This is a genomic window from Dechloromonas sp. HYN0024, assembly GCF_003441615.1.
Classification (GTDB): domain Bacteria; phylum Pseudomonadota; class Gammaproteobacteria; order Burkholderiales; family Rhodocyclaceae; genus Azonexus.
In genome coordinates this window covers 2,974,614-3,030,760 of sequence record NZ_CP031842.1, presented here as the reverse complement: position 1 = coordinate 3,030,760, position 56,147 = coordinate 2,974,614, and the positions used below count along the sequence as shown (strand labels likewise).

The 56,147-nt window shown below is 60.9% G+C and carries 55 protein-coding genes (2 of these 55 cut by a window edge); 36 read left to right on the top strand and 19 right to left on the bottom strand.

Going from position 1 to position 56,147, the window contains the following annotated elements:
• Positions 1–5,412, top strand: the 3' portion of a protein-coding gene (locus HYN24_RS14565; protein ID WP_240327683.1) for an Hpt domain-containing protein. The gene continues 135 nt to the left of window position 1, outside the view; only the last 5,412 of its 5,547 coding nucleotides appear in the window; its start codon lies beyond the left edge, outside the window; the stop codon is at positions 5,410–5,412.
• On the opposite strand, the gene HYN24_RS14560 is transcribed toward HYN24_RS14565, so the two are convergent.
• A complete protein-coding gene (locus tag HYN24_RS14560; protein ID WP_117609930.1) occupies positions 5,409–6,821 on the bottom strand; it encodes a deoxyribodipyrimidine photo-lyase in 1,413 nt (470 codons plus the stop codon). The genes HYN24_RS14565 and HYN24_RS14560 overlap by 4 nt on opposite strands.
• Before the next feature lie 38 nt (positions 6,822–6,859).
• Here HYN24_RS14560 and HYN24_RS14555 point away from each other — a divergent pair, with 38 nt between their 5' ends.
• The 5 genes from HYN24_RS14555 to HYN24_RS14535 are packed head-to-tail and all read left to right on the top strand — an operon-like array spanning position 6,860 to position 10,559.
• Entirely contained in the window at positions 6,860–7,420 is a 561-nt protein-coding gene (locus tag HYN24_RS14555) for a YqgE/AlgH family protein (RefSeq protein WP_117609929.1), read from the top strand.
• Positions 7,421–7,436: 16 nt separating this feature from the next.
• A complete protein-coding gene (gene ruvX, locus HYN24_RS14550) occupies positions 7,437–7,865 on the top strand; it encodes a Holliday junction resolvase RuvX (protein ID WP_117610404.1) in 429 nt (142 codons plus the stop codon).
• Positions 7,849–8,358, top strand: a complete 510-nt coding sequence (pyrR, locus tag HYN24_RS14545; protein WP_117609928.1) for a bifunctional pyr operon transcriptional regulator/uracil phosphoribosyltransferase PyrR — start codon at positions 7,849–7,851, stop codon at positions 8,356–8,358. The genes ruvX and pyrR overlap by 17 nt, the downstream gene beginning before the upstream one ends.
• On the top strand, positions 8,351–9,310 hold the full coding sequence (locus tag HYN24_RS14540) for an aspartate carbamoyltransferase catalytic subunit (protein ID WP_117609927.1): 960 nt from the start codon (positions 8,351–8,353) through the stop codon (positions 9,308–9,310). Before pyrR ends, HYN24_RS14540 begins: the two co-directional genes overlap by 8 nt.
• Position 9,311: 1 nt before the next feature.
• Positions 9,312–10,559, top strand: a complete 1,248-nt coding sequence (locus HYN24_RS14535) for a dihydroorotase (protein ID WP_117609926.1) — start codon at positions 9,312–9,314, stop codon at positions 10,557–10,559.
• 170 nt (positions 10,560–10,729) lie between these two features.
• Here the strand turns inward: HYN24_RS14535 and HYN24_RS14530 are convergent, their stop codons facing one another.
• Complete coding sequence (locus HYN24_RS14530) at positions 10,730–11,038, bottom strand: NIPSNAP family protein (RefSeq protein ID WP_117609925.1); 309 nt, start codon at positions 11,036–11,038, stop codon at positions 10,730–10,732.
• 253 nt (positions 11,039–11,291) lie between these two features.
• Between HYN24_RS14530 and HYN24_RS14525 the strand changes: the two genes are divergently transcribed.
• Complete coding sequence (locus HYN24_RS14525; RefSeq protein ID WP_117609924.1) at positions 11,292–11,975, top strand: SDR family NAD(P)-dependent oxidoreductase; 684 nt, start codon at positions 11,292–11,294, stop codon at positions 11,973–11,975.
• Positions 11,976–12,259: 284 nt separating this feature from the next.
• On the opposite strand, the gene HYN24_RS14515 is transcribed toward HYN24_RS14525, so the two are convergent.
• Genes HYN24_RS14515 through HYN24_RS14500 form a run of 4 tightly spaced genes read right to left on the bottom strand, consistent with a single transcriptional unit; the run spans position 12,260 to position 14,584 of the window.
• On the bottom strand, positions 12,260–12,556 hold the full coding sequence (locus HYN24_RS14515; RefSeq protein WP_117609922.1) for a DUF167 domain-containing protein: 297 nt from the start codon (positions 12,554–12,556) through the stop codon (positions 12,260–12,262).
• Positions 12,553–13,086, bottom strand: coding sequence for a YggT family protein (locus HYN24_RS14510; protein ID WP_117609921.1), 534 nt, complete (start codon positions 13,084–13,086; stop codon positions 12,553–12,555). The genes HYN24_RS14515 and HYN24_RS14510 overlap by 4 nt, the downstream gene beginning before the upstream one ends.
• Entirely contained in the window at positions 13,086–13,898 is an 813-nt protein-coding gene (gene proC / locus HYN24_RS14505; RefSeq protein ID WP_117609920.1) for a pyrroline-5-carboxylate reductase, read from the bottom strand. The genes HYN24_RS14510 and proC overlap by 1 nt, the downstream gene beginning before the upstream one ends.
• The gene (locus HYN24_RS14500) at positions 13,895–14,584 is read right to left on the bottom strand and encodes a YggS family pyridoxal phosphate-dependent enzyme (protein ID WP_117609919.1); all 690 of its coding nucleotides are present in this window, start codon (positions 14,582–14,584) and stop codon (positions 13,895–13,897) included. The genes proC and HYN24_RS14500 overlap by 4 nt, the downstream gene beginning before the upstream one ends.
• Positions 14,585–14,640: 56 nt before the next feature.
• Between HYN24_RS14500 and HYN24_RS14495 the strand changes: the two genes are divergently transcribed.
• The 6 genes from HYN24_RS14495 (at position 14,641) to HYN24_RS14470 (ending at position 20,535) form a co-directional block, all read left to right on the top strand.
• Complete coding sequence (locus tag HYN24_RS14495; protein ID WP_117609918.1) at positions 14,641–15,684, top strand: type IV pilus twitching motility protein PilT; 1,044 nt, start codon at positions 14,641–14,643, stop codon at positions 15,682–15,684.
• Positions 15,685–15,712: 28 nt separating this feature from the next.
• Positions 15,713–16,849, top strand: coding sequence for a PilT/PilU family type 4a pilus ATPase (locus HYN24_RS14490; protein WP_117609917.1), 1,137 nt, complete (start codon positions 15,713–15,715; stop codon positions 16,847–16,849).
• A gap of 16 nt (positions 16,850–16,865) precedes the next feature.
• Entirely contained in the window at positions 16,866–17,552 is a 687-nt protein-coding gene (locus tag HYN24_RS14485; protein WP_205421400.1) for a DUF4197 domain-containing protein, read from the top strand.
• A gap of 50 nt (positions 17,553–17,602) precedes the next feature.
• Positions 17,603–17,920 (top strand): hypothetical protein, encoded by a 318-nt coding sequence (locus HYN24_RS14480; RefSeq protein ID WP_117609916.1) that lies wholly within the window; start codon positions 17,603–17,605, stop codon positions 17,918–17,920.
• Positions 17,921–18,038: 118 nt separating this feature from the next.
• On the top strand, positions 18,039–20,030 hold the full coding sequence (locus HYN24_RS14475) for a UvrD-helicase domain-containing protein (protein WP_117609915.1): 1,992 nt from the start codon (positions 18,039–18,041) through the stop codon (positions 20,028–20,030).
• Positions 20,031–20,169: 139 nt separating this feature from the next.
• The gene (locus HYN24_RS14470) at positions 20,170–20,535 is read left to right on the top strand and encodes a hypothetical protein (RefSeq protein ID WP_117609914.1); all 366 of its coding nucleotides are present in this window, start codon (positions 20,170–20,172) and stop codon (positions 20,533–20,535) included.
• Between the two features lie 124 nt (positions 20,536–20,659).
• Here the strand turns inward: HYN24_RS14470 and HYN24_RS14465 are convergent, their stop codons facing one another.
• The 3 genes from HYN24_RS14465 to mobA form a co-directional block, all read right to left on the bottom strand.
• Complete coding sequence (locus HYN24_RS14465; RefSeq protein ID WP_117609913.1) at positions 20,660–21,106, bottom strand: cytochrome c5 family protein; 447 nt, start codon at positions 21,104–21,106, stop codon at positions 20,660–20,662.
• Between the two features lie 313 nt (positions 21,107–21,419).
• Positions 21,420–21,602, bottom strand: a complete 183-nt coding sequence (locus HYN24_RS14460; protein WP_117609912.1) for a hypothetical protein — start codon at positions 21,600–21,602, stop codon at positions 21,420–21,422.
• Between the two features lie 106 nt (positions 21,603–21,708).
• Positions 21,709–22,305, bottom strand: a complete 597-nt coding sequence (gene mobA, locus HYN24_RS14455) for a molybdenum cofactor guanylyltransferase MobA (protein ID WP_117609911.1) — start codon at positions 22,303–22,305, stop codon at positions 21,709–21,711.
• 32 nt (positions 22,306–22,337) lie between these two features.
• Here mobA and pncC point away from each other — a divergent pair, with 32 nt between their 5' ends.
• A complete protein-coding gene (gene pncC, locus HYN24_RS14450) occupies positions 22,338–22,838 on the top strand; it encodes a nicotinamide-nucleotide amidase (RefSeq protein ID WP_117609910.1) in 501 nt (166 codons plus the stop codon).
• Positions 22,839–22,848: 10 nt separating this feature from the next.
• On the opposite strand, the gene HYN24_RS14445 is transcribed toward pncC, so the two are convergent.
• From HYN24_RS14445 to ubiB, 3 genes are all read right to left on the bottom strand, one after another.
• Positions 22,849–23,289, bottom strand: a complete 441-nt coding sequence (locus HYN24_RS14445) for a DUF302 domain-containing protein (protein WP_117609909.1) — start codon at positions 23,287–23,289, stop codon at positions 22,849–22,851.
• A gap of 73 nt (positions 23,290–23,362) precedes the next feature.
• Entirely contained in the window at positions 23,363–26,641 is a 3,279-nt protein-coding gene (locus HYN24_RS14440; RefSeq protein WP_117609908.1) for a DEAD/DEAH box helicase, read from the bottom strand.
• Positions 26,642–26,647: 6 nt separating this feature from the next.
• Entirely contained in the window at positions 26,648–28,168 is a 1,521-nt protein-coding gene (gene ubiB, locus HYN24_RS14435; protein WP_117609907.1) for a ubiquinone biosynthesis regulatory protein kinase UbiB, read from the bottom strand.
• Positions 28,169–28,375: 207 nt separating this feature from the next.
• Between ubiB and HYN24_RS14430 the strand changes: the two genes are divergently transcribed.
• The 14 genes from HYN24_RS14430 (at position 28,376) to HYN24_RS14365 (ending at position 40,482) form a co-directional block, all read left to right on the top strand.
• Positions 28,376–29,899 carry a GGDEF domain-containing protein gene (locus HYN24_RS14430; RefSeq protein ID WP_117609906.1) on the top strand — a complete coding sequence of 508 codons (1,524 nt, stop codon included), beginning with the start codon at positions 28,376–28,378 and terminating at the stop codon, positions 29,897–29,899.
• Positions 29,900–29,914: 15 nt separating this feature from the next.
• The gene (locus tag HYN24_RS14425) at positions 29,915–30,433 is read left to right on the top strand and encodes a DNA-deoxyinosine glycosylase (protein WP_117609905.1); all 519 of its coding nucleotides are present in this window, start codon (positions 29,915–29,917) and stop codon (positions 30,431–30,433) included.
• Between the two features lie 48 nt (positions 30,434–30,481).
• Positions 30,482–32,245: an arginine--tRNA ligase gene (gene argS / locus HYN24_RS14420; protein WP_117609904.1), complete on the top strand. Its 1,764-nt coding sequence runs from the start codon at positions 30,482–30,484 to the stop codon at positions 32,243–32,245.
• A gap of 9 nt (positions 32,246–32,254) precedes the next feature.
• Entirely contained in the window at positions 32,255–32,869 is a 615-nt protein-coding gene (locus HYN24_RS14415; protein ID WP_117609903.1) for an SPOR domain-containing protein, read from the top strand.
• A 9-nt stretch (positions 32,870–32,878) separates the two neighbouring features.
• The gene (locus tag HYN24_RS14410; RefSeq protein WP_117609902.1) at positions 32,879–33,523 is read left to right on the top strand and encodes a thiol:disulfide interchange protein DsbA/DsbL; all 645 of its coding nucleotides are present in this window, start codon (positions 32,879–32,881) and stop codon (positions 33,521–33,523) included.
• Complete coding sequence (locus HYN24_RS14405; protein WP_117609901.1) at positions 33,524–34,306, top strand: SDR family oxidoreductase; 783 nt, start codon at positions 33,524–33,526, stop codon at positions 34,304–34,306.
• 4 nt (positions 34,307–34,310) lie between these two features.
• Positions 34,311–34,514 (top strand): sulfur carrier protein ThiS, encoded by a 204-nt coding sequence (gene thiS, locus HYN24_RS14400; protein WP_117609900.1) that lies wholly within the window; start codon positions 34,311–34,313, stop codon positions 34,512–34,514.
• A gap of 76 nt (positions 34,515–34,590) precedes the next feature.
• Positions 34,591–35,373 (top strand): thiazole synthase, encoded by a 783-nt coding sequence (locus HYN24_RS14395; RefSeq protein WP_117609899.1) that lies wholly within the window; start codon positions 34,591–34,593, stop codon positions 35,371–35,373.
• Positions 35,370–36,113 (top strand): tRNA (guanosine(46)-N7)-methyltransferase TrmB, encoded by a 744-nt coding sequence (trmB, locus tag HYN24_RS14390; RefSeq protein ID WP_117609898.1) that lies wholly within the window; start codon positions 35,370–35,372, stop codon positions 36,111–36,113. The genes HYN24_RS14395 and trmB overlap by 4 nt, the downstream gene beginning before the upstream one ends.
• Before the next feature lie 63 nt (positions 36,114–36,176).
• Positions 36,177–36,797 carry a cytochrome c5 family protein gene (locus tag HYN24_RS14385; RefSeq protein ID WP_117609897.1) on the top strand — a complete coding sequence of 207 codons (621 nt, stop codon included), beginning with the start codon at positions 36,177–36,179 and terminating at the stop codon, positions 36,795–36,797.
• A gap of 180 nt (positions 36,798–36,977) precedes the next feature.
• Entirely contained in the window at positions 36,978–37,895 is a 918-nt protein-coding gene (locus HYN24_RS14380; RefSeq protein ID WP_117609896.1) for a recombination-associated protein RdgC, read from the top strand.
• Positions 37,892–38,311: a YchJ family protein gene (locus HYN24_RS14375; protein WP_117609895.1), complete on the top strand. Its 420-nt coding sequence runs from the start codon at positions 37,892–37,894 to the stop codon at positions 38,309–38,311. The genes HYN24_RS14380 and HYN24_RS14375 overlap by 4 nt, the downstream gene beginning before the upstream one ends.
• Positions 38,308–39,987 carry an ABC-F family ATP-binding cassette domain-containing protein gene (locus tag HYN24_RS14370; RefSeq protein WP_117609894.1) on the top strand — a complete coding sequence of 560 codons (1,680 nt, stop codon included), beginning with the start codon at positions 38,308–38,310 and terminating at the stop codon, positions 39,985–39,987. The genes HYN24_RS14375 and HYN24_RS14370 overlap by 4 nt, the downstream gene beginning before the upstream one ends.
• Positions 39,988–40,071: 84 nt before the next feature.
• On the top strand, positions 40,072–40,482 hold the full coding sequence (locus HYN24_RS14365) for a YidB family protein (RefSeq protein WP_117609893.1): 411 nt from the start codon (positions 40,072–40,074) through the stop codon (positions 40,480–40,482).
• Here the strand turns inward: HYN24_RS14365 and hemW are convergent.
• Genes hemW through HYN24_RS14340 form a run of 5 tightly spaced genes read right to left on the bottom strand, consistent with a single transcriptional unit; the run spans position 40,479 to position 44,862 of the window.
• Positions 40,479–41,678 (bottom strand): radical SAM family heme chaperone HemW, encoded by a 1,200-nt coding sequence (gene hemW / locus HYN24_RS14360; protein WP_117609892.1) that lies wholly within the window; start codon positions 41,676–41,678, stop codon positions 40,479–40,481. The genes HYN24_RS14365 and hemW overlap by 4 nt on opposite strands.
• A 4-nt stretch (positions 41,679–41,682) precedes the next feature.
• Entirely contained in the window at positions 41,683–42,270 is a 588-nt protein-coding gene (rdgB, locus tag HYN24_RS14355; protein WP_117609891.1) for an RdgB/HAM1 family non-canonical purine NTP pyrophosphatase, read from the bottom strand.
• Between the two features lie 8 nt (positions 42,271–42,278).
• Complete coding sequence (gene rph / locus HYN24_RS14350) at positions 42,279–42,995, bottom strand: ribonuclease PH (RefSeq protein ID WP_117609890.1); 717 nt, start codon at positions 42,993–42,995, stop codon at positions 42,279–42,281.
• An 8-nt stretch (positions 42,996–43,003) separates the two neighbouring features.
• Positions 43,004–43,918, bottom strand: a complete 915-nt coding sequence (locus HYN24_RS14345) for a PP2C family serine/threonine-protein phosphatase (RefSeq protein ID WP_117609889.1) — start codon at positions 43,916–43,918, stop codon at positions 43,004–43,006.
• On the bottom strand, positions 43,918–44,862 hold the full coding sequence (locus HYN24_RS14340; RefSeq protein ID WP_117609888.1) for a serine/threonine-protein kinase: 945 nt from the start codon (positions 44,860–44,862) through the stop codon (positions 43,918–43,920). Before HYN24_RS14340 ends, HYN24_RS14345 begins: the two co-directional genes overlap by 1 nt.
• 76 nt (positions 44,863–44,938) lie before the next feature.
• On the opposite strand from HYN24_RS14340, the gene HYN24_RS14335 reads away from it, so the two are divergent.
• The 8 genes from HYN24_RS14335 (at position 44,939) to napH (ending at position 52,715) form a co-directional block, all read left to right on the top strand.
• The gene (locus HYN24_RS14335; protein ID WP_117609887.1) at positions 44,939–45,805 is read left to right on the top strand and encodes a YicC/YloC family endoribonuclease; all 867 of its coding nucleotides are present in this window, start codon (positions 44,939–44,941) and stop codon (positions 45,803–45,805) included.
• A 5-nt stretch (positions 45,806–45,810) separates the two neighbouring features.
• A complete protein-coding gene (gmk, locus tag HYN24_RS14330; protein WP_117609886.1) occupies positions 45,811–46,419 on the top strand; it encodes a guanylate kinase in 609 nt (202 codons plus the stop codon).
• Between the two features lie 16 nt (positions 46,420–46,435).
• Positions 46,436–46,642 (top strand): DNA-directed RNA polymerase subunit omega, encoded by a 207-nt coding sequence (gene rpoZ, locus HYN24_RS14325; RefSeq protein WP_117609885.1) that lies wholly within the window; start codon positions 46,436–46,438, stop codon positions 46,640–46,642.
• 21 nt (positions 46,643–46,663) lie between these two features.
• Complete coding sequence (locus HYN24_RS14320; RefSeq protein WP_117609884.1) at positions 46,664–48,817, top strand: bifunctional (p)ppGpp synthetase/guanosine-3',5'-bis(diphosphate) 3'-pyrophosphohydrolase; 2,154 nt, start codon at positions 46,664–46,666, stop codon at positions 48,815–48,817.
• Complete coding sequence (locus HYN24_RS14315; RefSeq protein ID WP_117609883.1) at positions 48,814–50,070, top strand: D-amino acid dehydrogenase; 1,257 nt, start codon at positions 48,814–48,816, stop codon at positions 50,068–50,070. The genes HYN24_RS14320 and HYN24_RS14315 overlap by 4 nt, the downstream gene beginning before the upstream one ends.
• Positions 50,064–50,825 carry a TatD family hydrolase gene (locus tag HYN24_RS14310; protein ID WP_117609882.1) on the top strand — a complete coding sequence of 254 codons (762 nt, stop codon included), beginning with the start codon at positions 50,064–50,066 and terminating at the stop codon, positions 50,823–50,825. The genes HYN24_RS14315 and HYN24_RS14310 overlap by 7 nt, the downstream gene beginning before the upstream one ends.
• Positions 50,826–50,970: 145 nt before the next feature.
• The gene (gene napG / locus HYN24_RS14305) at positions 50,971–51,852 is read left to right on the top strand and encodes a ferredoxin-type protein NapG (RefSeq protein WP_256372098.1); all 882 of its coding nucleotides are present in this window, start codon (positions 50,971–50,973) and stop codon (positions 51,850–51,852) included.
• A complete protein-coding gene (gene napH / locus HYN24_RS14300; protein ID WP_117609880.1) occupies positions 51,849–52,715 on the top strand; it encodes a quinol dehydrogenase ferredoxin subunit NapH in 867 nt (288 codons plus the stop codon). Before napG ends, napH begins: the two co-directional genes overlap by 4 nt.
• Before the next feature lie 58 nt (positions 52,716–52,773).
• Here napH and rpoH read toward each other — a convergent pair whose 3' ends face one another.
• Both rpoH and HYN24_RS14290 read right to left on the bottom strand, forming a co-directional pair.
• On the bottom strand, positions 52,774–53,634 hold the full coding sequence (gene rpoH, locus HYN24_RS14295; RefSeq protein WP_117609879.1) for an RNA polymerase sigma factor RpoH: 861 nt from the start codon (positions 53,632–53,634) through the stop codon (positions 52,774–52,776).
• A gap of 163 nt (positions 53,635–53,797) precedes the next feature.
• A protein-coding gene (locus HYN24_RS14290; RefSeq protein WP_117609878.1) for an indolepyruvate ferredoxin oxidoreductase family protein crosses the window boundary here: on the bottom strand, positions 53,798–56,147 show its 3' portion. 1,202 nt of this gene lie beyond the right edge of the window; 2,350 of the gene's 3,552 nt are visible here — the last part of the coding sequence; its start codon lies off the right edge, out of view — the gene reads right to left on this strand; its stop codon occupies positions 53,798–53,800.

The following is a 56,147-nucleotide window of genomic DNA, read 5'->3' as shown; positions in this document are numbered from 1 at the left end:
GGTGCACTGGCCATGGTCGGTCTGGATGGCGTCTCGCTGCTCACTGAGGCAACCGAGGCGCTGCTCGCCGGCATGGAAGAAGAGCGCCTGCCGTCCGGCGATGCGGCGGTTGCCGTTCTGCGTCAGACGATGAGTGCCCTGCACCAGTATCTTGACGACCTGATGGCCGGCGAGCCCAACCGTCCGCTCGTGTTGCTCCCCGTCTATCAGGCGCTGGAGCAGGCGCGTGGCCTGTCCGGTGGGCATCCCTGCGATCTGTTCTTCCCCGATCTATCACGTCGACCGCCAAAACGGTCGGCTGAAGTTCCGGTGCTTGATGCCGACGCTTTGCTGCGCAACCTCCGCGTCAAGCGCATGCAATTCCAGAAAGGCCTGCTCCTCTGGCTGAAAGACCCGGCCAAGGCAGAGGCCGGCCGACGCATGATGCGCGAGGCCATTGCCGAGATTGAAGCGGTTCAGCCGACACCTGCGGCGCGTTCCTTCTGGTGGATTTCCCTGGCTGTGCTCGAGGCGCTGGCCGATCAGGCCTGCGGTGCCGACCCCTCGTCGCGCCAGCTTTGCTCCCGCATCGATGCCCAGATCCGGCGTCTGGTTGGCGGATCGAACAATGTCGCCGAGCGTATCCTGCGCGAAGCGCTGTATTTCATTGCCCAGGCCCCGGCCGGGCTGAACCCCGAAATCGCGGCCGTGCAATCGACCTTCGGCCTGGCTGAATTGCTGCCGAATGTTGCCGCTTCGGTGGCCCCGCTGCCGCATCAGGCCGAGTTGCGCAAGCTGCGCGAGGCGCTGGCGCTGGCCGAGGATTTCTGGAACCGTTTCTGTACCGGTAATAGCGGCAGTCTGAGTGGCTTTTCGGACAATGCCCGGGTTTGTGCGCAGCTGACCGGCGAGGTTGGCCAGACCGACCTCAAGCGCCTTGGCCAGGGTCTTGGCGCAATCGCCAACTGGCTGTCTGAGGAACCGTCGCGGTTCAATGATGCGGTGGCCATGGAAGTCGCCACCACGGTTCTGCTCCTGGAGAATGCCCTGGATAATTTCCAGCGACTGGGCACTGACTTCGCGCAGCAGGTCGATCTTATGGTGGCCCGTCTTTATGGCTGCATCGCCGGTCGCCCGGCCCCTGACGATGCCGGTATACCCTTGCTCGACGAAATGACCCGGCGGGCGCAGGAGAAGCTGCTGATCGGTCAGGTCGCGCGGGAAATCCAGAACAATCTGGCGCAGGTCGAGCAGGCGCTCGACGGGTTCTTCCGTGATCCGGCCAAAGCCCATGACTTGCTGCAGCTGGAAAATCCGATTAAGCAGATCAGCGGTGCGCTGGCCATGCTTGGTCATTTCCCCGCGGTTAACAGCCTCAAGGAATGCGCGGTCACTATCGAGCAATTCGCCCAGCCGGACTATCAGCCAGCCAGCGGCGAATTCGAAGCGGTAGCAGACCATCTGTCGATGCTGGGTTTCTTTGTCGACTCCCTGCAAAACGGAGAGACGGATTTCGACGCCTTCGTCAAGCGCATGAACGGCGAAACGTCCGACGAGCATGAGCCGGAGCCGGAGGCGCCCGCCGCCCCGACGGTTGAAGTGCTCCTCGCGCAGCAGGCCCGGGACACCCATGTGCTTTTCGAGGCACTCAAGGAAGCGCCCGAAGACGAGCGTCTGCAGGACGAACTGAAGCAGAACCTGCAGGATATCCAGAAGGATGCCGACCTGGTCGCCAACCGCGAGTTGGGCGAGTCGGCCAAGGCTGTCCTCGATGCCCTGCAGTCCGGCACCGAACTCGATGCCGCCCTGTCCGGACTCAAGCCCCTCGGCCACGAGGCCCCGGCGGCTCCGTCGGCCGAAACACTGCAACTGGCCGAGTCGACGCATGAGGCGATTGACGCCGAACTGCTGTCGATCTTCCTTGAGGAAGCCAACGAAGTCCTCGCCACCATCGGCGAGCAGAAGGCGGTGCTGGTCGCCGCCCCCGATAATGTTGAGGCGTTGACCACGGTCCGCCGTTCCATGCATACCCTCAAGGGCAGCGGCCGGATGGTTGGTCTCACCGACCTCGGCGAAGTGGCCTGGGAACTCGAGCAGACACTCAATTTGTGGTTGCGCCAGGATACGGCGGTAACGCCCGAACTGCAGTCAATGATCGAGGACGGCCATGCCCTCTTTGCCGACTGGGTTGTCCATCTCGAATCCGCGCAAGGCCGGGCTCCCGATGCCAGCGCTCTGGTCGCGCTGGCCTGCCGCCTGCGTGGCGTCGAAGCGCCTGCCGTTCCGACTGTGGTCGAAGCCCCGGCGGCAGTTGAAGCGTCCCTGCCTGAAGCAGAACAACCTGTTCCCGATTTTGGCGAGGCATTCGAAGTACAGTCCTTGTCTGAGGCAATACCCGAACTGGAAGCCCAGCCGCCGGTAGTCGAGATCGCTTTCGACGCTGTGGCGCTACCGGGCGAGATTGCCGAAGAAATCGAAGTGATGGCGATGCCGGTTGATTCGGTTGAGCAGGTTGATTCGGTTGAGCAGGTTGAGCAGGTTGAGCAGGTTGAGCAGGTTGAGCAAGCCGAGCAAGCCGAGCCAGAGCCAGAGCCAGAGCCAGAGCCAGAGGTCCAAGCGGAAGCGCCGCAGGAAATTGAGGCGCCTCTGGAGCAGTCCTTGCCGGTCAGCGAGCCGCCGACGCTTTACGACATCTTCCGTGAAGAAGCGCGCGGCCACCTCCAGACGCTCGTTGACAGCTACGCGATTATTGATGCCATGCCGTCGGCCCCGACCACCTTCGACATGACGCGTGCGGCGCATACCCTGGGCGGCATTGCCGGCACGGTTGGTCTGATGCCCCTGCACCGGCTGGCCATCGCCCTCGAGCATGCCTTGTTGCGACGTGACAGTTCGGGTCAGGGCGAAAGTATCGAAGGGCTGGAAACGGTCCGCCAGGCCATCATTACGCTTCAAGATATGTTTGCCGGGCTGGCTGCGCAGCAATTGCCGGCGGATCAGGTACAACTGATCGCCGCCCTCGAAGATATTTTCCATCCGGTTGCAGCGGTGGTCGAAGCTGCCCCAGTGGCAGACTCCGAAGCCATCGCGTCGCTTGATACGGATGCTGAAGTACCCGAACCGGTTGTCGAATCGATCCAGATTGCGCCGGCTCCCGTCCTTCCGCAGCTCAACGACGAACTTGACGAACAACTGCTGCCGATCTTCCTTGAGGAAGCGGTCGATCTGACCCGCGATCTGACCGCCCAGGTTCGTGCCTGGCGTGACGATCTGGCAGGTGACACTGCCCCCCGGGCGATTGCCCGCCTGTTGCACACCTTCAAGGGAAGCGCCCGGATGGCCGGGGCGATGAATCTTGGTGAGGCGACCCACCACTTGGAAACACGCGTTGAAGAAGCCCTGCATCAGGGGCGTGCAACGCCGGCCTTTGTCGATGAAATCGAAGCCGGGTGCGACGCACTTGATCAGGCGGTCGAGCGTCTACGCGCCGGGCCGCAAGAGCCGGCTGCTCCGGAAATGCCCGAGGCTACGGCGGAAACAGCAACGCAGGCTCCGGTTGTCCGCCTGACGCCGGCAGTTGAAGCCGATAGCGAGGGTGAGGCAAGTGGCCAGCGTGCCACGCTGCGCGTCCGTGCCGATCTGATTGATCGTCTGGTCGGCGAGGCGGGTGAGCTGTCGATTGCCCGCGCCCGGATTGAAGGCGAAATGCGCAGCCTGAAGGGGTCGATGCTCGAATTGACGGAAAACGTCATTCGTCTGCGTCGCCAGCTGCGCGAAATCGAAATCCAGGCCGAAACGCAGATTCAGGCACGGGTCGCCCACACACCCGAAAACGAAGTCGATTTCGATCCGCTCGAACTCGATCGCTTCACCCGCTTCCAGGAACTGACCCGCTTCATGGCCGAGTCGGTGAATGACGTGGCGACCGTTCAGCAGAGCTTGCTCAAGAACCTCGACGACGCCAACGCGGCGATTCTCGCCCAGTCACGCCTCAACCGCAGCTTGCAACAGGAGCTGATGGGTGTGCGCATGGTGCCGTTCGCCAGCCAGACCGAGCGTCTCTACCGGATCGTCCGGCAGAGTGCCAAGGAAGTCGGCAAGCGGGCCAGCCTCGACATCGTCGGGGGGCAGGTTGATATTGACCGCTCGGTGCTCGACAAGATGCTGGCGCCGATTGAGCACATGCTGCGTAATGCCGTCACCCACGGTATCGAAAGCCGCGATGAGCGTCTTGCTGCCGGCAAGTCCGAGGCGGGTGAAATCGTTGTCAAGCTGGCCCAGGAAGGGAATGAAATCATTCTCTCGATGAGCGATGACGGCAAAGGCCTCGATCTCGAGCGTATCCGCGCCCGTGCCGAGACGATGGGCCTGCTCCAGCCGGGGCAGGTAGCCGATGAAACGACGCTGTTCGAATTCATCTTCATGCCCGGCTTCTCGACAGCAACCGAAGTGACCCAGTTGTCCGGCCGCGGCGTCGGCATGGACGTCGTCAAGTCGGAAGTCGGCGACATCGGCGGCCGTATCGAAATCCTCTCGCAGCCTGGGCAGGGCACCACTTTCCGTCTCTACCTGCCGCTGACCCTGGCGGTTACCCAGACGCTGCTCATCCGGGTCGGCCATCATCTCTACGCGGTTCCGTCGACGATGATCGAGCAGGTCAAGGAAATGAAGGAAAAAGGACTCGCCGCTGTACGTGAGCGTGGCGAGGTTGAATGGCAGGGGAACCACTACCCCTTCCATTTCCTGCCGCATCTGCTGGGCGACATGGATGCCGTGCCGGAAGCCCACCGCCAGTACTGGATATTGCTGCTGCGCTCGGGTACGCAACGGGTGGCCGTGCTCGTCGATGAACTCAAGGGCAACCAGGAAGTCGTCGTCAAAAACATCGGCGCCCAGCTCGCCCGCGTCGTCGGCATTGCCGGCGCCACCGTGCTCGGTGACGGCAAGGTCGTGCTGATTCTCAATCCGGTGGCCCTGGCCAGCCGGGTGACGGGTTCGCATGCGCATGCCGCCGTGCCGTCGATGATGCAGCCCTTGCTGACCGAAGTTGCCAGTCTGCCGACGGTCATGGTGGTCGACGACTCACTGACCGTGCGCAAGATTACCAGTCGTCTGCTGATGCGCGAAGGCTATCAGGTCATTCTCGCCAAGGATGGCGTCGATGCGCTCGAGCAACTGGTCGATGCAGCACCCGATGTCATCCTTTCCGACATCGAAATGCCACGCATGGACGGCTTCGACCTGGTCCGCAACATCCGTGCTGATAGCCGCCTGCGTTCGCTGCCGGTGATCATGATTACCTCGCGGACAGCGGACAAGCATCGCAACTACGCGCTGGAAATCGGGGCCAACCACTATCTCGGCAAGCCCTACGACGAGGTTGAGCTGCTCAACATCATTGCTGGCTACATGAAGGGCAAGGCTGCCAATTAAGCCGTTGGCTTGACGACGGCGTAGCGGTCCAGGGTTTTTTTCCTGGCCGCTGCGTGGTCCACAATCGGTGCCGGGTAGTCCCGCCCGATGATGATGCCGATGGCTTCCTGCTCGACACGTCCCATCAGCCACGGGGCGTGGATGTACTTGTCAGGAACCTTGGCCAGTTCCGGCACATAGCGGCGGATGAATTTTCCCGCAGGATCAAAGCGTTCCGACTGAGTGACCGGGTTGAATATCCGGAAATAGGGCTGTGCATCGCAGCCGGTTGAGGCAGCCCATTGCCAGCCGCCGTTGTTGGCCGAAAGGTCGAAATCGTTGAGCTTTGCGGCGAAATATTGCTCGCCCAGACGCCAGTCGATACCGAGATCCTTGCTCAGGAATGACGCCACAAGCATGCGCAGGCGATTGTGCATCCAGCCGCTATGGTTTAGCTGGCGCATCGCCGCATCGACCAGCGGGTAGCCGGTCCGCCCGGCCTGCCAGGCGGCAAGCCCGGTCGGCCAGTTGTCCCATGCAATGGCGTCGTAGGCCGGCTTGAAAGCGCTGCCGACAACCTGCGGGGAGTGGTCAAGGATCATGAAATAGAAGTCTCGCCAGATCAGTTCGCTCAGCCACGTGGGGTCTTTTGCCTGCAGCGCAGCGCGCACCAGTTCACGAATGCTGATGGTCCCGAAGCGTAGATGCACCGACAGGTAGGAGACACCCTTTACGGCAGGAAAATCGCGTCGTTCACCGTAGTGCTCGAGGCGTTCCTGGCGGAAGTCATCCCACAGGGCACGGGCCCCGCTCATGCCGGGACGGATGCCCAGTTGCATCAGGTCAGTGGCTGCGAAGCCGATCTCGGACAGAGTCGGGACACCGGCCAAGTCTGCCCCGGTGAATTCTCCGCGACAAGGCCATTCGGCACAATCGGCGGCGGTCAGGCGCTTCAACCAGGCATTCTTGTACGGGGTAAAGACCGAGAATGGATGGCCGGCCTGAGTCCGTACTTCATCGCCCGCAAAAAACGCCTGATCCTTGAAGGTGTGGAAATCGATGCTATCGGTGAGCAAGGCTTGGCCAACCGCCGCATCGCGTTGTTTGGCCGAAGGCTCATAATCGCGGTTGGCATAGACGGCCGATACACCCAGCTGCCGTGCCAGGGAAGGAATCTCCTCGGTCGCCCGGCCATGCCGGACGATCAGCCCGCCGCCCCTGGCGCGCAGGGCAGCATCAAGTTCAACCAGCGATTCGCGGATGAAATGAACACGGCGGTCATGGCGGTCGGGCAAAGCGTCAAGAATTTCCCAATCGAAAACGAACGCGCAATAGACCGCCTCTGCGCCGGCCAGTGCAGCACTCAGGGCGGCATGGTCATGGTCGCGCAGGTCACGGCGAAACCAGACGAGGGCTTTTTCTTTTTTCATGGTTGGTTTGTACCTCCCCGGCGATTAAAATTCCAGCTATGGACAACGTCAACCTGACCGACAACTTCCTGATCGCCATGCCGGCGCTGGAAGACCCGTATTTCGCCAATTCCCTGATCTACATTTGCGAGCACAATGAGAACGGGGCGCTAGGCATTATCGTCAATCGGCCGATTGACATGAATCTGGCTGGCCTGTTCGACAAGATCGACATCAAGCTGACAGCTGAAAATCTGGCTGACCTGCCGGTTTATTTCGGTGGCCCGGTCCAGCTGGATCGGGGCTTTGTCCTGCACCGTCCGGTCGGCAAGTGGCAATCAACCCTGGCCGTCAATGGCGAGGTCGGCCTGACCAGTTCCCGCGATGTACTCAACTCGGTGGCCAGCGGCGGGTTGCCGGGAGAGATCATCGTTACCCTTGGTTATGCCGGCTGGGACGCCGGGCAGCTTGAAGATGAACTGGCCCAGAACTCCTGGCTGACGGTCCCGGCCAAGGCTGACATCCTCTTCGATCTGCCACCTGAAGAGCGCCTGCCGGCCGCCATGCAGAAGCTCGGTATCAGCTTTACGCAACTCTCGGATGTGGCCGGTCACGCATGAACGAATCGGCTTGCTAATGGGCACGGTCCTCGCGTTTGACTTCGGCGAAAAGCGCATTGGTGTCGCCACCGGCGAGACGATGCTCGGTACCGCACATCCATTGACCACCATTCACGCCGAGTCAAATGACGACCGCTTTGCCGCTATCGGCAAGCTGGTCGCCGAATGGCAGCCGGTGCAGCTGGTCGTTGGACTGCCCACCCACGTTGATGGGACCCCACACGAAATGACCCGGCTGGCGACCAAGTTCGCCGAACGACTCAAGCGTCGTTATAACCTGCCAGTCGGCTTTGCCGACGAGCGCCTGACCTCGGTTGATGCCGAAGCACGCCTGCGCGAAACCGGGCGTAACAGTAAAACTGCCAAGCCGCTGCTCGATGCGGTCGCGGCCCAACTCATCCTTCAAACCTGGTTCGAAAGCCCGCACCATGTCACCCCTGCCTGATTCCCTGCCCGATGCCGAGGCGCAATGTCGCCAGCTGGCCGACCTGATTCGCCCGCAACTTGCCAACCAGCCCGCTCTGGTCGGCATCTACAGCGGTGGCGCATGGATCGCCGAGCGCTTGCGCGAACTGCTCAATCTGCCGGAAGAGATCGGCCTGATCGACGTTTCCTTCTATCGCGACGACTTCGCCGAAAAAGGCCTGCACCCACAGTGCAAGCCGACCGTGATCCCCTTCGACGTCGAAGGTCGTCACCTGATTCTGGTCGATGATGTCCTCTACACCGGGCGGACGACGCGGGCGGCAATCAACGAACTGTTCGACTATGGTCGTCCGGCCTCCGTCGAGCTGGCCGTGCTGGCCGACCGGGGTGGCCGCGAGCTGCCGGTGGCGGCAACCTATGGTGTGTGGGATGTTGAACTGAGCGATGGTCAGAACCTTGTGCTCGGCAAACAGGACAATGGCCAACTCGCCTGGAGACTTGAACATGCATAACCCGCAGTTGAACAAGGACGGCGAACTGACCCACCTGCTGTCGATTGAAGGCCTGCCGCAGCGCATCCTGACGCAGATACTCGATACCGCCGCGTCCTTCATGGAGGTCTCGGCCCGCGATGTGAAGAAAGTGCCCCTGCTGCGTGGCAAGAGCGTCTTCAACCTGTTTTTCGAGAACTCGACGCGTACCCGCACCACCTTTGAAATCGCCGCCAAGCGTTTGAGCGCCGACGTCATCAACCTCGACATCAACAAGTCATCGACGGCCAAGGGTGAAACCCTGCTCGACACCATCGACAACCTGGTCGCCATGCACGCCAACCTCTTTGTCGTGCGCCACGCCTCAAGCGGTGCCCCCTACCTGATCGCCGAGCACCTCCAGCGCATCGGCCGCGACGATGTCCATGTCGTCAATGCCGGCGACGGACGGCACGCCCACCCGACCCAGGGCCTGCTCGATATGTACACCATCCGGCACTACAAGAAGGACTTCACGCAGCTGCGCGTCGCCATCGTCGGCGACATCCTGCATTCGCGCGTTGCCCGTTCCGATATCCATGCCCTGACCACGCTGGGTGTCCCGGAAGTCCGCGCCATTGGGCCGGAAACCCTGTTGCCCAAGCATCTCGACAAGCTCGGTGTGCATGTCTTCCACGACATGAACGAAGGCCTCAAGGATGTCGATGTGGTCATCATGCTGCGCCTTCAGAACGAGCGCATGACCGGGGCGCTGCTGCCTTCGGCCGGCGAGTACTTTCGCCATTACGGCCTGACGCCGCAAAAACTGGCGCTGGCCAAGCCGGACGCCATCGTGATGCATCCGGGGCCGATGAATCGCGGCGTTGAAATCCATTCGGCCGTCGCCGACGGACCACAGGCCGTGATCCTGCCCCAGGTTACCTTCGGCATCGCGGTGCGCATGGCCGTCATGAGCATTGTTGCGGGGAATTGAAATGAACATTGAAATCAAGAACGGCCGCCTGATTGACCCGAAAAATGGCGTAGACCGTAACGCCTCGCTCTACATCGCCCATGGCAAGGTAGCCGGTTTGGGCGAAGCGCCGGCCGGCTTCGTCGCCGAACAGACGATAGACGCCACTGACTGTGTCGTCTGTCCCGGCCTGATTGACCTCGGTGCCCGTCTCAACTCCATCGAGGCCGAACTCGCTGCCGCCGTTGCTGGCGGGGTCACCTCGGTGGTCGTTCCGCCCGACGCCGATCCTCCGCTCGACGAGCCGGAACTGGCCGACCGTTTGGTCCATCGCGGCGCTGAAATCGGCAAGGCCCGTGTTCTGCCACTCGGTGCGTTGACCCTTGGTTTGCAGGGCGAACGACTGGCTGAACTGGCTGGCTTGAAGAAAGCCGGCTGCGTGGCTTTCTCGCAGGCCAACCGGACCGTTGTCGATACTGAAGCCCTGCTCCGCGCCATGGAGTACGCCACTACCTTCGGCTTCGCCATCTGGCTGCAGCCGCAGGATTACTGGCTGTCGCGCAATGGCATCGCGCATGAAGGTGAAGTCTCCAGCCGCCTCGGCCTCGCCGGCATCCCGGTCGCCGCCGAAACCATCGCCATCGGCACTGTCGTTCAACTGGTGCGCGATACCGGCTGTCGCGTCCATCTCACCCGACTCTCCTCGGCGGCCGGCGTGGCGCTCGTCCAGCGGGCGCAGGCGGAAGGCCTGCCGGTCACTTTCGACATCGGCGTTCATCACCTGCTGCTGACCGAAAACGACATCGGCTACTTCAATCCACATGCCCGTTTCAGCCCACCGCTCCGCGCCCAAAGTGACCGTCAGGCGCTCTCCAACGCCGCCGCAGCGGGGCTCGCCGCCATTTGCTCTGACCACACCCCGGTCGGTGCCGACGACAAGCTCTTGCCTTTCGGCGAAGCCAAGCCGGGATCAACCGGCCTTGAAGTCCTCCTGCCGCTCACCCTGAAATGGGCCGAGGCCGCCGGCGTCAGCCTGCCCGACGCCCTGGCCCGCATCACCTCGGCACCGGCCGAAGTGCTTGGTCTGCCCAGTGGCCAGTTGGCAATCGGTGCCGTCGCTGACCTTTGCATCTTCGATCCGGCAGCCATCTGGCAATTGACACCGGAAGCCTTGAAAAGCCGTGGCAAGAATTCGCCGTGGCTTGGCTACCTGCTGACTGGCCAGGTGAAGACCACGCTGGTCGGTGGACGGGTCGTCTATCAGGCTTAAGCCCTTTTTCCTGGTCGCAGGTTTCTACTAAAAGCGGTGGGTTATCCCACCGCTTTCTTTTGGGGATTACGGCGGCGAATCATCACTGACGGGCAGGAGTCGCAATTCGTCCTTGCCGAATTTTGGCTACTCCGCGCGCGCCGCGAAGCCGTCATGGCTTGAATGAGTCGTTAGCGCTCGAATATTGGGCGGAAGAAGCTGCGTTCATAGCTGATGATGCAGCGAGTGTCCTCCGCATACTTGAAGGCAGCTTGACACTCTGGGTCTTGGAGTGACTTGGTACGGTACTCCTCATAGAGCGCCATGCTGGGAAACGTAAACATTGCCAGCGCGACATTATTTGCGCCCTCGGATGGCAAAAAGTACCCGTGATGTTTGCCGCCAAATTTTTCGACGAGGGGAATCCAGAGCCTGCCGTAATGCTCAAATTCTTTGAGCTTGAACGGGTCGATGATGTATCGCAGGTGGCAGGTAAACATTCTGTCTCTATTCAGTGGGGTCGAGAGGGTGGCAATATCGTACTGACCTGTGCAGTTTGGACCGACGGGATCTTGCTTATCGATTGTGGGACCGGTAGTACCCCAAGGGCGTTCGCTGACAGATTGATGACGGTATGTTGCAGATGCATTGTTGGAGATGTCTTGTAGTATTGATCAGTATCCAGCCAACGACTGAACGCTCAAGATCCAATTCAAATTTAGACCATAAAATCAATTACATTCGGAGATTAGCATGAAAGATATTTCACTCAGCGGCAAACGGGTTCTCATTACACAAGCAGACGATTTCATGGGGCCGGCCTTGTGTAAAACCTTCAAGGCTTTTGGTGCAGAGGTGTTGGCGGACCGAACGCCATTAATTTTCCCCGGGAATCCCTCCCGTGTCGTGGCCGATAACGGACATATTGATGCAATGGTCCTCAATCTTGCCATTCCCGCCCCCAACACGTTGGCACATCAGGTTGAATCGGATGAATGGGCGGCTGTTTTTGCTGCGCTGGTGCACCCCATGCAAGCGATGATCAAGGCGGTACTGCCCCAAATGATTGAACGAAATTCTGGAAAGATTTTGTTGATGGGTAGCGCTGCCGCATTGCGGGGAATGTCAAATCGCTCCAGCTATGCTGCGGCGCGTGGCGCACAACTCGCCTACATTCAAGCGGTGGGTGTGGAGGTGGCCGCCCACAAGATTCAGGTCAACGCGATCGCTCAGAATTTTGTTGAAAACTCTACCTACTTTCCTCCCGAGGTACAGGCCCAGCCTGCCTTTAAGGAGCGCATAAAATATCAGGTCCCCTTAGGACGTCTCGTTAGTGCCGATGAGGACAGTGCATTTGCTGCCTATCTGTGCAGTCCCGCTGCCGATTGTTTTGTCGGCCAAGTGTTCCCTGTTTGCGGAGGCTGGGTAACTCGCTAATTAACGCGCCCCGTGAATTTCCAAAAATCGCGCTGGTGGACTTTCTTGTTGACCGGGTAAATTGCCGCTTAAGGAATCGTCAGGTTGATCGGCAGGTAATCGATGTTCAGCTGCCGGGCTCGGGCCAACTGCTCAAAGCGGGGATTGGCCCAGGGCTTGTCGAACAGAAATTGGCTTGTCCGTCTGCTCTGCTCAGCTAGCAGTCCATGGGAGCCTGAATTGAAAAAAAGTCTGAATTGGGCGCGAACCTGCCACAAGCCCAAGCCGGAACGATGTGCCGGGAATTAATTCGTAGTGCCAAATGCTTGAATCGCCGACAGGGGCGCTCCCTGTATCTCCAGTACCTTGCGCCGCGAGGTCTGGCCGCTCTTCAGGCTGACCGCTGATTTGGCAAGTTTCAGCGTATCGGCAACGAATCTGATCAGTGCCTCGTTGGCTTTGCCATCGACCGGCGGCGCGGCAAGGCGGATTTTCAGTGCGTCGCCGTGCAGCCCGGCAAATTCGGTCTTTTTGGCACCGGGCTGGATGTGCAGGGTCAGCGTGATGCGGCCATCAGCGGCCTGCCGGAACCATTCGCTCACAGGAACATGAGCGCCGTTTGCAGGAGCAGGATGGCGACCAGAGGGGACAGGTCGATGCCGGAAATGGTCGGAATGATGCGGCGAATGGGATCGAGCATCGGGCGAGTCAACTGGTAGGCGGGGGCCGACAGCGGCGAGTAGGGATTGACCCAGGACAGCACGGCCTGCAGGATCAGTGCGCCGATCAGGATGTAGACGGCAAGGCGCAACAGGGCGCGGCCGGCCATGAGCAGAACCATCGGCGCGGCACCGCCCAGATCAATCTCACCGAAGCGCGTCGCTGCGCCGATGATGATGCCGGCGAAGAGGAGTTCTACGGCGAGTGCGGCGATCAGGCTGGCCCAGTCGTAGCCGCCAAGGCCGGGGATGACGCGGCGTAGCGGCTTGACGGCCCAGTTGGTCAGTTTGACGACGAAATCACCGATCTGCCCGGCAAACGAAACGCGCGTCGCCTGCATCATGAAACGCAGCAGGAAAAGCGTGGCGAAGAAGCTGGCGACGGCGTCGAGCAGGAAGACGATGGCTTGCATCAGTCGGCTCCGAGGATCTTGCCAAGTTCCTTGCCGCGGGCGGCGGCGGCGTGGCAACCGGCGACAATGCCGTCCTTGACACCGCGTTCGGCCATGATGCGCAGGGCGGCTTCGGTGGTGCCGCCTTTGGAAGTGACCCGTTCGCGGAGGATGGCGGCAGGTTCCGTCGACTGGGCAGCCAGACCGGCGGCACCCTGAACCGTTTCGATGGCCAGCTGGCGACCATGCTCCGGTGTGAAACCGAGTTCGGCCGCGGCTTGTTGCAGCGCTTCGATAAAGAGGAAGACGTAGGCCGGGCCGCTGCCTGAAATGGCAGTAACGCCATCGATTCTGGCTTCGTCTTCGATCCATACCGTGGTGCCGACGGCACGCAGAACACGGTCGGCGGCGGCGCGTTGGTCAGCGCTTACTTCTGGCAGGGCGCAGAGCCCGGTGATGCCGGCGCCAATCAGCGCGGGCGTGTTGGGCATGCACCGGACAATCTGGCGATGGCCGCCCAGCCAGCGCGACAGCGCGGCCATGTCGAGCCCGGCGGCGATGCTGATGACAACCGCCGAGCCCAGCTTGCCAACGAGCGGCGCGACAGCTTCCTTCATTTGCTGCGGCTTGACGGCGAGGACCAGGATGTCCGGCGAGGACGGCGCGCTGGTGGCGTTTTCGTGGCAAACCACCGCATATGAAGCCACCAGCTTGGCGCGGGCGTCGGCGTAAGGCTCGATGACTTCAATGTCGCTGGCGGCGAATCCTTGCTTGAGCATGCCGCCGATCAGGGCGTTGGCCATGTTGCCGCCGCCGAGGAAAACGATTTTCATGAGTAATTTCTTTCACCAAAAATGGCCGTACCGATGCGGACGATAGTCGCGCCTTCGGCGATGGCGGCTTCAAGATCGTGGGACATGCCCATGGACAAGGTATCGAGCGGCAAACCTGCCGCCCTGATGTTTTCAAATAGTTCACGCACCTGACGAAACGGGGCGCGCTGGGCAGCCGGGTCATCGGTTGGTTCGGGGATGGCCATCAGTCCGCGTAGCTGGAGGCCGGGCAGAGCGGCGACGGCCTGGCACAGGGCCCGGGCATCGGCCGGAGCACAACCGCTCTTGCTGGCCTCGCCGGAGACATTGACCTGAACGCACACCTGCATCGGCGGCAGATGGGTGGGACGTTGCGCCGACAAGCGTTCGGCAATTTTCAGGCGGTCAATGGAATGGACCCAGTCGAAGTGTTCGGCGACGAGGCGCGACTTGTTGCTTTGCAGCGGGCCGATGAAATGCCAGTCCAGATGGCGACCGGCCAATGCTGTTTGCTTGTCGACGCCTTCCTGCACGTAGTTTTCGCCAAAGGCGGACTGGCCGGCATCGGCCGCGTCAATGACACTGGGTAGCGGCCAGGTTTTGCTGACGGCCAACAGGCGGATACTTTCCGGCGAACGACCGGCGAGAACCGCAGCGTCGCGAATACGGGCCTGGACAGCTTGCAGGTTGTCGGCGATTGCGCTCATAATCCATTGGGAATTTACAACAAACCAAGTATACACGCGCTCCGAGGACGATCCGAATGGACATCACCGAACTGCTGGCTTTCAGCGTCAAGAACAAGGCCTCCGATCTCCACCTGTCATCCGGCCTGCCGCCGATGATCCGTGTGCATGGCGACGTCCGGCGCATCAACCTGCCGGCCATGGAACACAAGGATGTTCATGGCATGGTCTATGACATCATGAACGATGGCCAGCGCAAGATTTATGAAGAGACGCTGGAATGCGACTTCTCGTTTGAAATCCCCAACCTGGCCCGTTTCCGGGTTAATGCCTTCAATCAGCACCGTGGTGCTGGCGCCGTGTTCCGGACCATTCCGTCCAAAGTGCTGACGCTCGAGGAATTGAACGCGCCGAAGATTTTCCAGGAAATTTCCGAGTATCCGCGCGGCATCGTGCTGGTCACCGGGCCGACCGGTTCGGGCAAGTCGACGACGCTGGCCGGCATGGTCAATCACGTAAACGAAAACGATTACGGCCATATCCTGACCGTCGAAGACCCGATCGAATTCGTCCATGAATCGAAAAAGTGCCTGATCAACCAGCGCGAAGTCGGGCCGCATACCCTGTCCTTCTCGAACGCTCTGCGTTCGGCCCTGCGTGAGGATCCGGACGTCATCCTGGTCGGTGAAATGCGTGACCTGGAAACCATCCGTCTGGCACTGACCGCAGCCGAAACCGGCCACCTCGTGTTCGGCACGCTGCACACCTCTTCAGCCGCCAAGACGGTGGACCGTATCGTTGACGTTTTCCCGGCGGCGGAAAAGGAGATGGTTCGTTCGATGCTCTCTGAGTCGCTGCGCGCCGTTATCTCGCAGACGCTGCTCAAGACCAAGGACGGCAGCGGCCGCGTCGCCGCGCACGAAATCATGATCGGCACCCCGGCCATCCGCAACCTCATTCGCGAGAACAAGGTGGCCCAGATGTATTCGGCAATCCAGACCGGTCAGAACTTCGGCATGCAGACGCTGGACCAGAACCTCATCGATCTGGTGCGACGCAATGTGGTGTCGAGTGCCGAAGCGAAATTCAAGGCAGCCAACAAGGACGCCTTCCCGGCTTGATCGGGGATAGACAGGACAGAGAGAAATTATGGAACGCGATCAGGCAATGAAATTCATGCACGATCTTCTGCGCCTGATGTCGCAGAAGAAAGGCTCGGACCTCTTTATCACCGCCGGATTTCCCCCGGCCATCAAAATCGATGGCAAGGTGACACCGGTTTCCAATCAGGTGCTGACGCCGCAACACACTGCCGAATTGGCGCGGGCGCTGATGAACGACCGGCAGGCCGCCGAGTTCGAGGCGACCAAGGAATGCAACTTCGCCATTTCGCCGGCCGGTATTGGCCGTTTCCGCGTCAATACGCTGGTCCAGCAGGGGCGCGTCGGGGTTGTCTGCCGCACCATCAACATGACCATCCCGACCCTCGATGAACTGCTACTGCCTCCGGTGCTCAAGGATCTGGCGATGACCAAGCGTGGCCTGATCATCTTCGTCGGTGGCACCGGTACTGGCAAGACGACCTCGCTGGCTGCCCTGGTCGATTACCGCAACGAAAATTCCTACGGGCACATCATCACCATCGAAGACCCGATCGAATACGTGCACGAGCACAAGAACTGTATCGTCACGCAGCGCGAAGTCGGCGTTGATACCGATGACTGGGGCCCGGCCCTCAAGAACACCCTGCGTCAGGCACCGGATGTCATCCTGATGGGCGAAATCCGCGACCGCAACACCATGGATTACGCCATCGCCTTTGCCGAAACCGGCCATCTCTGTCTGGCGACGTTGCATGCCAACAGTGCCAACCAGGCCATTGACCGGATCGTCAACTTCTTCCCGGAAGAGCGTCGCCAGCAATTGCTCATGGACCTCTCCCTCAATCTGCGTGCCATGGTGTCGCAGCGCCTGATTCCGAAGAAGGATGGCAAGGGCCGCATGGCCGCCATCGAAGTGCTGCTCAATTCGCCGCTGATTTCGGACCTCATCTTCAAGGGCGAGGTGCACGAGATCAAGGAGATCATGAAGAAATCGCGCGAACTCGGTATGCAGACCTTCGACCAGGCGCTCTTCGACCTCTACGAGGCAGGCAAGATCACCTACGAAGATGCCTTGCGCAATGCCGACTCGCTGAATGACCTGCGCCTGCAGATCAAGCTCTATGGCAAGGAATCGAAGGACCGGGATCTGTCGACCGGCATCGGTCACCTCGATATCGTCTGATTACCCGGAGAAACCCATGCGCCGACTGCTCAAGCCAGCTTTTGCCCTGTTTTTTGCCCTGACTGCCGGAATGGCCCAGGCGGGTGGGCTCGACGCCATCTCCAGTGGTGATGCCAGTGCCGGGGTCAAGGAGGCGCTGGCCAAGGGGGCCGATTACGCCGTGTCCTCGCTCGGCAAGAGCGGCGGTTTTCTCGGCAACGACAAGGTAAAGATCAAGCTGCCCGGATATCTGGATAAGGCCGAGTCGGCCCTGCGTATGTTCGGCATGGGCAAGCAGGCTGACCAATTGGTTGAAACCATGAACCATGCCGCCGAAAACGCCGTGGCCCAAGCCAAGCCTATCCTCACCGAGTCGATCAAAAAGATGAGCGTCAAGGATGCCAAGGATATTCTGACCGGCGGAGAGGACAGCGTCACTCAGTATTTCAAGCGGAGCTCGACCGAGCAGCTGACCGCCAAATTCATGCCCATCGTCAAGAAGGAAACCGGCAAGCTGCAACTGGCTGATCAGTACAACAAGTTTGCCGGCAAGGCCGCCAGCGCCGGTCTGGTTGATCAGAAGAATGCTGATGTCGATAGCTATGTCACGCAGAAGGCGATGGACGGGCTGTTCCTGATGATTGCCGAAGAAGAAAAGAAACTGCGGGCCAACCCCCTCGGGGCGGGCAGCGAGTTGCTCAAGAACGTCTTCGGGGCCCTCTGACCTAAAGTCGGGCACTTGCCATGTCGTAGTAGAGGGCAAGGAGCCCTCGCATGAAAGTTGACCGCCTCGCCAGCACGACCCCGCGCCAGCCCTCGGAATCGACCGAGCGTAAGGCGGCTGTCGCCAGCGAACGGATCAACCCGGTCGTGGCGCTCGATGGTGTCGAAAGTGACCGTGGGCGCAGCCTGCAGCAGGAACTGGCCGAAATCGATCCAGGTGCCATCGGCGATTTTCATGGGGCTGAACAGGTCATGCAGGGGGCGCGCGATGTCGCGTCTCAACTGGTTGCCATGGGTTCGGCGGTCGATGGTCTGATCAAGCCAGCCGGCCTCAAAATGGGCCACCGGGGTATCGACGACAGTGCCTGAAATGGGATTTGAATCCGGTTGCTAAAAGGCTGATTTCCACCACCGAAGGGCTGGGTTAAAATCGACCCACCAAACCAATGCGCCCCGCTTTGCCGGGGCGCTGCTTTTTCCAGAGTACATGTCCGGCCTTAATCAACCCCAGCGCGAAGCGATCCACTACCTCGACGGCCCCCTCCTCGTGCTGGCCGGTGCCGGCTCGGGCAAGACGCGGGTGATCACCCAGAAAATCGCCTATCTGGTCCAGGATTGCGGCTTCCAGCCGCGAAATATCGCCGCTATTACCTTTACCAACAAGGCGGCAAAGGAAATGCAGGAGCGCATCGGCAAGCTGCTGTCCAAGCAGCAGGCAGAAGAGTTGCAGATTTCCACCTTCCACTCCCTCGGTGTGCGCATCCTGCGCGAGGAGGCCAGGGCCCTTGGTTACAAGCCGCGATTTTCGATTTTCGATTCGGCCGATTGCGCCGGTATCATCGGCGACATCGCCAAGACGGTGGACAAGGGGACGCTACGCCGCCTGCAATCGATTATCTCGAACTGGAAGAATGCCCTGGTCACGCCCGAGGCGGCGCGCCAGCTGACCACCAACGAGCATGAGGCGCTGGCGGCCCAGGCTTACCTGTCCTACGAAGCGACGCTGAAAGCGTATCAGGCGATGGATTTCGACGACCTGATCGGCCTTCCGGTCGTCCTCTTCCAGCAGCATCCCGAGATCCGCGAGAAGTGGCAGAACCGCCTGCGCTACCTGCTGGTCGACGAATATCAGGATACCAACGCCTGCCAGTACCAGCTGCTAAAGCTGTTGACCGGTGTCCGTGCCCAATTCACGGCAGTGGGCGACGACGATCAGGCGATCTATGGCTGGCGCGGTGCCGATATCGACAATCTGAAAAAGCTGCCGGCCGAATTTCCGTCGCTCAAGGTCATCAAGCTCGAACAGAACTACCGGTCGACGGTACGCATCCTCAAGGCCGCCAACAACGTCATCTCGCACAACGAAAAGCTGTTCGACAAGAAACTGTGGTCCGATCTCGGCGAGGGCGAGCAGATTTCTGTCTCTGCCTGCCGCGACAACGAAGCCGAGGCCGAAGGCGTGGTCATGAAACTGCAGGCGCACCGCTTCGAGCGGCGCGGCAAGTTCAAGGACTACGCCATTCTCTATCGCTCGAACCATCTGGCCCGCCTGCTCGAAACGCAACTGCGCAACCACAAGATTCCCTACCTGCTGTCGGGCGGCCAGTCCTTTTTCGATAAGGCAGAAATCAAGGACATCATTTCCTACCTGCGTTTGCTTACCAACGAGGACGACGATCCGGCCTTCATTCGAGCCGCTACCACCCCCAAGCGCGGGATCGGGGCGGCGACGCTACAGGTACTCGGTACCTATGCCGGTGAACGCCATATCTCGCTCTTCCATGCTGCTTTCGAGGAGGGCTTTGCGCACCGCGTACAGCCGCGCCAGCTCGAGCCGCTGCTCGAGTTCTGCCAGTTCATCAATCGCCTGCAGCACCGGGCAGCCAACGAGCCTGCACAACAGGTGATTCCCGACCTGCTCAAGGCCATCGACTACGAAACCTACCTTTACGACCATGAGGAAGAGCGCACTGCCCAGACGCGCTGGGGCAATGTCTGCGAATTTTCAGAATGGCTGAAAAAGCGGGGTGAGGAAGACGGTAAGACACTGATCGACCTGACCCAGAGCATCGCCCTGATCAACATGCTCGACAAGCAGAATGACGAGGACTATGACGCCGTGCAGCTGTCGACCCTCCATGCAGCGAAGGGCCTGGAGTATCGGCACGTTTTCCTGGTTGGTGTCGAGGAAGGCATCCTGCCTCACCGCGAGTCGCTCGATCCGGTCAAGCTGCAAGAGGAGCGCCGCCTGATGTATGTCGGCATCACGCGTGCCCAGCATTCGCTCCACCTCTCCTACTGCGAGCGGCGCAAGCAGGCGCGCGAGTTCATGCCGGCCGAACCGTCGCGTTTCATCGACGAAATGGGCAAGGAAGACATCCGCTTCTCCGGCGGCAAGCAAGCGGCGGAGCCGGACAAGGCGACCGGTAGTGCCCGGCTTGACGCGATGAAGGCGATGCTGGCCCGCAACAAAGGCTAACAGCCGCGTTACGCCGCGTTACAGCGGGTTACTTTTCTGATGACATCCGGGCGGTGATCGGCCGCGTTATTCGCTACAAGGCAGCGCAATTTCGCAAAGCCGGATCAAAAAACCGAATTAATAAACCTGGAGAATCAAAATGACCAAACAACTCATCGCCATCATCCTTGCCACCGCCTTTGGTGTTGCCCACGCTGCTGACGTCAAGCCCGCTGCTGCTGATGTGAAAGCGGCAACTGCTCCGGTCGCCGCCACCGTCAAGGCCGAAGCGCCGAAGGCTGGCGAAGCCGTGAAAGCACCGGTTGCTGCGGCCAAAGCCGAAGCCCCGAAAGTGGCTGAAGCCGTCAAGGCAGCTGAAGCCAAGCCGGCCGTTGCCGCCCCGGAGGTGAAGAAGGACGAAGCGAAGGCTGCTGCCAAGCCCGTCGCCAAGGCCAAGAAGGCCAAGAAAGCCGCCAAGCCGGTTGCTCCTGCCGCTACGCCGGCTGCTGAACCGGCCAAGAAGTGAGGATTGTGCAGGACGTCAGACGCAGCCCTCCAAAAGCTGTGCTGGCCGGGGTGCCCATGGGGCACCCTTTTTTACGTCAACGAAAAAGGGAGGCCGTAGCCTCCCCTGATGTGGGCGATGAAATTTACTTCGCCTTGCTCATCACGTATTCGACGGCGTTCTTGACTTCGACGTCGGAGAGCGTCGCGCCACCCTTCGCCGGCATGGCATTCTTGCCATTGGTCACGCTCTTGATCAGCGCTTCCTTGCCGGTTGCCAGGCGCGGTGCCCAGGCAGCCTTGTCATCGATCTTCGGGGCACCGGCGGCACCGGTGTTATGGCAGGCGCCACAGACCGTGTTGTAAATCGTTGCGCCATCGCGAGGGCCGCTGGCAGCGGGCGCTTCGGCCTTGCTCAGTTCAAACTTGGCGACCGGCTGAATGCGGACGTCGGCTTCGTCAGCACCCTTGCTGTTGTCGGCGGCAGAGCCGGCCGTCTTGTTGGCAGTCAGCGGGTAGATGATCGCAATCAGGATGGCGGCGACGACGATCGTCACCCACATGATGCTCTTGGAAGAGTGTTGCTCGGCCATGCTAAAGACCCCAGTGCAATGAATAGAAAGCGTAATTATAACGATGTGGCGCGTTGCCTGAGCAAAAAAAACCCCGCCAGAGGCGGGGTGGAAATTCTCGAAAGGGGGAATTTCGAGAGGAGGGGTTCAATGCACAACTGCAGTGTAAGGGTCCATCGGCTCAAAGTCTGTCGTGCTTTCGTAGCCTTGTGTAACGAAATGTGGCTGTCGCAGATTGTGCAATGCACAAATTTGTTTTCGGGCGTAAAAAAAGCACGGACAAGCCCTTTTGGGCGAGCCGTGCTGATTCATGGTCAGCCGGGTGTCGTGGGCTTCAGCTCTCGATGCGGCAGATCTCGACGGCGCTTTTTGGCACCTGGTAATCGGTTGCCAGCTGGTGCATTGCCGTGTCTTCAATGGCTTGGCCTTCGCTGACGACGAAATGGCGGGCGCCGGTGTAGTCCTGCGGGATGCCGGCCCGGTCCTGGGTGATACGGTAATGAATCTTGACGTTCATGGCTGTTCTCGATTTATGGAAATTATTGTTCCTGCGAGCTAAGTATAGCCTTAAATTGCTGCGGTGCAATATGCGTTTTCGTCAAGTCGTTGCGATCCCGTCGTGTTCAGTGTCCAGCAAGGTCGTCGAGGGTGTTGAAGTTGCCAAAGGCATCGCCCTGATCCGAAAAATCGACTTCGATGGCGCCCATGGCCGCACACCATGCCGCCACCCGGCGGCCACCACCCTCCAGATAGGCGGTCAGTTGTGGCAGGAGGGAGCGGTGGCAGAGGCAGAAGACCGGGTGAATACGCTCTGCTGTCCTGGCGATGGCCAGATTGGCCGGCCCAGCCCGCAAGGCTTGGTATAGCCGGTCAACGAGATCGTATGGCAGGTCCGGTGAGTCGCAGGGGGCGGTAACGACCAGGGGGGTATGGGCAGTGCTCAAGGCTGCATGCAGGCCGGCCAGCGGTCCGGCAAAGCCGCTGATGTGGTCAGCGACCAGTGGGTAGCCAAAGGTGGCGTAAGTGCTTTGGTTGCGGTTGGCGTTTATCATCAGCCGCGCCACCTGTGGTGCGAGTCGCGCCGCGACATGGCAGACCAGTGCTTTGCCATGATGCAGCTGCAAGCCCTTGTCGGCGCCACCCATGCGGGTGCCAAGTCCGCCGGCCAGGATGATCCCGGTGATGGCATCTTCGGGAGGGCGGGAAAGCGTGGTGGGCATTTGTCTTGGGTCGCGTGCTAGGATTGACCATTATGTCCGAACTGGAAAAACTTGCCGAACGACTGGGCCGCCTGCTTCTTGAGCGAGGCGAGTGGCTGGCCGCGGCTGAATCATGTACCGGTGGCTGGCTGGCCCAGTCGGTGACGGCTATTGCCGGCAGTTCGGCCTGGTTCGACCGGGGCTTCGTGACCTATTCCAATGCGGCCAAGGTCGACATGTTGGGCATTGCCGAAAATACGCTGGAGCGCCACGGGGCGGTTTCGGAAGCGGTGGCGCGGGCGATGGCGCAGGGGGCGCTGGCGCATAGCCGGGCCGACTGGTCGGTGGCGATTACCGGTATTGCCGGGCCGAGTGGGGGTTCGCCGGAAAAGCCGGTGGGTACGGTGTGTTTTGCCTGGGCATGGACAGATGGCGGCTGCGAGGCGCAGACCTGTCATTTCGGGGGTGACCGGTCAGCGGTGCGTGAGCAGTCGGTGCGCCATGCCCTGAGTGGCTTGCTTGAGCGTTTGGGCTCGGCAACCTGTCTGGCTTGAGGCGGTGGCTTTACTGCCCGGCTTCGCCGGCGATTTCCTCGAGCAGGCTGGCAGCCATTGCGGCGGCGTTGCCGCGCGGTTGCCGATAGCTCACCCAGGTTGTGGCTGTCTCATCCGGTAGCGTGTAGATGGAGATGGCGAAGGGGCAGAGCGGGATGTTGTGCGGGTCCAGTTCCATCATTTTTCGCGACAGTCCGGCCGAGCAGAATTCGATGATTTCGGCCTGTGCGTATATCTTGCGCGTGGCACCCAGGTCGGCCCCGGTGCGGTCGAGCATATCAGACATGTGCGAGATGTAATTGATGACCAATCCGCGGTTTTCGATGGCCATGACGACGGCGTCGCGCGTATCGCTAAAATTGTTGGCAACCTTCCTTTTGACGACCCATTCTTCAGCCTGCCCCGTCGTGGCGATCAGCATGAAGCAAAGCAGTGGTAGGAGGTGGCGCATGGTAGATCCCGGTTTGGCCGATAGCGCGAATTGTAGGCGATACCGTTAGTAACGTGAAAAAGGGGGAATCCGCTTATTCTGGCAGCGGTTCGAACAGCGCAGCCAGATCGTCGGTACCGAACTTGACGTCGACCCGATAGTCGTCGGAGAGGATGCCGGCTGCCAGTTCGGCCTTGCGCTCCTGCAGGGCGAGGATTTTTTCCTCAATGCTGCCGCTGACAATGAGTTTATAGACGAAAACCGGCTTGTCCTGACCGAGGCGGTGGGCGCGGTCAGTAGCCTGGTTTTCGACGGCCGGGTTCCACCACGGATCGTAATGGATGACGGTATCAGCGGCGGTCAGGTTGAGGCCGACGCCACCGGCCTTGAGGCTGATCAGGAAGATCGGCACTTCACCATCCTGGAAGCGGCGGATCGGCACTTCACGGTCGACCGTATCGCCGGTCAAAGTGACGTAGGCGATGCCCATCTTGTCGAGTTCGTGCTCGATCAGTGCCAGCATGCTGGTGAATTGCGAGAAGACGAGAACCTTTCGTCCTTCATCGACCAGTTCGGGCAGCATCGCCATGAGCAGGTCGAGCTTGGCCCGTTCGGCCACCTTGCGAGCCGCCGTGGCCTTGACCAGGCGCGGGTCACAGCAGACCTGGCGCAGTTTGAGGAGGGCGTCGAGAATGACGATCTGGCTGCGGGCAAAGCCGCGGCTGGCGATTTCGTCGCGCACCTTGGCATCCATCGCGGCGCGTACTGTCTCGTAAAGGTCACGCTGGGCCCCTTCGAGTTCGACGCTGCGAATGATGATGGTCTTCGGCGGCAATTCCTGGGCGACATCTTCCTTCTTGCGGCGCAGGATGAAGGGACGGATGCGACGGGCGAGCAGGGTACGGCGGCGCAGATCGCCCTGTTTTTCGATCGGCGTCCGCCAGTGGCGGGTGAACTGCTTGCTGGTGCCGAGGAATCCGGGGAGCAGGAAGTCGAACTGGCTCCACAGTTCGCCGAGATGGTTTTCCAGCGGCGTACCGGTCAGGCACAGGCGATGCCGGGCATCGACCTTGCGCACGGCTTCGGCGCTCTGGCTCTGGGCATTCTTGACGGTCTGCGCCTCGTCGAGGATGAGCAGGTGGTAGCTGTGCTGCATCAGGATGTCGGCGTCGCGCCAGAGCAGCGGATAGGTGGTCAGCACGACATCGTGGGTGGGGATGTCGGCAAAGCGGTTCTTGCGCTCGGGGCCATGCAGCGACAGCACCTTGAGATCGGGCGCAAAGCGGGATGCCTCGCTCTTCCAGTTGAAGATCAGCGAGGTCGGCAGAATGATCAGGGCCGGCTTGTCGAGACGGCCGGCTTCCTTCTCGAGGAGCAGGTGGGCCAGCGTCTGCGCCGTCTTGCCGAGACCCATGTCATCGGCCAGGATGCCCGACAGGTCATGTTCGCGCAGGAACTGCAGCCAGGCCAAGCCTTCCCGCTGATAGGGCCGGAGTTCGAGCTTGAAGCCGGCGGGGGGCGCGACGTCGCCGATCCCCTGCGCCTTGAGCAGGCGCTCGGCGAGGGCCATGATGTCGCTCTGGCCGCGGAACTGCCAGCGGCTGACATCGGAAAGTTCGGCCAGGCGCGGCGCATCGAAGCGCGACAGGCGCAGCGTATTGCCGCCGGTAAACCCGTCGAACAGATCGATCAGTGTTGCTGCGAGAGGTTTCAGGCGGCCGGCCGGAACGCGCAGGCGCTTGCCGCGGGCGGTGTAGAGATCGATTCCCTCGTCGTCGGGAACGCGTTCGAGTTCGGCTGCTTCGAGCCAGCGTGGATCGCTGCGGAATAGGTTGGCCAGCAAGGGGGCGAGCGGCAGGCGTTCGCCTTCGACCATGACGCCCATGTCGAGGTTGAACCAGCCGTTGTCGGCCTCGTACAACTCGGCCTCCCAGCCATCGACTTCGATGACGTGGTGGCGGAAATCTTCAGGGAAGTCGATCTGCCAGCCGGCCTCCTTGAGGCGCAAGGTGCCGTCCTGCATGAAATTGACCCAGCTCGCTTCTTCGGCCAGCCCATAAATGCCTTCTGGCGGGCTGCCGAAGGTGTGCAGGGTGTGGCCGGGAATTTTTTGCAGGCCGCAGCCATCGAGGGCGAGGAGGGATTTGGCTTCATCATCGGGGCGGCGCTTCAGGCGAACCGTTTCGCCTTCCGGCAGGGTGATGAATTCGCTTTTTTCTTCCGGGCGGACATCGGCATCGCCGTAGCGGAAAATCACCTTGGCAACATCGAAGGGACCGCCGCCGAAATTCTGCGGATAGCTGCGCCAGGCGCGGTGGCCGTGCGTATGCAGGGTTTCAAGCTGGAGGATGGGCTGCAGCGAGGTGTCCACGAGGCGCAGGCGGGCACCGGCATCGGAGCCGGGCAAGGGCAGGTCGGGGGCAAGTTCGGACAAGGCCTCGGCCACCAGCGCGGCTTCCATGGCCGATAACGGAGGAAGCGAGAATAAACGCTGGATGACGTCGGGGTTGCCGGCGACTTCCAGGGGCCCGGCTTCGCCCTCGGCCAGATCGATGTACCACGGGGGATCAACGGCAACGACCATCTCGGCTGAAGGTTCCGGCTTCAGGTGGGGGCGCTGAAAACCCATGCCGTCTACCTGCCAGCCGATGCTGGCCGGCCGGAGAGGACCGGCATTGAGCGGCAATCCGAGATCGTCTTCCGGATAAAGCCGGTGGCTGGCCGCCATCCGCTGGAGAATTTCAGCGCCATTCTTGGGGCCCAGACCAAAGGCGCGCAGACCCGTTTCATGGCCGCGATCGGCCCAGATCAGACGCAGGATGCCGAGGTCTTCTTCATTGACGAATTGCGGTGGTGTCAGCAGGGCACGGTCGACCTTCCACCATTCCTCGGCACTTTCCGGGTACTTGCCCTTGCGGATTTCAATGCCGAACTGGCGTTTGTCGGCAGTCCATTTGAGGATGTAGAACAGTTGCTGCCGGGCGCTGGCCGGGCGGGCCTTTTTCTTGGCGACGGCGACCGATACGCGGCGCAGGTCGTCGAGCCAGGACAGGGCGCTGCCGCTGATGTGTTCTTTCGGGTTGCGCTCCTCGATGGCCTTGAGCAGCATGGCGGCAACGTGTTTGCAGTGCTTTCCGGCGGAACAGGTGCAGCGGCTGATCACTGCCATCTCGCCACTCTGGGCCTGGCTCAGGTAGGCCTGGACGACGTAGGGTTCCGTTGACGATCCAGGCACTAGGGCGCGCATCTGGCTGCCATCGATGGTGATGTCGCGGACCAGGTCGACATAAGGCCTGGACTTGGTGATGTCGCGGGTGGCAAACCACTCGGCGACGTTCTCTTCGGTAAAGGTAGTGAGGTTGACGATAGCCATTGGCGGTCAGGCAATCAGCGCGCCGACAAGCAGGGCGAGAAGCAGGGCGATGATGGCCAACCAGCGGTTCTGCTGGTGCTGGGCGGCGATCAAACGCTCGATTTGCGGTTGTAGATCGGTTTTGGCCGGTTGGGACAAGGCCTGATGGACAAGGCGGGGCAGTTGCGGAATGGTGCGGGCCAAGTAGGGTGCTTCCTGTTTGAATGTGCGGATCAGTCCGCGCCAGCCAACCTGCTCACTCATCCAGCGCTCGAGGAAGGGCTTGGCGGTAGTCCACAGGTCGAGTTCAGGATCGAGCTGGCGACCGAGGCCTTCGATGTTGAGCAGTGTTTTTTGCAGCATGACCAGCTGCGGCTGGATTTCGACATTGAAGCGGCGCGAGGTCTGGAACAGTCGCAGCAGCACCTTGCCGAACGAAATGTCTTTCAGCGGCCGGTCAAAGATCGGTTCGCAGACGGCCCGAATGGCCGCCTCGAATTCATCGACCCGGGTGTCCTTGGGGGCCCAGCCGGATTCGATGTGGGCCTCGGCGACGCGTTTGTAGTCGCGGCGGAAGAAGGCCAGAAAGTTCTGGGCAAGATAATTCTTGTCAGAGTCGGTCAGTGTGCCGACGATCCCGAAATCGAGCGCGATATAGCGGCCATCCGGGGCGACGAAGATATTGCCGGGATGCATGTCGGCGTGGAAGAAGCCATCACGGAAAACCTGCGTGAAGAAGATTTCGACGCCCGCCGCTGACAGTTTCGAGAGATTGATGCCGTCGGCGCGCAGCTTGTCGATCTGGGAGATCGGCGTGCCCTTCATGCGCTCCATGACCATCACCGTCGACGTGCAGAAGTCCCAGTGCACTTCGGGGACGATGAGCAGGTCGGAATCGGTGAAGTTGCGGCGAAGCTGCGAGGCATTGGCGGCTTCGCGCATCAGATCAAGTTCGTCGCGCAGGTATTTGGCGAATTCGGCAACCACTTCCCGCGGTTTCAGGCGCTTGCCATCAGCCCACAATTTCTCGAGCAGCATGGCCAGATTGTCCATGAGTGCCAGATCGTGCTCGATGACCGAGAGCATGTTGGGGCGCAGGACCTTGACCGCAACTTCGTGGCCGCCATCTTCGGCGCGCAACTTGGCGAAATGGACCTGGGCAATCGAGGCCGAGGCGATAGGGGTCGGGTCAAACTCGGCAAAAACCTCGCTGGCCGGTCGTCCGTAGGCTTTTTCGATTTCTGCCAGGGCAAGGTCGGAAGCGAAAGGCGGGACGCGATCCTGGAGTTTGGCCAGCTCGTCGGCGATATCCATCGGCATGAGGTCGCGCCGGGTAGATAGCACCTGGCCGAACTTGACGAAAATCGGGCCGAGGGATTCAAGGGCGAGGCGCAGGCGGACGGCGCGTGGGGTCGACAGGTCGCGCCAGAATTGCAGCGCGTTGGCGAGTCGTACCAGACGGCCGCTTGGCTCGTGTTCGAGCACCATTTCGTCGAGGCCGAAACGGCTGGCGACAGAGGCGATCTTGAGCAAACGAAGGAGACGCATGTGGACGGTAAACGCCGGTCGGGCCGGGCAAAATCGCTAAACGAGCATGTTAACACGCCAACGACGCTTGCGCCCCCGTGATTTGCGACTGCCTGAATACGCCGAATGGCATAAACAATCTTGCAAGAAGCTCGCGCCTATGGGATAAACTCGATTCTTGTGTTAGTCAGTGCTTTGTTTTGCCACCCAAAGTTGCCCTGAGCCTCGATGAACGAACCGAAACACCCCTCTCATATTGCGCGCGAGGCGCTCAAGTATCTTGCGGCGCATCATTTGGCCCCGACCCCGGCCAATTATCAGGCTACTTATAACGAAATCGCCAATCTGCCCAATCTGCCGCCGTTTCCGGAGTGGCAGCTGCGCGAGTTGCTGGAGGCTCTGGCCGCCCGGAACAGTGCCCAGGAGGCAGAGCTTGGCAAGATTTCAGCGGCCATTTCCAGGCATAGCTGGCAAGGTTTCAAGGAGTCGCTGGGCGCCTTTGTTCTGGCCGGCGAATCAGGCGTCCGGGCGTCGTCCCCGGCTGCGGGCGCGGCAAGTGCATTGCCCGAGGAGTTCTCGGCCAGGCTGTCGGGTTTTATTCAAAGCATGTTGCCGGCGCTGGGCGATGAGGATTCGAGAATTGTCGAGATCGCCGGCGAAATACTTGGCATGCTCAAGCAACCGGTCATTGATGCCGAACCGGTGCAGACAGCATTGGCCAGTCTCACCCGGCAGGCCGCCTTTGCCGCCGAAGAGCAGGCTGAAATCAAGAGCTCCCTGCTCAAGCTGCTGCATCTGATTATTGAAAATATTGGCGAATTGAGCACTGACGACAGTTGGCTCAAGGGCCAGATCGATGGTCTGCTGGCCAGCGTGGCGCCGCCCCTGACCCTGCGTCACCTCGACGAAATGGAAAGACGTCTGCGCGACGTCATGGAAAAGCAGGGGCGCGCCAAGTCGCGCGCCGTTCAGGCGCAGCAGGAAATGCGTCAGATGCTTTCCGAGTTCATCGAAAACCTGGGGGCGATGAATCAGTCAAGCGTCGAGTTCGAGGGGGTTATTCAGCAAAGCGCCCGGCAGATCGAGCAGGCGAACACCATTGAAGATCTCAAGCCGCTGCTCGGTGGCGTCATTTCGGCCACCCAGGCGATGGCTCAGGAAAGTGCGCAGTCGCGCGAGAAGCTCAAGACCCTGCAGGAAAAAGTGGTGGTGACCGAGGCGGAACTGACGCATCTGCACCAGGAGCTCGACAGTGCCAGTGCCCTTGCCCGCCATGACCCGCTGACCGATGCGCTCAACCGGAAAGGTCTGGAAGAAGCCATGGAGCGGGAAATTTCGAGCATGCGGCGGAAAGAGACGCCCTTGTCGGTGAGCCTGCTTGATATCGACAACTTCAAGAAACTTAACGACACGTTTGGTCACGATGCGGGTGATCGCGCCCTGGTTCACCTGGCCGATGTCACGCGCCGCTGCATGCGGCCGAGCGATACCCTGGCCCGTTACGGTGGCGAGGAGTTTGTTGTGCTGATGCCCGATACCATGCTGGAGGCAGGGATCGAGGCGATGGCCCGTCTCCAGCGTGAACTGACCAAGGCCATCTATATGGCTGGCAGCGAGAAGATCCTCATTACCTTTAGTGCCGGCGTTGCCCAGGTTGGGGCTGATGAGTCCGGAACCAACGCCATTCGCCGTGCCGATCAGGCCATGTATCTGGCCAAGCGGGCCGGCAAAAATCGTGTCATGGGTGGCTGATCCTGTAGTTTTCCAGTGGCCCTGAGTCACGGTTTCCTGCCGGAGGCCGATCCGTCGGCGCAGGTGCTCGTCCTGGGGAGTCTGCCGGGCAAAGTGTCACTCGATGCCCAGGCCTATTACGCCAACCGGCAAAATGTTTTCTGGCGTCTCATGGGCGACCTGCTGGGGGCCGGACCGGACCTTCCCTATGCGTTGCGCCTGGCCCGTCTGCGGGCAGCTGGCATTGCCCTGTGGGATGTGATCGCCGCTGGTGAGCGGGCGGGCAGTCTCGACGCCGATATCGTCAAGGCTTCGGTGCGGGTTAACGACTTTCCGGCCTTTTTTGCCGTGCATCGCCATATTCAGCGAATTTATTTTAATGGTGCTGCCGCTGAAGCCGCGTTCCGCCGCCACGTCCTGCCTGGATTGCCGGATGCCCGCTGGCAGTTGATCCGCTTGCCATCGACCAGTCCGGCGCATGCGGCGTGCAGCTATGCCGAGAAACTGGCGGCCTGGTCGGCGATTGTTGCGCCACCCTTGGCAGGCAATAAGTAGGGATCGACAGCGTATAATCGACGTTTTGCAATTTCGTGCCGCGAATCAATGCCCCTAGACGTCAAATCCCAGCTCACCGCCCTCCTTCAACAGTCTCTCGCCAGCGTGGTGCCGGGCGCTGACAATACCCCCATCCAGCTTGAGCGCCCGCGTGACCCGACGCACGGTGACTTCGCGACCAATCTGGCCATGCAACTGGCCAAGGCGCTGAAGAAGAATCCGCGTGAAATCGCCCAGCAACTGGTGAACGAATTGCCCGTTTCGGCATTGGTTACCAAGGCTGAAGTGGCCGGGGCCGGGTTCATCAATTTCACCCTCGACGCCAGCGCCAAGACCAGTATCGTCAAGGCCGTGCTGGCTGAAGGCGAGAACTTCGGCCGTTCCACGCTCGGTGCCTGGCAGAAGGTTCAGGTCGAGTTCGTTTCGGCCAATCCGACCGGCCCGCTGCACGTCGGCCATGGGCGCGGTGCGGCTTACGGCGCATCGCTGTCGAGCTTGCTGACCTTTGCCGGCTGGGACGTGACGCGCGAGTATTACGTCAATGATGCGGGTCGTCAGATGGACATCCTGGCGGTGTCGACCTGGTTGCGTTATCTCGAGCAGCAGGGCGTCACGGTGCCCTTCCCGCCCAATGGCTATCAGGGCGACTATGTGCGCGACATGGCCGAGCAGTTGAAGCACGCCCACGGCGACAAGTACGTGCGCACGGCCGATGCCGTGCTGGCTGGCACGCCGGGTTTCCCCGACGCCACACGGAGCGATGACGAAGCCAAGCAGCAGCGCGAGCAGCAGCTCGATGCCCTGATCGCCCGCGCCAAGGAATTGCTTGGTCCGGACTGGGCTTACGTTCACCGTCATGCCCTGTCCGAACAGTTGGCTGACGGGCGCAACGATCTCGAAGAGTTCGGCGTCCATTTCGACGTCTGGTTCTCCGAGCAGGCATTATTTGATACCGGGCTGGTCGCCCGTTGCGTCGATCTGCTCGAAAAGAACGGCCACCTGTATGTGCAGAACGGAGCTCGCTGGTTCAAGTCGACCACCTTCGGCGACGAGAAGGATCGCGTCGTCCAGCGCGAGAATGGTCTCTACACCTATTTCGCCTCCGATATCGCCTATCACCTCAACAAGTTCGAGCGCGGTTTCGACAAGGTCATCAACATCTGGGGGGCTGACCACCACGGCTATATTTCCCGCGTCAACGGCGCGATCACGGCGCTTGGCCTCGATGCCAAGAAGCTGCAGGTTGCCCTTGTCCAGTTTGCCGTGCTTTACCGCAATGGTCAGAAGGCCTCGATGTCGACGCGTTCGGGAGAGTTCGTCACGCTGCGCGAATTGCGTGGCGAAGTCGGCAACGATGCCTGCCGCTTCTTCTACGCCCTGCGCAAATCCGACCAGCATCTTGATTTCGACCTCGATCTGGCGAAGAGCCAGACCAACGAAAACCCGGTCTATTACATCCAGTACGCCCATGCCCGTATCTGCTCGGTGGTCAATCAGTGGGCTGGCGATCTGAAGACGCTTGAAGATGCCGATCTGTCGCTGCTGAGCAATCCGCGCGAACTGACCATTGCAAGCAAGCTGACCGAGTTCCGTGATCTGATTGACAGCGCCGCCCGGGAATTGGCACCGCACCTGATCGCCTTCTACCTCAAGGATCTGGCCGGTGAGTTCCACGGCTGGTACAACGCCGAGCGCATGCTCGTTGATGATGGGGCCTTGCGCGACGCCCGTGTCGCCCTCGCTGTGGCTGTTCGCCAGACGATCCGCAATGGTCTGGCCATCCTGGGCGTGAGCTGTCCGGAATCCATGTAAGGAAATTCGATGAGTCGCGATATGAAACCCCGCAAGAGTCAGCCGGCCAAGAAGAAGGCTGCCGGCGGTACGCTGGTCGGCATGTTCATCGGTCTGGTTATCGGTGTCGCTTTGGCCGCTGGTGTCGTCTGGTATCTCAACAAGTCGCCGCTGCCCTTTGTCGAGAAGGCGCAGCCCCCTGTCAAGGCCGATGCCGCCGCCGGTAGCAAGAACGCCCAGCCAGGGCAGCCGATGGCCTTGCCCGGCAAGCCCGGCGATCCGGTTCCCGAGAAGCGTTTCCAGTTTTACGACATTCTGCCGGGCAAGGCTGACGCCGTGCCGGACAAGGCAGACAAGGCGGAGGCCAAGCCGGCCGAAACGAAGAAAGATGACAAGAAGGAAGAGTCCAAGGAGTCCAAGACGCCGCTCTTCCTCCAGGCCGGTTCCTTCAGTACGGCGCAGGACGCTGACAACCAAAAGGCCAAACTCGCGTTTATGGGTATTGAGGCCGTTGTCCAGCAGGTGATGATTCAGGACAAAACCTTCTACCGGGTTCGTGTCGGCCCCTACACGAAGATCGATGAATTGAACAAAGTACGCGCCGAGCTTGCCAAATCCGGCGTTGAAGCCCAGCTTGCCAAATAGGAGTAGCGAATGAAGCATTCACGTCGTAGTTTTGTCGGTATCGTTTTTGCCCTCGTTGCCGCGCTGACCGTCGCAACGCCGTCCATGGCCCAGAATGCCGGCAAGGATTTCACGCCGATCACGCCGGCTCAGCCGACTGAAAATGCAGCGAAAATCGAAGTCCTGGAGTTTTTCAGCTATGGCTGCCCGCACTGCGCCGATTTCAACCCCCTGCTGATAGCCTGGGCCGCCAAGCAACCGGCTGACGTGGTCGTCAAGAAGGTGCCGATCACCTTTGGTCGCGCCGCCTGGGCCAATATTGCCAAGCTCTATTACACCCTGGAAATCACCGGTGACCTGGCGCGACTTGAAGCCAGTGTCTTCCAGGCAATTCATGGTGAGCGCGTCAATCTGTTCGACGAAAAGACGCTGAACGAATGGGTGGTCAAAAAGGGCGTCGATGCCAAGAAATTCGCCGAAACCTTCAACTCCTTCGGTGTCATGAGCAAGGTCAGCCGCGCCGACCAGATGGCCATGGCCTACAAGATCACCGGCGTTCCGGCGCTTGCTGTCGAAGGCAAGTTCCTGATCGGCGACATCGGTTTCAACGAAAAGCTGGTCGTCGCCGACAAGCTGATCGCCAAGGCACGTGCCGAAAAGTCCGGCAAGAAGTAATTGTCCCTGAAGGTCTTCATCACGGGCGCCTCGTCGGGAATCGGCGAGGCGCTTGCCGTTTACTACGCCGCTCAGGGCGCAACGCTCGGCCTGGCGGCGCGCCGCAGTACCTTTCTTGACGGGCTGAACCAGCGTCTCGGCGGGCAGCATGCCTGCTATCCGCTGGATGTCAGCGATGCGCCTGCGCTGCATGCGGCGGCGACCGATTTTGTCGCCCGCTTCGGGGCCCCGGATATCGTCATCGCCAATGCCGGCGTCTCCGCTGGCACGCTGACCGAGTGCGAGGAGGATCTGGTCGCCTTCCGCCGCATCATGGATATCAATGTGTTCGGCATGGCGGCAAGCTTTGCGCCGTTCATTCCGGCGCTCAAGGCAGCCGACGGTGCCTGTCGGAAAAGGCAGCGCCTGGTTGGCATCGCCTCGGTTGCCGGTATTCGCGGCCTGCCGGGGGCGGAGGCTTATTCAGCCTCGAAGGCGGCGGCGATCAGCTATCTCGAGAGCCTGCGGCTCGAAATGCGGCCGTACGGCATCAAGGTGGTGACCATTGCGCCGGGCTACATCGAATCGCCGATGACGGCCGTCAACGGTTACCAGATGCCCTTTTTGCTGCCGGTAGAGCAAGCTGCCGAGCGTTTCGCTGCCGCCATTGAGCGCGGCGTCACCTACACGGTGATTCCCTGGCAAATGGGCATTGTCGCGAAAATTCTGCGGGCCCTGCCCAACTGGCTGTACGACCGTCTTTTCACCAGCGCCCCGCGCAAGCCGCGCGGCTTGTTAAAATAGCCCGATGCTAGAACTCAAGATCAATGGCGAAAGCCGCCAGTTTTCCGATGCACTGACCGTGAGCGGCTTGATTGAGCAACTCGGCTATACCGGCAAGCGCATCGCCATCGAACGTAACGGCGAAATCGTTCCCAAGAGCCAGCACGCCACCACGGCCCTGGCTTCGGGTGACCGCCTGGAAATTGTCGTCGCGGTCGGCGGTGGTTAGGATCGAGTAATCGTTCCGCTGGCCACTCGCCTTTGACTACTAACAGCAAAAGCCTAATAACTGGATCCCAAAAGACATGCATCAACTGACTATCGCCGGCAAGGCATACCGTTCCCGTTTGCTGGTCGGCACCGGCAAGTACAAGGATTTCGCCGAAACGCGTGCGGCCATTGATGCTTCCGGGGCCGAAATCGTCACCGTGGCGATTCGTCGCATGAATATCGGCCAGGACCCGAGCCAGCCTAATCTGCTCGACGCCCTGCCGCCGTCGCAATTCACCATCCTGCCCAACACCGCAGGCTGTTACACGGCCGACGATGCGGTGCGCACCCTGCGTCTGGCGCGCGAACTGCTCGACGGCCATCCGCTGTGCAAGCTCGAAGTCCTCGGCGATCCGACCAGCCTCTTCCCGAACATGCCGGAAACCCTCAAGGCGGCGGAAACGCTCGTCAAGGATGGCTTCCACGTCATGGTGTACTGCTCGGATGATCCGATCCAGGCCAAGATGCTCGAAGAAATCGGTTGCGTTGCCGTGATGCCTCTTGCCTCGCTGATCGGCTCCGGTATGGGTATCCTCAATCCGTGGAACCTGCGCTTGATCATCGACAACGCCAAGGTGCCGGTGATTGTCGATGCTGGCGTCGGCACTGCCTCCGATGCGGCTATTGCGATGGAACTGGGCTGTGACGGTGTCCTGATGAACACCGCCATCGCTCATGCCAAGAATCCGGTGCTCATGGCCAGTGCCATGCGGAAGGGCGTCGAAGCCGGCCGCGAGGCTTTCATGGCGGGCCGTATGCCGCGCAAACTCTACTCGGCCGACCCCTCGTCGCCGACTTCCGGATTGATCGGCTCATGAGCGATACCCCCCTGATTCACCCCGCCGCAGTCGGCGAAGGCGTTTACGAAGAAGGTCGCGACGCATCGACGCAAACGCATGGCCACATCAAGAGCTACGTTCGCCGTGCCGGCCGCATGTCATCGGCCCAGGAGAACTACTATGCCGAGATGATGCCAAAGATCGGCATCGTCTATCAGGCACAGCCCATTGATCTGGCCGCGATCTATGGCCGGAGCAGCCCGAAAATCCTCGAAATCGGCACCGGCATGGGTGAAACCACGGCCAAGATCGCCGATGCCAATCGCGACAACGATTATCTTGGCGTCGAAGTGCACGTGCCCGGCGTGGGGGCGCTGTGCAAGCAGATCGCCGAGCGCGAACTGAGCAACCTGCGTATCTGCCAGCACGATGCGGTCGAAGTGGTCCGCGACATGCTGCCCGAGGGCTCGCTTGATGGTGTCCATGTGTTTTTCCCCGATCCCTGGCACAAGGCCCGACACAACAAGCGTCGCCTGATCCAGTCGCCTTTTGTCGCACTGCTTGCCTCGCGCCTCAAGCCGGGCGGCTATTTCCACTGTGCCACCGACTGGGAGGAGTACGCGCACCAGATGCTGGAAGTGCTGTCGGCAGAGTCGACGCTGACCAATTCTGCAGATGGTTTTGCGCCGCGTCCGGACTACCGGCCGCTGACGAAATTTGAAAATCGTGGCATTCGTTTGGGGCATGGCGTTTGGGATGTGATTTTCCGAAAAAAATAGCTGGCAGAATGGTTTCCTCTGAGTAAAATAAAAACTCGGATTTATCAGAAAAATGAGGGAACCATGAAAAAAGTAAAATCCATTCCCGGTGGGCTGCTGCTTTCCTTCCTTACGCTGGCCGTGACTGCGGCTCCCGTACTGGCGGCCGATCGCTCCGGCAAGGAAGTGGTCGAAACGGTTTGTGTTGCCTGTCATGCGACGGGCAAGGATGGCGCACCAAAAATTGGCGATCAGGCTGCCTGGGCCCAGCGTGCAGCCAAGGGGCTGGATAAGATGACCCAGAATGCCATCACCGGCGTCAAGAACATGCCGGCCCACGGTGGCCAGGCCGCGCTAACCGATCTCGAGATGACCCGGGCCGTCGGCTACATGGTGAGCGGTGGCAAGGCGGCTGATGCCAAGAAAGTCTTCAAGGCCGAACATTCGCGAAGCGGTGAACAAGTCGTTCAGGAGCGTTGCCAGGAATGCCATCTGACCGGCAAACAGGGCGCGCCGAAACTGGGCGACATGAATGACTGGAAGCCGCGCCTGCAAAATGGTGTTGATCCTTTGATCAAGTCGGCGATTGGCGGCCATAACTCAATGCCGGCCCGCGGTGGACTGGCCAATCTGAGCGATGCCGAGCTCAAGGCAGCGGTTGAATTCATGGTCAGCAAGACGGGCAGTTCCGCCGTCAGCAAATAAAACCCGGCGGCTCAATGGCCGCTTCAGGGGGCGAAATGCCGGCATTCAACAATGCCGGCATTTTTGCTTTTTGGGGCCGGTGGCGCGCCTCATTTCGTTCGCCTTGTCGGGTCGTCATGCAGCAACGATGGCGGGCTGTTAAACTCTCGCGCCTCAATGACTGCAAACCGGGAATGATTCATGTGGTTCCGTAATCTCCAGCTCTACCGCCTGCCGACGCCGTGGAATATCGACCTCGCGAAATTTGAAGAGCAACTGGGCCGTGGCCCGTTTGTGAAGTGCCCGAGCAACCAGCCGATGAGCCGGGGCTGGGTATCGCCGCGCCGCGACGGGGCGCTGGTCTATTCGCTGGGTCGGCAATGGATGATTGCACTCAGCATCGAGCAGCGCTTGCTGCCTTCCTCCGTGGTCAATGACGAGGTCCGCGAGCGGGCCGAACTGATCGAGGCGCAGCAGGGCTACGCGCCGGGTCGCAAGCAGCTGAAGGAGTTGCGCGAGCGGATTACCGAGGAACTGATGCCGCGCGCCTTCACCCGTCGCCGCACCACCTACGTCTGGCTCGACCCGCAGTCCGGCTGGTTCTGCGTCGATGCGGCCAGTCCGGCCAAGGCCGAAGAGGTCATCGAGCATCTGCGTCATTGCCTCGACGACTTCCCGCTGACCATGCTTCATACCCAAGTTTCACCACAATCGGCGATGGCTGACTGGTTGGCCGGCGGCGATGCCCCGGGCGCTTTCACCATCGACCGCGACTGCGAACTGAAGGCGGTCGGCGAGGAAAAAGCCGCCGTGCGTTACGTTCGCCACCCGCTCGACGGCGATGGTATCAGCGGTGAAATCAAGGCCCACCTGGCCAGTGGCAAGCTGCCCACCAAGCTGGCCCTGACCTGGGATGACCGAATTTCCTTTGTGCTTGGCGAAAAGCTCGAAATCAAGCGCCTCGCCTTCCTCGACCTGCTCAAGGAAGAAGCCGAGAAATCGGCAGAACATGCCGACGAACAGTTCGACGCCGATTTTGCCCTGATGACTGGCGAACTTTCGCGCTTCCTGCCGCAACTGATTGAAGCGCTGGGCGGCGAGGTGGTCGAGGAAAAATGAAGGCGAGCGATGCCTGCCCCTGCGCCAGCGGCAGGACTTACGCTCAATGCTGCCGGCTGCTGCATGCGGCGGCCGAACCCGCCGCAACGGCAGAAGCCTTGATGCGTTCGCGCTACAGCGCCTATGTGCTGAAACTGTCCGATTACCTGCTGGCCAGCTGGCATGCCTCGACCCGGCCGGACAGTCTTGACTTGGCCGAGGACGATGGCACCAAATGGCTGGGGCTGGAGATCAAGCGCTGCCAGCAGCAGGATGAAAGTCATGCCACGGTCGAATTTGTCGCCCGCTACCGCCTTGCCGGGCGCGGCCACCGACTGCACGAAAAAAGCCGCTTCGTCCGCGAGGACGCCCGCTGGTTCTATGTCGATGGCGACATGAATCCAGGCTCTACCACTGAAGAAAAAAGTAACCCATGATCATCCTCAAGAACGTCACCCTGCGCCGCAGCTCGAAAGTGCTGCTCGACAAGACTTCGGTCACCATCAATCCCGGTGAGAAGGTCGGTCTGGTTGGCCGCAACGGGGCCGGCAAGTCCACCCTGTTTGCCTTGCTCAACGGCACCCTGCACGAGGATGGCGGCGATTACTCGATCCCCAAGCAATGGCAGATGGGCCAGGTGGCGCAGGACATGCCGGAAACCGAACAAAGCGCCACCGACTTCGTGATCGACGGCGACACCAAGCTGCTCGCCGCCCGCAACGAGGTGCATGACGCCGAAGCCAGCGACGACGGCATGCGCATGGCCGAAGCCTACATGGCGCTCAACGACGCCGGCGAACATGATGCTGAAGCGCGCGCCCAGTCGTTGATCCTCGGCCTTGGCTTCAAGGTTTCCGAACTGCACAACCCGGTCAACAGCTTCTCCGGCGGCTGGCGCATGCGCCTGCAACTGGCCCGCGCCCTGATGTGCCCTTCCGATATCCTGCTCCTTGACGAACCGACCAATCACCTTGACCTCGATGCCCTGGTCTGGCTCGAAGCCTGGCTCAAGCGCTATCAGGGCACTCTGGTCATGATCAGTCACGACCGTGAATTCCTCGATGCCATCACCGGCGTCACGCTGCACATTGATAATGCCCGTCTGGTCCGCTACGGCGGAAACTACAGCAAGTTCGAAGACATGCGGGCCGAGCAGATGCTGCTCCAGCAGGCGACCATGGCCAAGCAGGCGGAAAAGATTGCCCACCTGCAATCCTTCATCAACCGTTTCAAGGCCAAGGCGAGCAAGGCCAAGCAGGCGCAGAGCCGGGTCAAGGCGCTCGACCGCATGGAAAAGATCGCCCCGGTGCTGGCCGATGCCGAATTCACTTTCGAATTCCAGGAACCGCAGAACCTGCCCAACCCCATGCTTTCCATGATGGACGTCAGCATCGGCTACCCGGCCTCGGAAGAAGCCCCGGCCGGCACGCCGCCGACCACCATTGTCCGCAACATCAACCGCTCGGTGATGGCTGGTCAGCGCATCGGCATCCTCGGCGCCAATGGTCAGGGTAAATCCACCCTGGTCAAGACCATCGCCCGCGACATCGCGGCGATCAGCGGCGACGTCACCGAAGGCAAAGGCCTCAACATCGGTTACTTCGCCCAGCAGGAACTCGATGTGCTGCGCCCGCAGGATACGCCGCTCGAACACATGGTCCGCCTGGCCAAGGAAGCTATCGCCGCCGGCCGCAGCAATGTGCCGGGGCGCGAGCAGGAACTGCGCAACTTCCTCGGCACCTTCAATTTCGGCGGTGAAATGGTCAAGCAGCCGGTCGGCACCATGAGCGGTGGCGAAAAGGCCCGCCTCGTGCTGTGCATGATCGTCTGGCAGCGCCCCAACCTGCTGCTCCTTGACGAACCGACCAACCACCTTGACCTCAACACCCGCGAAGCCCTGGCTGTCGCCCTCAATGAGTTTGAAGGCACCGTCATGCTGGTCAGCCACGACCGCGCTCTGCTGCGCTCGGTGTGCGACGAATTCTGGCTGGTCTCCAAGGGCGGTGTCGTGCCGTTTGATGGCGATCTGGAAGACTACCAGCGCTATTTGCTGGACGAGGCCAAGCGCGTGCGGGAAGAGGCGTCAGCGGCGCAGAAAAAGCTGGCGGCGTAACCACCGACTGTTTCGCAAATATTCACAATTGCCGTCATGTCGGTGAATTAGGATGGCCCACCTAATTTCCTTTGGAGAAACCCCGTGGGCCTTTTCGATTCCGTCGTCGGCGCCTTGTCTGGCGGTCAGTCCGCTGGTAGTAACCCGTTGCTGAACATTGTCATGCAGTTGATCAATAACCCGCAAACCGGCGGCCTGGGCGGGCTGGTTCAGTCCTTCGAACAAGGGGGGCTGGGCGAGGTCGTGAAGTCCTGGGTGTCCACCGGGCAGAACCTGCCGATTTCGGCCGAGCAGATCAAGGCTGTTCTGGGTGGCGGCCAGTTGCAGGATATCGCCTCGCAACTGGGGGTGTCGCCGGAACAGGCCTCTGGTGGCCTGGCCGATCTGCTGCCCCAGGTGATCGACAAGATGACACCGAACGGTCAGCTTCCTGAGGGTGGCGATCTGCTTGCCCAGGGCATGGATTTGCTGAAAAAGGGCGGGCTGTTCGCCTAAAGAAAGCCTTCCAGCAGTACGTTGAGAAAGCGCCGACCCTTCGCGGTCGGCGCAATCTTTTCCGGGCCGACGACAAGCAGTCCGTTAGTCTCCGCCACTTTCAGTTCCGATTGGATGCCGATCAAAGGCTGGGCGGTGCGCGCTTCATACAGCGAGGGGTGAAAGCCGTCGGCGAGACGCAGGGCATTCATCATGAATTCGAAGGGCAGGCTTTTTGCCTCGACCTGCGTTTCTTCCTGAATGGCACTGCCGCTACGGATGTTGTCGAGATAGGCCTTCGGGTGCTTCCAGCGCATCTGGCGCAGGACGCGGTCGTGCAGGGTCAGCTTGGAATGGGCGCCGGCGCCGATGCCGAGGTAGTCGCCGAAATACCAGTAATTGAGGTTGTGCTTGCACTGCTTGCCGGGTTGTGCGAAGGCCGAGGTTTCATAGTTGGTGAAACCGGCGGCGGCCAGACGGGTTTCGATGCTCTCCTGCATGTCGGCGCAGATGTCGCCTTCAGGCAGTTCGGGCGGGAAGGCGGCGAAGCGGGTGTTGGGCTCCAGGGTCAGCTGGTAGCAGGAGAGGTGCGATGGCGAAAAGGAGAGTGCGGTTTCAATGTCGGCAAGTGCTTGCTCATGCGTCTGGCCCGGCAGGCCGTACATCAGGTCGAGATTGAATGACGCGAAATGTGCGCCGGCCAGTTGTGCTGCCCGCTTGGCTTCGGCGGCGCCGTGGATGCGGCCGAGTGCTTTCAGGTGCGCGTCGTTGAAGCTCTGGATGCCGAGCGACAGGCGATTGACGCCAGCCGCTCGAAAACCTGCGAATTTCTCCGCTTCCACGGTGCCGGGATTGGCTTCAAGGGTGATCTCGGCATCCGGCGCCAGCATGGCGAGAGCCCGGAAAGCGGCGATCAGTTCGTCGATGGCGGCCGGCGAGAGCAAGCTTGGGGTGCCGCCGCCAAAGAACACGCTGACCACCGGGCGGCCCCAGATCAGTGGCAGGGCGGACTGAAGGTCAGCGATCAGCGCATCGACATACTCGCGCTCGGGGATGGTGCCGTTGGCTTCGTGCGAATTGAAGTCGCAGTAGGGGCATTTCTGCACGCACCAGGGTACGTGGACGTAGAGTGCGAGCGGCGGCGAGACGCGAAATTCGAGGCTGGCCGGCGTGGACGACGCTGCCTTCTGGGCAAAGATCGGGATGGTGCGTGCCATGGGCTCAGAGCGTCGGCAGGCGGGCGATCAGTTTCTGCATGGCCTGGCCGCGATGCGACAACTGATTCTTGATCGCGCTATCCATTTCGGCGGCAGTCTGGCAATGCGTCGGGGCGTAGAACAGCGGGTCGTAGCCGAAGCCGTCGGCCCCGCGCTGGGCCTCGAGAATGGTACCGTGCCACTCGCCTTCAGCAATGATCGGCTGAGGATCGTCAGCCGAGCGTACGAGGACCAGCACGCAGGCGAAATGGGCGCGGCGATCGGTTTGTCCGGCGAGGTCGGCGAGCAGTTTGGCGTTGTTGCGGGCATCCGATTTCGGTTCGCCGGCATAGCGCGCCGAATAGACGCCGGGTGCGCCGCCGAGTGCCGCCACGCAGAGGCCAGAATCGTCAGCCAGCGCGGGCAGGCCGGAGGCCTGAGCGGCATGACGGGCCTTGGTCAGGGCATTTTCGACGAAGGTGCAGTAGGGCTCTTCGGCTTCCGGAATGCCCAGCTGGCCCTGCGGAATGACTTCAAAGCCGAGCGGCGCGAGCAGGGCGTTGAGTTCCTTCATTTTCTTGGCGTTGTTGGACGCCAGGACGAGCTTTTTCATGCCAGTGCTCATGCGGCCAGGGCGCTTCGCTGGGCGGCAGTGAGCTGGCGGATGCCCATGGTGGCGAGATCGACCAGGACGCTCATCTGCTCCCGGCTGAACGGCTCGCCTTCCGCCGTCCCCTGGATTTCGACAATGCCGCCGGCGCCGGTCATGACGACATTCATGTCGGTGTCGCAGTTGGAGTCTTCCGGGTAGTCGAGGTCGAGCACCGGGCTGCCCTGATAGATGCCGACCGAGATGGCGGCAACGTGGTCGCGCACCGGGTTGGCGGGCAGCTTGCCGGCGGTGACGAGTTTTTCGCAGGCTTCGTAGAGGGCCACCCAGGCGCCGGTGATCGAGGCGCAGCGCGTGCCGCCGTCGGCTTGCAGAACGTCGCAGTCGAGGGTGATCTGGCGTTCGCCGAGGGCCTTTAGGTCGGTCACGGCGCGCAGGCTGCGGCCGATCAGGCGCTGGATTTCCTGGGTGCGGCCGGTCTGCTTGCCTTTGGCTGCTTCACGGGCCGAGCGTGTGTGCGTCGCCCGGGGCAACATGCCGTATTCGGCAGTGACCCAGCCCTGACCCTTGCCCCGCAGGAAGGGCGGTACGTTCTCTTCAACGCTGGCGGTGCACAGCACGCGGGTGTCGCCCATTTCGATCAGCACCGAACCTTCGGCGTGACGGGTGAAATTACGGGTGATCTTGACGGTGCGGAGCTGGTCCGGTTGGCGTTGGCTGGGGCGCATGGGTTTCCTTATTTTGGGGTGTATTTGTCGATGGCGGAGCGAATTTCCTCGATCGCCTTCTCGATTTCATCATCGCTCAGGTCGCTCTTGTAGGACGGATTGCGACCGAATTCATCGAGGCTCGAGGTGACCTCGTTCTGGCTCATTGTCTGGGTTGAAATGGCGCTGCTGGCCGTTTCGACATAGGTGTCCTCCCAGCGCACGGCGACTACGGAGAGGTTGTCGCCATGCTCGCCGCCCTTTTGTTCGGCCTGGTTGAGCAGCATCGGTACGGCCTGCAGGAGATTGGCTCCCTTCAGGGCAGTGGCCATCGTCTCGCCGGGGATTTCACCCCACAGGCCATCCGTGCTGAGGACGAGGATGTCGCCGTTATCGAGTGGCGTCTTGCGGGAAAATTCGATCTCGGGGGGGTGCGGGCTGCCCAGGCAGCTATAGATCTTGTTGCGATCAGGGTGAAAAGCGGCCTGTTCTTCGGTGATCATGCCTTCTTCGATAAGCAGGCGGATGCGCGAGTGATCCTTGGTCTGAGTGACAACCCGGCCGTCGCGCATCAGGTACAGTCGCGAATCGCCGGCATGTGCCCAGTAGGCGACGTTGTCCTGGATGATGCAGGCGACGCAGGTGGTGCGCGGCGTGTCCTTGAGGCGATGCCGGGCGGTGTAATCGAGAATGGCATGATGGGTGTTGGTCATGCCTTTTTGCAGGAAGCGGAAGGGATCGGTCAGGACCGGCCGCGCTTCGCGCTGAAAAGCATCAGCCAGGGTCTGGACAGCCAGCTGGGCGGCGATTTCGCCATAGTGATGGCCACCCATGCCGTCAGCGACCACCATCAACAGAGCGTCGCGCGAGTAACAGTAGGTGGTCCGGTCCTCGTTGTTGGCGCGGCCGCCCTGGCGGCTTTCCTGGTAAATGGTAAATCGCATTAGATCGGCTTCCTGAGTTTGTCGACGAAGCGGCCAATCCAGTTTGGCGCCGGCTTCGGACGGGGTGGGGTGACGGTTTCGACCAGCGCTTTTTGCAGGGCAAAGACGCTTTGTGGACGGTAAAGGTGATTGAGGTTGAGGCACCAGTCGATGATTTCGAGCAGGCGGTCGGAGAACTGGCCATCCCAGCGCATCATGGCCGGCACCAGGGTGTCCTTTTTCATGCGCAGGTCGGCGGCCTGCGGTGCGCTGCCAGCAAGGCAGGCATACATCGAGGCGCCGACGCTGTAGATGTCGCTCCACGGCCCGAGGTCTTTGCGCGACCCGTAATGCTCGGGCGAGGCGAAGCCCGGGGTGTACATCGGCTTGAGGATGGGCTGATCGGTTGCCAGCGTCTGGCGGGCCGCCCCGAAGTCGATGAGGACCGGCGTATTGTCGCTGCGCAGGTAAATGTTCGACGGCTTGAGGTCGAGGTGCAGCAGCTTGTTCGAGTGCACTTCACGCAGGCCGTTCAGCATCCGGGTAAAGACGCCACGAATGAAACGTTCGGAAATGTGCCCCTGATGTTTCTGGATGAACTCTTGCAGCGTCCGGCCATGCTCATATTCCATGACCATGTACACGGTTTCGTTGGCGCGGAAGAAATTGAGCACGCGAATCACGTTCGGGTGCGACAGGCGGGCCAGGGCGCGGCCTTCCTCAAAAAAACACTTCATGCCGTAGCGGAAAGCGCCCAGATGTTCGGCGCTGATCACCGGATTGATTTCGCCGCGCGTCCGCAAGGCCAGGCTATTGGGCAGGTATTCCTTGATAGCCACCTGTTCGCCGGCATGGTCGGTCGCCAGATAGACAATGGAAAAGCCGCCGAGCGAGAGCTGGCGGTCGATTGTGTACTCCTCCAGCGTAAAGCCGTTGGGTAGTGGCTGATTGGCTTGTTGCGCCATGGATCTCGCGGTTAATATGCAATTTCAGGCATTTTCGGGCGTGTTGTCCGGACTGTAAAGCAGGAGGCTCCCGATAATGATTTGTAGTATGACTGGTTATGCCGTTAAAACGCGAGATTTTGAACAAGGAAGCTTGCAAATTGAGTTAAAAAGCGTCAACTCGCGCTACCTCGATTTTCATTTCCGGGTCGCAGAAGACCTGCGCTCCCTTGAGATTCCGCTGCGCGAATTGCTCGCGACGAAGATCACGCGTGGCAAGGTCGAGTGCCGTCTCTCCTTCAATGCGGCGGCGGCCAAGGCCGAACAGCTGAAAATCAACAGCGAGTTGCTGGCCACGCTTAAGGGACTGAGCGCCCGAGTGCGCAGTGAAATGCCCGAGGCAGCACCGCTGTCGGTCAATGAAACCCTGCGCTGGCCCGGCATGTTTGGCGAGCAGAACGTCGATTTTGCCGCCCTTGGCCCGGAGGTCATGGCATTGGCCCGTGAGGTGCTTGGCGACTTTACGGCGACCCGTGGCCGCGAAGGTGACAAGCTGGCCGAAACAATCATTGACCGGGTCAATGCCATGCGCGACATCGTCCGTCGCGTCGCCCCGCGCATTCCCGAGGCGCAGGCCATCTACACCGACAAGCTGCGTCAGCGCCTGACCGAAGCACTCGGCGGCGCCAGCGAGGATCGCGTCCTCCAGGAGGTTGCCGTGTTTGCGACGCGCATCGATGTGGCCGAAGAACTGTCCCGCCTGACCACCCATCTCGATGAAGTCGAGCGGGTACTGAAGCACGGTGGGGCCTGCGGCAAGCGCCTCGATTTTCTGATGCAGGAACTCAACCGCGAAGCCAATACGCTTGGCTCGAAATCAGCGATCACCGAGGTGTCGCAAGCCTCGATGGAACTCAAGCTGCTCATCGAACAGATGCGCGAGCAAATTCAGAATCTGGAATAAGGATCATGGCCGGAAATCTTTACGTAGTGGCGGCACCCTCCGGGGCTGGCAAGACGACCTTGGTGCGGCTCCTGCTCGAACAGGAGCCCGGGGTTCAGCTTTCGATCTCCTATACCACCCGGGCACCGCGTCCCGGCGAGGAGAACGGGCGCGAATATCATTTTGTCGATGCCACCGAATTTCAGGCCATGATCGGCCGTCAGGAGTTTCTTGAGTGGGCCGAGGTGCACGGTAATTTCTACGGCACCTCGAAAAAATGGATCGCCGACCAACTGGCAGTCGATCGCGATGTCCTGCTCGAGATCGACTGGCAGGGGGCGCAGCAGGTTCGCGCCCTGTTTCCGCAAGCTATCGGGGTGTTCATCCTGCCGCCGTCGATGGAGGAGCTGACGCGTCGTCTGACCGGTCGCGGCACCGATAGCGCCGACGTCATTTCCCGCCGTCTGGCCGCGGCTCAGGCCGAAATGCGCCATGTCGGGGAATTCGACTATGTTATTATTAACGACCAGTTGGCTCAGGCTCTGGATGACCTTCGTGCGGTTGTACGGGCATCCCGTTTGAGCTTTGGGGCTCAGCGTGCGCGTCACGCCGCCCTGTTTCAAAGAATGATCTGATTTTTGAGGTTCCCCCATGGCTCGCGTTACCGTTGATGACTGTCTGAAAAAGATTCCCAATCGCTTCATGATGACCCTGGCTGCCGCCCACCGCGCCCGTCAGCTGGCCAATGGTGCGACGCCGCTGGTCGACGGTGAAAAGCACAAGCCGACGGTTGTTGCACTGAAGGAAATGAGTGCCGGCAAGATCGGTCTGGAAGTGCTCAACCGCGGCCAGTCCTGAAAGCAGAGGCGGTGAAGACTGATGGATTCTGCGCCGTCGCCTCTGCCGCCTGCTGATGAGGAACCCGCATACCGGGTTTTCCTCGATAGTCTCGATTATCTATCCCCCGCTGATCTAGAAAAAATCAAGGCTGCGTATGCCTACGCAGCCAAGGCGCACGCTAATCAGCGGCGCATGTCGGGGGAGGCCTACATCACGCATCCGCTGGCCGTCGCCGGCGCCGTCGTCGAGTGGCGGATGGATGGCGATGCGATTGCCGCTGCCTTGCTCCACGATGTGCTGGAAGACACCGGCACGACCAAGCACGAACTGGCCGAAAAATTCGGCAAGGAAGTCGCCGAACTGGTCGATGGCCTGTCCAAGCTCGACAAGATGGAGTTCGCTTCCTACCAGGAGGCGCAGGCCGAGAATTTCCGCAAGATGTTGATGGCCATGGCGCGCGACTTGCGCGTCGTGTTGATCAAGCTGGCTGATCGCCAGCACAATCTGGCCACGATGTCGGCCATGCGCGCCGACAAGCGTGCCCGCATTGCCCGCGAAACGCTCGAAATTTACGCCCCCATTGCTTTGCGGCTGGGGCTCAACAAGCTCTATCGCGAACTGCAGGACACCTCCTTCCGGCTCATTCACCCGCATCGCGCCGCCGTGCTGACCAAGGCGCTGAGCATGGCGCACGGTAACCGCAAGGAACTGCTGACGCGGATTCTCGATGGCATCAACGACAAGTTGGCGCATGCCGGCCTCAAGGCTCAGGTTTTCGGACGCGAGAAGAGCCTGTATTCGATCTTCCGGAAGATGAAGGAAAAGCACCTGTCGTTTTCGCAGGTGCTCGATATCTACGGTTTTCGCGTCGTTGTAGACAATGTCCCCACCTGCTATCTGGCGCTCGGGGCTCTGCACGGCCTGTTCAAGCCGGTGCCGGGCAAGTTCAAGGACTACATCGCGATTCCCAAGGCCAATGGCTACCAGTCGCTACACACGACCCTGATCGGTCCCTACGGCACGCCGGTTGAAGTGCAGATCCGCACCCGTGAAATGCACAACGTCGCGCAGGAAGGTGTGGCCGCCCATTGGCTGTACAAGGACATGGACGAGAGCAGCGCCGATCTGCAGATCAAGACGCACAAGTGGCTGCAGTCGCTGCTCGAAATGCAGACCAGCGACTCGGCCGAGTTCTTCGAGAACGTCAAGATCGATCTCTTCCCCGACGAGGTCTATGTGTTCACGCCCAAGGGCAAGATCATGGCCATGCCGCGCGGCGCGACGGTGGTCGATTTTGCCTATGCGGTGCACACCGATGTCGGTCATCACTGTTCGGCGGCGCGGGTCAATCATGAGCTTTCGCCGCTGCGTACTGATCTGCGTAATGGCGATCTGGTCGAGATCATCACCTCGCCGCAGACCAGCCCCAATCCGGTGTGGCTGACCTACGTCAAGACCGGGCGGGCGCGCAGCAAGATTCGTCATTTCCTCCGCACCATGCAGAACGAGGAGTCGGCCCGTCTTGGCGAGCGCCTCCTGCGGCAGGAACTGCTCTCGCTTGGCGTCGTGCCGATTTCGATTCCGACCACGGCCTGGGACCAGATGGTCAAGGCCGGCGGCCAGAAGAACATCGAAGAGGTCTATACCGAAATCGGTCTTGGCAAGCGTCTTCCATCCGTCGTCGCCCGTCGCCTGCTAGCCCGTGAAGACATGTCGCATGATTCGCCCAGCGGCATGACGCTGGCCATCCACGGCACCGAAGGCATGGCCATCCAGCTGGCGCGCTGTTGCCAGCCGATTCCCGGTGATCCGATCATTGGATCGATCCGCAAGGGCAGTGGCCTGATTATCCACACCCATGACTGCCCGACCATCCGCAAGTCGCGTTCGGCTGAGCCGCAAAAATGGATCGACGTCGAATGGGAGCCGGAAGAAGGCAAGCTGTTCGAGATCCGCATCAAGGTTGAGGTCAAGAACTCGCGTGGGGTGCTGGCGCAGGTGGCCTCGGCCATTGCCGAAGCCGGGTCGAATATTGAGCACGTGGCGATGGATTCCGATCCAGAGCGGCTGTTTACCTCCTTGCGATTCACCATCCAGGTCGCCCACCGCACGCATCTGGCCTCGGTCATGCGCGGCATGCGCCACATTCCCGAAGTCACCCGCATTACCCGTGAAAGGGGAGGCGAGACTTGAAAGTACTCGTGCTGGGTGCCGGTGTCGTCGGCACGACAAGTGCGTGGTATCTCGCCCGGGCCGGGCACCAGGTGACGGTTATCGAGCGCCAGCCCGTTGCCGGCAACGAAACCAGTTTTGCTAATGGCGGCCAGATTTCCGTCTCACATGCCGAGCCGTGGGCCAATCCGCATGCCCTGAGCCGCCTGCTCAAATGGCTGGGGCGCGAAGATGCTCCGCTACTCTGGCGCTGGCGGGCCGATCCCGCACAACTGGCATGGGGGTTGCGTTTTCTCGGTGAATGCCGGCCGGCGCGGACTCGCCGCAACATGGCGGCAATTGTCGGTATGGCCCTCTATAGCCGTGGCTGTCTGCAGCGCCTGCGGCGTGAGCTGGCCCTGCACTACGATCATCTTGAGCGTGGCATCCTGCATATCTACACCGACCCCAAAGAGTTTGCGTCGGCCATCGAGGCGGCAAAGCTGATGCGCGAATTCGGGCTGGATCGGGTGACCGTCGACGCCGCCAAATGCCTGGCGCTCGAGCCATCGCTGGCCGGGGCGAAAGGTTTGCTCGTCGGTGGCGACTACACGCCGTCGGATGAATCGGGCGATGCCCACAAATTTACCTGCCAACTGGCCGAGCATGCATCGGCTGCCGGGGTCGGATTTCGTTATGAAACGCATATCGACCATCTTGTGCGGGCTGGCGGACAAATCAGCGGCGTCCGCATCCGTGGAGCAGACGGGCAGCTCGAAACGGTGACGGCGGATGCCTATGTTGTGGCTCTGGGCAGCTATTCGCCGCAGCTCATCAAACCACTCGGGATCACCCTGCCGGTCTATCCGGCCAAGGGTTATTCGGCGACGCTGACGCTGTCCGAGGACAGCGTCGCACCGACGGTCAGCCTGACCGATGACGAATGCCGGCTGGTGTACTCACGCCTTGGTAACCGTTTGCGCGTCGCCGGGACAGCCGAATTCAATGGCTATAACCTTGACCTCAACCCGGTCCGCTGTCAGGCGCTGATCACGCGCACCCGCCAGCTTTTTCCCGAGCTGAAAACAGTCGGCGAGCCGGAGTTCTGGTGCGGCCTGCGCCCGGCGACCCCGTCCAACGTGCCGATCATTGGTCAGACAGGCTATTCCAATCTATGGCTCAACACCGGCCACGGTACGCTGGGCTGGACGATGGCCTGCGGCTCGGCAGCAGCTTTGGCCGACATGATCAGCGGGTCCAGGCCCGAACCGGATTTTCCTTTTCTCACATGTTGATTGATACCCACTGTCATCTCGATGCGGCCGAGTTCGATGCCGATCGTGATGCGGTGCATGCCCGGGCGGTAGCAGCTGGTGTCGGTAAAATCCTTGTCCCGGCGGTGGCTGTGAACGGTTTTGCCAAGACCAGGGAGATCGTGGCACGTTATCCCGGTTGCCTTGCCGCCTATGGCATCCACCCGCTATACGTGATGCAGGCCGAAGCGGGCGATCTTGCCGTTCTGCGTGCCTGGCTGGTGCAGGAAAAGCCTGTGGCGATTGGCGAAATCGGCCTTGATCACTTCGTCAGCGAGATTGATCCGGTGCTTCAGGAACATTTCTTTGTCGAGCAGCTCAAGCTGGCCCGTGACTTCGACCTGCCCGTGCTGCTCCATGTCCGGCGGGCCGTTGATCCCGTTCTCAAGCAACTGCGCCGGGTGGGGGTGTGCGGCGGCATCGCCCACGCCTTCAATGGCAGCCGGCAGCAGGCTGATGAATTCATCAAGCTCGGCTTTGCCCTCGGTTTTGGCGGGGCGATGACCTTCAATGGATCGACCCGTATCCGCGAACTGGCGCGAACGCTGCCGCTCGACTCCATCGTCCTTGAAACCGACGCACCGGACATCCCGCCGGCCTGGCTCAATGGTGGCCGCAATAGTCCGGCCGAATTGCCGCGTATGGCAGATGTCCTGGCTGACCTGCGTGGGCTTACTCGGGCCGAGGTCATCGCCGCCACGGCGAACAACGTCCGGCGCATCGTGCCCGGCCTTTGACGGTGGTCAACAGTCGGGCAAATGGCTCGGCGGCATCGTTTCAAATTGATCTGCGCTAAAGCGTGACGAATCCACAGGCGTAGATTGGTGGGGCCGACAGTTGATGGCTTGCGGGGCGCATCAGCGACGGCAGAATGGAATGCCAGTGAAAACGATTAAACAAAACCCAGCCAAGCGTGGTGCAGCTCGCCGCCAATTCATGTTCGATTCGGCCAAGATGGTATGTGGGGTGGGCCTGCTCGGCCTTGGCCTCGGGCTTTACGCCAAACAGGCGAAGGCCTTGCCGGCACTGGCCCTGCGCCCACCCGGCGCCGGTCCGGAGGATGACTTTCTCGGGGCCTGCATTCGCTGTGGCATGTGTGTCCGCGACTGTCCCTATGAAACCCTTGAACTGGCCAGGCCGGAGGCGCCGGTGGCGACCGGAACGCCCTACTTCACGGCGCGCAACATTCCGTGCGAGATGTGCGAGGACATTCCCTGCATCAAGGCTTGCCCGACCAATGCCCTTGATCACTCGCTGACCGACATCAACAAGGCCAGGATGGGCCTTGCCGTGCTGATCGATCACGAAACCTGTCTCAACTTTCTTGGCCTGCGTTGCGATGTCTGTTATCGCGTCTGTCCGGTGATCGACAAGGCCATTACCCTCGATATGGTGCCTAATCAGCGCACCGGGCGCCACGCCATGTTCCTGCCGACGGTGCATTCCGAACACTGTACCGGCTGCGGCAAGTGCGAGAAATCCTGTGTCCTGGAAGAAGCCGCAATTCGCGTCCTGCCAGCCAAGCTGGCCAAGGGGGTGCTTGGCCAGCACTACCGGGTGGGCTGGGATGAAAAAGCCAAGGCCGGCCATTCGCTGATCGACGAATCGAAGATGATCGATCTACCTGATCGCCTACCCGAAGGCACCGTTCTGCCCGGTCACTATGATCCGGCCAGCGGCCATACGGCCACGGCGCGCGGCCTGCCGGGCAGCGAGGCGGGGGCCATCCCGAGCTTGCCACCAGGCCTCGGGGGCAAGCCATGAACGACGCCAAAATCAAACGTGCCGGGGCTGAGGCGGTGGCTGAAAAAGGCTGGTTTGGTGCGCATCGCTGGTTGATCCTGCGCCGTCTGTCGCAGTTCTCCATACTGGCCCTGTTTCTCGCCGGCCCATGGTTCGGCCAGTGGGTGGTCAAGGGCAATCTGGCCTACAGCTACACCCTGGGCTTCCTGCCGCTGACTGACCCTTACGTGGCCCTGCAATCGATGGCCACCGGACATTTTCCGGTGACGCTCGGTTTGATCGGGTTGGGTATCGTGCTGGCGTTCTATTTTCTGGTCGGCGGGCGGGTCTATTGTAGCTGGGTCTGTCCGCTCAACGTCGTTACCGATGCGGCTGGCTGGTTGCGTGCCCGCCTTGGTATCAAGGGTAGCGCCCAGCTTGGCCGTACGACGCGCTACTGGATACTGGCCATGACCATCGTCGGCTCGGCACTGACCGGGGTGGTGTTATGGGAGTTGATCAATCCGGTTTCGATGCTGCATCGCGGCATTATTTTCGGCATGGGGGCCGCATGGACCGTGGTCCTGGCTGTTTTCCTGTTCGACCTGTTCGTGATCAGTCGCGGCTGGTGTGGCCGTCTCTGTCCGGTCGGTGCCTTCTACAGCCTGCTTGGACGGTGGAGCCTGCTGCGCGTCTCGGCGCCGGCCAGGGCGGCCTGCAATGACTGCATGGACTGTTTTGAAGTCTGTCCCGAACCTCAGGTTATCCGGCCCGCGCTCAAGGGAGAGTGCAAGGGCATCGGGCCGGTTATTCTGTCGCCGAACTGCACCAACTGCGGGCGCTGTGTCGATGTCTGCTCGAAGGATGTATTTACCTTCAGTACGCGCTTCAATAATCGGGCTTGATGCAGCGTGGACATGAAAAAGGGAGCCGACGGCTCCCTTTGCTTTGACTAAATATCGTTCAGGCAGGCGTCAACGCACCGCGCATCTTCTGCAAGGCCTTGACCTCGATCTGGCGAATCCGCTCGGCTGAAACGTCGAACTCGGCGGCCAGGTCGTGCAGCGTTGCCGCTTCGCCATCCGGCAGCCAGCGTGCCTCGATAATGCGACGGCTGCGCGGGTCGAGGGTGTCCAGCGCTTCGTGCAGGCCTTCCTCGTGCAGGCGGGCGACCGCCTTGTTTTCGAGGACGCGGGTCGGTTCGTAGCGCGAGTCGGCGAGGTAATCGATCGGTGCAAAGGCTTCGTCGCCATCGTCCGGGTTGCCCTCAAGGGCAATGTCGCGGCCAGACAGACGGGTTTCCATCTCGACCACTTCATCCTGCTTGACGCCCAGGCGTGCGGCGACCTCGGCGGCTTGGGTGCCGGACAGCGTATCGGTGGCTTCGTAATCGCTCTTCAGGCTGCGCAGGTTGAAGAACAGCTTGCGCTGGGCCTTGGTCGTCGCCACTTTGACCAGACGCCAGTTTTTCAGGATGTATTCGTGAATCTCGGCCTTGATCCAGTGCATGGCAAACGACACCAGCCGGACGCCGCGCGTCGGGTCGAAACGTTTGACTGCCTTCATCAGGCCGATATTGCCTTCCTGGATCAGGTCGGCGTGCGGCAGGCCGTAACCAAGGTAGCCGCGGGCAATCGAGATGACGAGGCGAAGGTGCGAAAGAACAAGCTGCCGCGCTGCCTCCACGTCGCCTTCGTCGTGGAAACGCTCGGCCAGCCTGATCTCCTCAGCCTCGGACAGCATCGGATAACGGTTCGCCACCTGAATATAGGCGTCGATGTTACCAATGGCTGACGGGACGGGAAGCGCCAGTGCGTGGGTCATAGCGTAATGTTCTCCTTCATTTACATAGATATATTAGCACTCGCTGCCTATGAGTGCTAATAGAAGGAAAAAGTTTCTGGAGGCTTGGTGCGCTCCCCAACCAAAGTCGCAAACCGGCGAATTCTCGTCGCTGGCTTGCTCCCTTTGGTCAGGGGGCGATCAATCAGGCTATCTGTGCCCCGGAGGTGGACGAAGCTGTCATGAAAGCCTGCCGGCGCTCTGCGCCGAGGGCTATCGCCGCCGCCAGACTTTTTTCCTTGACATGCCCATAGCCACGAATCTCGTCCGGTACGCTGGCCAGGGCGACGGCGGCGGCATGGTTGGCCGGATTGAGCTTGCCGATGATGTCGTCGAGTTGGGCGATGTAGTCCTCGATCAGCTGCCGTTCGCGATACCGCTCTTCACTCTTGCCGAAGATGTCCAGACCACCGCCGCGCAGACCCTTGAGCTTGGCAACGCGTTCGAAGGCCTTGCCCATCCATGCGCCGTACTGCTGCTTCTGCGGCAGGCCGGTGGCCGGATCGGTCTTGGCCAGGAGCGGCGGGGCGAGGTTGTACTTGACCGAATAGCCCTGCGGGAACTGCACGTCGAGTTCGGCCAGCAAGGCCGGGTCAGTGTGCAGGCGGGCGACTTCGTACTCGTCCTTGTAGGCCATCAGCTTGTATAGATAGCGGGCAGCCGCTTCGGATAGGGCGCTCTGACCCGGTACGGCACGCTGCTCGGCGCTGACGACACGTTTGACCACGTCGGCGTAGCGGCGGGCATAGGCATCGTCCTGGAAAGCGATCAGTTCGGGGACGCGGATTTCAGCCAGACGCTTAACCTCGCCCTGCGTACCGATGCTATCGACGATGGCCTGGGCTATTGGCGAGAGCTTCCGTGCAGGCTGGAGCGCGATATCCCCACCGACCTTGTATTTGGCAATCTCGGCTTCGACAAAAGCGCGATCAATCACGGCCATGCGTCCCCAGCGGAAAGCCGCCAGGCTCATGTCGACCGCTACGCCAGAGTTCTTGATGGCATGTTCGATCGAACCGGCCTTGAGCGGAATGGTGCCGGCCTGGAAGGCCACGCCGACCATGAAGTTGTTGGTTGCCATGGCATCGCCAAAGAGACCTTCGGCCATCGCCTGACCATCGAGGAAGATGTTGTGTTCGGCCCGACTGACCCGATTGATGCCGGCGACCAGACCATTGACGGCGGGGAAGCTGACATGGCGGTTCGACACCATCTGGCCGGTCGGCGTCTGGGTGGTTGAGACGACCGCGATGGTGCGCTCATTGCCGCACTTGTCGAGGTTCTTCGGATCGGTGGCGTTGAGAATGTCGAAACCGAGATAGAGGTCGGAACGGCCATCAGAAATCTTGTTAGAGCCCTTGAACGGTGCGTGCGAAATCTTGATGTCGGAAATGACTGCCCCGCCCTTCTGGGCCAGACCGGTCTGGTCCAGACCAATGACGTGCTTGCCTTCAAGGCGTGCCGCATTGGCCAGCGTGGCGACGACGGTGACCGAACCGGTACCGCCGATACCCATGACGTGGATGCTGAAACCGATGCTGTCATCGACCTTGTTCACCGGCGTCGGCAATTCGCGATCAAGGAGCGGGATGCGGCCCTTCTTCACTTTCTTGCCGGCACTGGCCGGGGCCGGGTTCGGGGTAATGGTCAGGAAGGACGGGCAGAAGCCCTTCACACAACTGAAGTCCTTGTTGCACGAGGACTGGTGAATGCGCGTCTTGCGGCCGAATTCCGTCTGGACCGGCTCGACGCTCATGCAGTTCGATTTCTCGCCACAGTCGCCGCAGCCTTCGCAGACGCGCTCGTTGATGACGGTGACTTCCACCGGCTCCTCGGCCTTGCCGCGACTCCGGGCGCGGCGCAGTTCGGCGGCACACTCCTGATCGTGCAGGAGCACGGTACAGCCGGGGGTGGCGGCGAGCACCTTCTGGGCTTCGTCGAGGTGGTCACGGTGCCAGGCCTCGGTGCCGCCCGGCAGGGTGATGCCGGCGAACTTCTCGGGTTCGTCGGTAGTGACGATGACCTTCTTGACGCCATTGGCGAGCAGGTCGTTGATCATGTTGACCACCGGCACTTCGCCCTGGATGGCCTGACCGCCGGTCATCGAGGTGTGGTCATTGCGCAGCAGCTTGAAGGTGATGTTGACGCCGGTCGAGGCGGCGTAGCGAATGGCCAGGCTGCCGGAGTGGGCGTAGGTGCCATCGCCCATGTTCTGGAAGATGTGCTGCGCTTCGGTGAACGGTGCCATGCCGATCCACTGCGTGCCTTCGGCCCCCATGTGGGTGCCCATGACGACATTGCGGCCCATCCACATGGCCATGGTATGGCAGCCGATACCGGCGGAGACGAGGCTGCCTTCCGGGGCAACGGTGGAACTGTTGTGCGGGCAGCCGGAGCAATACCAGGCGGTGCGGTTGGTCGTTGGCAGTTTGTTGCGGGCGTGGATTTCGTCGAGGCGCTTGACCCAGTTCTCGGCCGACTCGATGCGCGTCTTG

Coding starts and splice junctions, on each gene's coding strand:
- HYN24_RS14560 (WP_117609930.1), bottom strand. CDS start 6,821: ATGAAAAAAGAAAAAGCCCTCGTCTGGTTTCGCCGTGACCTGCGCGAC.
- HYN24_RS14555 (WP_117609929.1), top strand. CDS start 6,860: ATGGACAACGTCAACCTGACCGACAACTTCCTGATCGCCATGCCGGCG.
- ruvX (WP_117610404.1), top strand. CDS start 7,437: ATGGGCACGGTCCTCGCGTTTGACTTCGGCGAAAAGCGCATTGGTGTC.
- pyrR (WP_117609928.1), top strand. CDS start 7,849: ATGTCACCCCTGCCTGATTCCCTGCCCGATGCCGAGGCGCAATGTCGC.
- HYN24_RS14540 (WP_117609927.1), top strand. CDS start 8,351: ATGCATAACCCGCAGTTGAACAAGGACGGCGAACTGACCCACCTGCTG.
- HYN24_RS14535 (WP_117609926.1), top strand. CDS start 9,312: ATGAACATTGAAATCAAGAACGGCCGCCTGATTGACCCGAAAAATGGC.
- HYN24_RS14530 (WP_117609925.1), bottom strand. CDS start 11,038: ATGTTTACCTGCCACCTGCGATACATCATCGACCCGTTCAAGCTCAAA.
- HYN24_RS14525 (WP_117609924.1), top strand. CDS start 11,292: ATGAAAGATATTTCACTCAGCGGCAAACGGGTTCTCATTACACAAGCA.
- HYN24_RS14510 (WP_117609921.1), bottom strand. CDS start 13,086: ATGCAAGCCATCGTCTTCCTGCTCGACGCCGTCGCCAGCTTCTTCGCC.
- proC (WP_117609920.1), bottom strand. CDS start 13,898: ATGAAAATCGTTTTCCTCGGCGGCGGCAACATGGCCAACGCCCTGATC.
- HYN24_RS14500 (WP_117609919.1), bottom strand. CDS start 14,584: ATGAGCGCAATCGCCGACAACCTGCAAGCTGTCCAGGCCCGTATTCGC.
- HYN24_RS14495 (WP_117609918.1), top strand. CDS start 14,641: ATGGACATCACCGAACTGCTGGCTTTCAGCGTCAAGAACAAGGCCTCC.
- HYN24_RS14490 (WP_117609917.1), top strand. CDS start 15,713: ATGGAACGCGATCAGGCAATGAAATTCATGCACGATCTTCTGCGCCTG.
- HYN24_RS14485 (WP_205421400.1), top strand. CDS start 16,866: ATGCGCCGACTGCTCAAGCCAGCTTTTGCCCTGTTTTTTGCCCTGACT.
- HYN24_RS14480 (WP_117609916.1), top strand. CDS start 17,603: ATGAAAGTTGACCGCCTCGCCAGCACGACCCCGCGCCAGCCCTCGGAA.
- HYN24_RS14475 (WP_117609915.1), top strand. CDS start 18,039: ATGTCCGGCCTTAATCAACCCCAGCGCGAAGCGATCCACTACCTCGAC.
- HYN24_RS14470 (WP_117609914.1), top strand. CDS start 20,170: ATGACCAAACAACTCATCGCCATCATCCTTGCCACCGCCTTTGGTGTT.
- HYN24_RS14465 (WP_117609913.1), bottom strand. CDS start 21,106: ATGGCCGAGCAACACTCTTCCAAGAGCATCATGTGGGTGACGATCGTC.
- HYN24_RS14460 (WP_117609912.1), bottom strand. CDS start 21,602: ATGAACGTCAAGATTCATTACCGTATCACCCAGGACCGGGCCGGCATC.
- mobA (WP_117609911.1), bottom strand. CDS start 22,305: ATGCCCACCACGCTTTCCCGCCCTCCCGAAGATGCCATCACCGGGATC.
- pncC (WP_117609910.1), top strand. CDS start 22,338: ATGTCCGAACTGGAAAAACTTGCCGAACGACTGGGCCGCCTGCTTCTT.
- HYN24_RS14445 (WP_117609909.1), bottom strand. CDS start 23,289: ATGCGCCACCTCCTACCACTGCTTTGCTTCATGCTGATCGCCACGACG.
- HYN24_RS14440 (WP_117609908.1), bottom strand. CDS start 26,641: ATGGCTATCGTCAACCTCACTACCTTTACCGAAGAGAACGTCGCCGAG.
- ubiB (WP_117609907.1), bottom strand. CDS start 28,168: ATGCGTCTCCTTCGTTTGCTCAAGATCGCCTCTGTCGCCAGCCGTTTC.
- HYN24_RS14430 (WP_117609906.1), top strand. CDS start 28,376: ATGAACGAACCGAAACACCCCTCTCATATTGCGCGCGAGGCGCTCAAG.
- argS (WP_117609904.1), top strand. CDS start 30,482: ATGCCCCTAGACGTCAAATCCCAGCTCACCGCCCTCCTTCAACAGTCT.
- HYN24_RS14415 (WP_117609903.1), top strand. CDS start 32,255: ATGAGTCGCGATATGAAACCCCGCAAGAGTCAGCCGGCCAAGAAGAAG.
- HYN24_RS14410 (WP_117609902.1), top strand. CDS start 32,879: ATGAAGCATTCACGTCGTAGTTTTGTCGGTATCGTTTTTGCCCTCGTT.
- thiS (WP_117609900.1), top strand. CDS start 34,311: ATGCTAGAACTCAAGATCAATGGCGAAAGCCGCCAGTTTTCCGATGCA.
- HYN24_RS14395 (WP_117609899.1), top strand. CDS start 34,591: ATGCATCAACTGACTATCGCCGGCAAGGCATACCGTTCCCGTTTGCTG.
- trmB (WP_117609898.1), top strand. CDS start 35,370: ATGAGCGATACCCCCCTGATTCACCCCGCCGCAGTCGGCGAAGGCGTT.
- HYN24_RS14385 (WP_117609897.1), top strand. CDS start 36,177: ATGAAAAAAGTAAAATCCATTCCCGGTGGGCTGCTGCTTTCCTTCCTT.
- HYN24_RS14380 (WP_117609896.1), top strand. CDS start 36,978: ATGTGGTTCCGTAATCTCCAGCTCTACCGCCTGCCGACGCCGTGGAAT.
- HYN24_RS14375 (WP_117609895.1), top strand. CDS start 37,892: ATGAAGGCGAGCGATGCCTGCCCCTGCGCCAGCGGCAGGACTTACGCT.
- HYN24_RS14370 (WP_117609894.1), top strand. CDS start 38,308: ATGATCATCCTCAAGAACGTCACCCTGCGCCGCAGCTCGAAAGTGCTG.
- hemW (WP_117609892.1), bottom strand. CDS start 41,678: ATGGCACGCACCATCCCGATCTTTGCCCAGAAGGCAGCGTCGTCCACG.
- rdgB (WP_117609891.1), bottom strand. CDS start 42,270: ATGAAAAAGCTCGTCCTGGCGTCCAACAACGCCAAGAAAATGAAGGAA.
- rph (WP_117609890.1), bottom strand. CDS start 42,995: ATGCGCCCCAGCCAACGCCAACCGGACCAGCTCCGCACCGTCAAGATC.
- HYN24_RS14345 (WP_117609889.1), bottom strand. CDS start 43,918: ATGCGATTTACCATTTACCAGGAAAGCCGCCAGGGCGGCCGCGCCAAC.
- HYN24_RS14340 (WP_117609888.1), bottom strand. CDS start 44,862: ATGGCGCAACAAGCCAATCAGCCACTACCCAACGGCTTTACGCTGGAG.
- HYN24_RS14335 (WP_117609887.1), top strand. CDS start 44,939: ATGATTTGTAGTATGACTGGTTATGCCGTTAAAACGCGAGATTTTGAA.
- gmk (WP_117609886.1), top strand. CDS start 45,811: ATGGCCGGAAATCTTTACGTAGTGGCGGCACCCTCCGGGGCTGGCAAG.
- rpoZ (WP_117609885.1), top strand. CDS start 46,436: ATGGCTCGCGTTACCGTTGATGACTGTCTGAAAAAGATTCCCAATCGC.
- HYN24_RS14320 (WP_117609884.1), top strand. CDS start 46,664: ATGGATTCTGCGCCGTCGCCTCTGCCGCCTGCTGATGAGGAACCCGCA.
- HYN24_RS14310 (WP_117609882.1), top strand. CDS start 50,064: ATGTTGATTGATACCCACTGTCATCTCGATGCGGCCGAGTTCGATGCC.
- napH (WP_117609880.1), top strand. CDS start 51,849: ATGAACGACGCCAAAATCAAACGTGCCGGGGCTGAGGCGGTGGCTGAA.
- rpoH (WP_117609879.1), bottom strand. CDS start 53,634: ATGACCCACGCACTGGCGCTTCCCGTCCCGTCAGCCATTGGTAACATC.